Annotated in this window: 40 protein-coding genes and 2 pseudogenes (1 of these 42 cut by a window edge); 31 read left to right on the forward strand and 11 right to left on the reverse strand. The window is 40.4% G+C overall.

The window, feature by feature from the left end; genetic code table 11:
* Together J2T13_RS10680 and J2T13_RS10685 are read right to left on the reverse strand one after the other, a co-directional pair.
* Window positions 1–425, reverse strand: the 5' portion of a protein-coding gene (locus J2T13_RS10680; RefSeq protein ID WP_429371025.1) for a sugar phosphate isomerase/epimerase family protein. It extends 418 nt beyond the left edge of the window; only the first 425 of its 843 coding nucleotides appear in the window; its start codon is at window positions 423–425; its stop codon lies off the left edge, out of view.
* A gap of 34 nt (window positions 426–459) precedes the next feature.
* Window positions 460–585, reverse strand: coding sequence for a hypothetical protein (locus J2T13_RS10685; RefSeq protein ID WP_429371027.1), 126 nt, complete (start codon window positions 583–585; stop codon window positions 460–462).
* 461 nt (window positions 586–1,046) lie between these two features.
* Between J2T13_RS10685 and J2T13_RS10690 the strand changes: the two genes are divergently transcribed.
* A complete protein-coding gene (locus J2T13_RS10690; RefSeq protein ID WP_429371029.1) occupies window positions 1,047–3,290 on the forward strand; it encodes a helix-turn-helix domain-containing protein in 2,244 nt (747 codons plus the stop codon).
* A gap of 147 nt (window positions 3,291–3,437) precedes the next feature.
* Here J2T13_RS10690 and J2T13_RS10695 read toward each other — a convergent pair whose 3' ends face one another.
* Window positions 3,438–4,322 carry a carbohydrate ABC transporter permease gene (locus tag J2T13_RS10695; protein ID WP_429371031.1) on the reverse strand — a complete coding sequence of 295 codons (885 nt, stop codon included), beginning with the start codon at window positions 4,320–4,322 and terminating at the stop codon, window positions 3,438–3,440.
* A 289-nt stretch (window positions 4,323–4,611) separates the two neighbouring features.
* Here J2T13_RS10695 and J2T13_RS10700 point away from each other — a divergent pair, with 289 nt between their 5' ends.
* The 9 genes from J2T13_RS10700 to J2T13_RS10740 all read left to right on the forward strand — a co-directional run bounded on the left by J2T13_RS10700 (window position 4,612) and on the right by J2T13_RS10740 (window position 14,787).
* A complete protein-coding gene (locus J2T13_RS10700; protein ID WP_429371033.1) occupies window positions 4,612–5,577 on the forward strand; it encodes an ABC transporter permease in 966 nt (321 codons plus the stop codon).
* Window positions 5,578–5,611: 34 nt separating this feature from the next.
* The gene (locus J2T13_RS10705) at window positions 5,612–7,135 is read left to right on the forward strand and encodes an extracellular solute-binding protein (protein ID WP_429371035.1); all 1,524 of its coding nucleotides are present in this window, start codon (window positions 5,612–5,614) and stop codon (window positions 7,133–7,135) included.
* Between the two features lie 78 nt (window positions 7,136–7,213).
* Window positions 7,214–7,384, forward strand: coding sequence for a pectinesterase family protein (locus tag J2T13_RS10710; protein WP_429371037.1), 171 nt, complete (start codon window positions 7,214–7,216; stop codon window positions 7,382–7,384).
* A gap of 155 nt (window positions 7,385–7,539) precedes the next feature.
* A complete protein-coding gene (locus J2T13_RS10715; RefSeq protein ID WP_429371039.1) occupies window positions 7,540–8,652 on the forward strand; it encodes a glycoside hydrolase family 88/105 protein in 1,113 nt (370 codons plus the stop codon).
* A 30-nt stretch (window positions 8,653–8,682) separates the two neighbouring features.
* Window positions 8,683–10,044, forward strand: coding sequence for a glycoside hydrolase family 28 protein (locus J2T13_RS10720; protein WP_429371041.1), 1,362 nt, complete (start codon window positions 8,683–8,685; stop codon window positions 10,042–10,044).
* 51 nt (window positions 10,045–10,095) lie between these two features.
* A complete protein-coding gene (locus tag J2T13_RS10725; RefSeq protein ID WP_429371043.1) occupies window positions 10,096–11,070 on the forward strand; it encodes a pectinesterase family protein in 975 nt (324 codons plus the stop codon).
* Window positions 11,071–11,081: 11 nt separating this feature from the next.
* Entirely contained in the window at window positions 11,082–12,671 is a 1,590-nt protein-coding gene (locus tag J2T13_RS10730; protein WP_429371044.1) for a glycoside hydrolase family 43 protein, read from the forward strand.
* A 782-nt stretch (window positions 12,672–13,453) separates the two neighbouring features.
* Window positions 13,454–13,987 carry a hypothetical protein gene (locus J2T13_RS10735; protein WP_429371046.1) on the forward strand — a complete coding sequence of 178 codons (534 nt, stop codon included), beginning with the start codon at window positions 13,454–13,456 and terminating at the stop codon, window positions 13,985–13,987.
* An 86-nt stretch (window positions 13,988–14,073) separates the two neighbouring features.
* A complete protein-coding gene (locus J2T13_RS10740; protein WP_429371048.1) occupies window positions 14,074–14,787 on the forward strand; it encodes a hypothetical protein in 714 nt (237 codons plus the stop codon).
* 38 nt (window positions 14,788–14,825) lie between these two features.
* Here J2T13_RS10740 and J2T13_RS10745 read toward each other — a convergent pair.
* A pseudogene (locus tag J2T13_RS10745) lies at window positions 14,826–15,080 on the reverse strand (esterase-like activity of phytase family protein); the annotation flags it as partial.
* A 214-nt stretch (window positions 15,081–15,294) separates the two neighbouring features.
* Between J2T13_RS10745 and J2T13_RS10750 the strand changes: the two are divergent.
* Complete coding sequence (locus tag J2T13_RS10750) at window positions 15,295–15,771, forward strand: GNAT family N-acetyltransferase (protein WP_429371050.1); 477 nt, start codon at window positions 15,295–15,297, stop codon at window positions 15,769–15,771.
* Between the two features lie 146 nt (window positions 15,772–15,917).
* On the opposite strand, the gene J2T13_RS10755 is transcribed toward J2T13_RS10750, so the two are convergent.
* From J2T13_RS10755 to J2T13_RS10765, 3 genes are all read right to left on the reverse strand, one after another.
* On the reverse strand, window positions 15,918–16,730 hold the full coding sequence (locus tag J2T13_RS10755) for a hypothetical protein (protein WP_429371052.1): 813 nt from the start codon (window positions 16,728–16,730) through the stop codon (window positions 15,918–15,920).
* A gap of 37 nt (window positions 16,731–16,767) precedes the next feature.
* Window positions 16,768–18,369, reverse strand: a complete 1,602-nt coding sequence (locus J2T13_RS10760) for a stalk domain-containing protein (RefSeq protein WP_429371054.1) — start codon at window positions 18,367–18,369, stop codon at window positions 16,768–16,770.
* A gap of 330 nt (window positions 18,370–18,699) precedes the next feature.
* Entirely contained in the window at window positions 18,700–19,062 is a 363-nt protein-coding gene (locus J2T13_RS10765) for a winged helix-turn-helix transcriptional regulator (RefSeq protein ID WP_429371056.1), read from the reverse strand.
* A 159-nt stretch (window positions 19,063–19,221) separates the two neighbouring features.
* Between J2T13_RS10765 and J2T13_RS10770 the strand changes: the two genes are divergently transcribed.
* The 6 genes from J2T13_RS10770 to J2T13_RS10795 all read left to right on the forward strand — a co-directional run bounded on the left by J2T13_RS10770 (window position 19,222) and on the right by J2T13_RS10795 (window position 26,981).
* Complete coding sequence (locus J2T13_RS10770) at window positions 19,222–20,424, forward strand: MFS transporter (protein WP_429371058.1); 1,203 nt, start codon at window positions 19,222–19,224, stop codon at window positions 20,422–20,424.
* A 68-nt stretch (window positions 20,425–20,492) separates the two neighbouring features.
* Window positions 20,493–21,335 (forward strand): aldo/keto reductase, encoded by an 843-nt coding sequence (locus J2T13_RS10775; protein WP_429371060.1) that lies wholly within the window; start codon window positions 20,493–20,495, stop codon window positions 21,333–21,335.
* A 161-nt stretch (window positions 21,336–21,496) separates the two neighbouring features.
* Window positions 21,497–22,594, forward strand: a complete 1,098-nt coding sequence (locus J2T13_RS10780; RefSeq protein WP_429371118.1) for a PRK06851 family protein — start codon at window positions 21,497–21,499, stop codon at window positions 22,592–22,594.
* Between the two features lie 222 nt (window positions 22,595–22,816).
* Window positions 22,817–24,634, forward strand: coding sequence for a glycoside hydrolase family 2 protein (locus tag J2T13_RS10785; RefSeq protein WP_429371062.1), 1,818 nt, complete (start codon window positions 22,817–22,819; stop codon window positions 24,632–24,634).
* A gap of 5 nt (window positions 24,635–24,639) precedes the next feature.
* Window positions 24,640–25,959, forward strand: a complete 1,320-nt coding sequence (locus J2T13_RS10790; protein ID WP_429371064.1) for an MFS transporter — start codon at window positions 24,640–24,642, stop codon at window positions 25,957–25,959.
* 2 nt (window positions 25,960–25,961) lie between these two features.
* Window positions 25,962–26,981, forward strand: coding sequence for a DUF2804 domain-containing protein (locus J2T13_RS10795; protein ID WP_429371066.1), 1,020 nt, complete (start codon window positions 25,962–25,964; stop codon window positions 26,979–26,981).
* A 153-nt stretch (window positions 26,982–27,134) separates the two neighbouring features.
* On the opposite strand, the gene J2T13_RS10800 is transcribed toward J2T13_RS10795, so the two are convergent.
* Together J2T13_RS10800 and J2T13_RS10805 are read right to left on the reverse strand one after the other, a co-directional pair.
* Entirely contained in the window at window positions 27,135–28,727 is a 1,593-nt protein-coding gene (locus J2T13_RS10800; protein ID WP_429371068.1) for a response regulator transcription factor, read from the reverse strand.
* Window positions 28,705–30,507, reverse strand: coding sequence for a sensor histidine kinase (locus J2T13_RS10805; RefSeq protein ID WP_429371070.1), 1,803 nt, complete (start codon window positions 30,505–30,507; stop codon window positions 28,705–28,707). Before J2T13_RS10805 ends, J2T13_RS10800 begins: the two co-directional genes overlap by 23 nt.
* 209 nt (window positions 30,508–30,716) lie before the next feature.
* Here J2T13_RS10805 and J2T13_RS10810 point away from each other — a divergent pair, with 209 nt between their 5' ends.
* The 9 genes from J2T13_RS10810 to J2T13_RS10850 all read left to right on the forward strand — a co-directional run bounded on the left by J2T13_RS10810 (window position 30,717) and on the right by J2T13_RS10850 (window position 42,191).
* Window positions 30,717–32,087 (forward strand): ABC transporter substrate-binding protein, encoded by a 1,371-nt coding sequence (locus J2T13_RS10810; RefSeq protein ID WP_429371072.1) that lies wholly within the window; start codon window positions 30,717–30,719, stop codon window positions 32,085–32,087.
* An 86-nt stretch (window positions 32,088–32,173) separates the two neighbouring features.
* Window positions 32,174–33,064 (forward strand): carbohydrate ABC transporter permease, encoded by an 891-nt coding sequence (locus J2T13_RS10815; RefSeq protein WP_429371074.1) that lies wholly within the window; start codon window positions 32,174–32,176, stop codon window positions 33,062–33,064.
* A gap of 12 nt (window positions 33,065–33,076) precedes the next feature.
* Window positions 33,077–33,916 carry a carbohydrate ABC transporter permease gene (locus tag J2T13_RS10820; protein WP_429371076.1) on the forward strand — a complete coding sequence of 280 codons (840 nt, stop codon included), beginning with the start codon at window positions 33,077–33,079 and terminating at the stop codon, window positions 33,914–33,916.
* Between the two features lie 33 nt (window positions 33,917–33,949).
* Window positions 33,950–34,861: an N-acetylneuraminate lyase gene (locus J2T13_RS10825; RefSeq protein ID WP_429371078.1), complete on the forward strand. Its 912-nt coding sequence runs from the start codon at window positions 33,950–33,952 to the stop codon at window positions 34,859–34,861.
* Between the two features lie 24 nt (window positions 34,862–34,885).
* Window positions 34,886–35,722 carry an SDR family NAD(P)-dependent oxidoreductase gene (locus tag J2T13_RS10830; protein WP_429371080.1) on the forward strand — a complete coding sequence of 279 codons (837 nt, stop codon included), beginning with the start codon at window positions 34,886–34,888 and terminating at the stop codon, window positions 35,720–35,722.
* 34 nt (window positions 35,723–35,756) lie between these two features.
* Complete coding sequence (locus J2T13_RS10835; RefSeq protein WP_429371082.1) at window positions 35,757–36,239, forward strand: YhcH/YjgK/YiaL family protein; 483 nt, start codon at window positions 35,757–35,759, stop codon at window positions 36,237–36,239.
* 361 nt (window positions 36,240–36,600) lie between these two features.
* Complete coding sequence (locus tag J2T13_RS10840; protein ID WP_429371084.1) at window positions 36,601–38,157, forward strand: glycosyltransferase; 1,557 nt, start codon at window positions 36,601–36,603, stop codon at window positions 38,155–38,157.
* Window positions 38,154–39,401: a hypothetical protein gene (locus J2T13_RS10845; protein WP_429371086.1), complete on the forward strand. Its 1,248-nt coding sequence runs from the start codon at window positions 38,154–38,156 to the stop codon at window positions 39,399–39,401. Before J2T13_RS10840 ends, J2T13_RS10845 begins: the two co-directional genes overlap by 4 nt.
* Before the next feature lie 156 nt (window positions 39,402–39,557).
* A complete protein-coding gene (locus J2T13_RS10850) occupies window positions 39,558–42,191 on the forward strand; it encodes a cation-translocating P-type ATPase (RefSeq protein ID WP_429371088.1) in 2,634 nt (877 codons plus the stop codon).
* 521 nt (window positions 42,192–42,712) lie between these two features.
* On the opposite strand, the pseudogene J2T13_RS10855 reads toward J2T13_RS10850, so the two are convergent.
* A pseudogene (locus J2T13_RS10855) lies at window positions 42,713–42,832 on the reverse strand (polar amino acid ABC transporter ATP-binding protein); the annotation flags it as partial.
* A 267-nt stretch (window positions 42,833–43,099) separates the two neighbouring features.
* Between J2T13_RS10855 and J2T13_RS10860 the strand changes: the two are divergent.
* The 3 genes from J2T13_RS10860 to J2T13_RS10870 all read left to right on the forward strand — a co-directional run bounded on the left by J2T13_RS10860 (window position 43,100) and on the right by J2T13_RS10870 (window position 48,199).
* A complete protein-coding gene (locus J2T13_RS10860) occupies window positions 43,100–43,891 on the forward strand; it encodes a hypothetical protein (RefSeq protein ID WP_429371120.1) in 792 nt (263 codons plus the stop codon).
* Window positions 43,892–43,896: 5 nt separating this feature from the next.
* On the forward strand, window positions 43,897–45,141 hold the full coding sequence (locus tag J2T13_RS10865) for an ABC transporter substrate-binding protein (RefSeq protein ID WP_429371090.1): 1,245 nt from the start codon (window positions 43,897–43,899) through the stop codon (window positions 45,139–45,141).
* Window positions 45,142–45,430: 289 nt separating this feature from the next.
* On the forward strand, window positions 45,431–48,199 hold the full coding sequence (locus J2T13_RS10870; protein ID WP_429371092.1) for a YDG domain-containing protein: 2,769 nt from the start codon (window positions 45,431–45,433) through the stop codon (window positions 48,197–48,199).
* Window positions 48,200–48,443: 244 nt separating this feature from the next.
* Here the strand turns inward: J2T13_RS10870 and J2T13_RS10875 are convergent, their stop codons facing one another.
* On the reverse strand, window positions 48,444–54,089 hold the full coding sequence (locus J2T13_RS10875; RefSeq protein WP_429371094.1) for a family 14 glycosylhydrolase: 5,646 nt from the start codon (window positions 54,087–54,089) through the stop codon (window positions 48,444–48,446).
* Window positions 54,090–54,803: 714 nt separating this feature from the next.
* Here J2T13_RS10875 and htpG point away from each other — a divergent pair.
* The gene (gene htpG / locus J2T13_RS10880) at window positions 54,804–56,684 is read left to right on the forward strand and encodes a molecular chaperone HtpG (RefSeq protein ID WP_429371096.1); all 1,881 of its coding nucleotides are present in this window, start codon (window positions 54,804–54,806) and stop codon (window positions 56,682–56,684) included.
* A 263-nt stretch (window positions 56,685–56,947) separates the two neighbouring features.
* Window positions 56,948–57,388, forward strand: a complete 441-nt coding sequence (locus tag J2T13_RS10885) for a HEAT repeat domain-containing protein (RefSeq protein ID WP_429371122.1) — start codon at window positions 56,948–56,950, stop codon at window positions 57,386–57,388.
* Window positions 57,389–57,671 lie beyond the last annotated feature (283 nt).

A 57,671-nucleotide genomic window follows, 5' to 3' on the forward strand; every position in this document is an offset into this window, starting at 1 on the left:
ACCATTGCTTTTACGGAAGTAACGACCTCTTGAAAAGCTTCTTCTGTAAAGTTGTCCGTTGTGTAGCCTTGTCCAACACTACCCGTCTCTGTGCCTACTAGACTAGCACCAAAGTCTCTGGCTAAGCGAAGGTGGGTGCTAAATTCAGATAAGGCTTGTGCTCGTTTTTGCGGATCAGAATCCACAATGTTGACGTAACAACCGAGAACAGCTATTTGGATGCCAGCTTGTCTAAATGCATTACCATAATAACAGGCCGTTCCCGGACTAATAGCAGCGAGACTCGGGGCGCTTTCAGGAAATGACTTTTTTAGAGCAAATTGAATATGTGAGAAGTTATAGTGTTGTATCTTCCCAATCAAGTCCTCCAATGGAATTTGTTCGAAATCATGTGCTCGAATGCCTAGATGAAGGGGGATTGTCATATGATCATTCCTCTTTAATTTAATGTGATATGAATCAAACGGTTGCTTGTAACAGTTTCTTTAACTCTAATAATGGTAGGACAGTGGATTGTTGAATGGCTTGTATAACAAGCTTGGCGATTTCCCGAGCACCTTGATATTCTGTATCAGAATTTACCACTTAATTTGGAGGGATTCTCCCCAGCCTGTCATAGGTTTTTCACTTGCCCCTTTAATAGCCGCATTAGAATCTCCGGCGATAAATAGTGTCTGTGTCATTTGTTCTCCCTCTTATCATCATTTTGCACACGTTAACATTTATTTTAGATATTAAGCGTATTTCGTCAGTATTTCGTATTATTGTTAACGGCTCCATTTTAATAAGTACCCATTTTTAAGTCAAGGATTAAAATGGAATGCACATATGAAATACCTAACATATCGAGGGTCAGTGATTATGTTATAATGATACAAAAGTTGGATAACGAAGAAGATCTGTAAACAATCGATTTAATGAGGAAGTAGCATGCACATGGATAGATTGTTGTCTATCATGAAAATTAATGCACACGTTAAATGCTTGTGTGAATTCATGAAAGCGCTATAATATATAAAGTGGATATGAATTAAAGGGGTTGCAACATGAAAAGAGGAAAAATGTTCTATAGAATCTTTATTCCCATTCTAGTCTTGGCAGTAGGACTGGTTGCTAGTTTTGGGAGTTATATCTACTTTAGTACAATAAATTCAGTTATTGAGAGATTCTCTAGTAGCAAACAAAGTTATATTGAACAAACAAAAAATAATGTGGAAAATAAAATCCAAAGAATTGAATATGCCTTCAACACATATAGTACTACCAGTTCATTTCAAGACGTAGTTAAAAATCCTATTACAGAACAAGATTTCATAGCTTATCGAGATGTAAATACACAGCTTAATTATATTGCCTCGATGGCATTAGAAGGGACAGAGTATTCCCTGATCAGTCTAGTTCAGAACTGGCAAATCTCTGATGGAAGTCTGACCCACTTAACGGAAAGTGAACGAGAGAAGATGATTGAAGCCTATATCGTCAATAAAGACCAAGGGTTATTCTGGATCAAGACAGATAAAGGGATACGCTTTGTGAATACCTTACCTGTATTTTCTAAGAATAAACAAGCCATTGCACTGTCGGATATCTCGCTACAAACATTGGATCGTACGATCAAAACAGAAGAAAATGCGACAGTCTATATTCTGAACAAACAAGGCGATCTGATGTATGCATCTGATCCAGCCAAAGAAATGTTCAACGACAAACAGCTCCAACAAATCTCAATCGCTATTGGATCAGAGAATGATACAGGCATGGTGACACAGGAAAATATGGATCATCAATCTGTTCAATTTATTTATGCTAAATCTAACTATAACAATTGGATCTATCTTACGATATTGGATCAGACGGAAATTGCTAAATCGCTGAAGATTACCAAATATGGATTGTTCACGATGGGATTAGTGTTAATGATATTCATTGTGGTGGTAGCTTATATAATATCCGTTTTCTTTACGAAGCCTATCCTACAAATTAAGCGTAGTCTATCTAAAGTTCCACAGTCTAATTCTAAAAATGAAATTGAATGGATTATTGATTCGATTGATATGATTCTAACAGAGAAGGAATCTCTGGAAAACTTAATTCAAGCTGAAATGCCACAACTTGAAACACAATTGATTCTCAATCTATTCCGAAATCGAATATCTCCAGAAGAAATAGTGAAAAAATTGCATCGTTTCGGGTATCAGAAGACAGAGAATCAAATGCATGTTGCGATGCTAGTTCAATTGGATAACTTCGGAGGTCGAGAATCTTCTGACAAGGACGTATTGTTGTTAGCTATTAATAAAATAGTAGAAGAAGTTGTTCCGAAGCAGCAACGAATGTTTCCCGTTATTCTAAATGATAACACTCAAGCGACCATCTTATCTTTCACTGGAATGAGTGAACAAGAGATGAATAAGAAAATACTAGATTATGCCAAGGCACTTCTAAGGGCAGTTAGTGATTATTTGCATTTATCGATCAGTATCGGAATCAGTACCCCATATGAGGATTTACTGGAGAGTAAAAAAGCGGCAGAAATGAGCAAGCAAGCCTTACATCAACGTTTGAATTTAGGGAAAGAATCTATCATATTCTATGGAGATATTTCTAAAGTGGTCTCTGGTCCAGTGCTACTTCATTACCCTACGGAGCTAGAATCACAATTGTTTGATGCTATTCGTATAGGAGACAAGGATCAGGTCAGCCAGCATTTATATCCTTTCTTAGCCGAGATGATGGGGAAAAATAAGAATTCAATGAACTTTGAAGTGATGTTAGTACGATTAGTAAATAATCTGATTCAATTAGAGCAGCAATTAGGAATAAATGTACTGCTAACGCAAGATAATCATAAACTTTATCACACATTGTTAGATATCCGTAATCCAGAAGAGGTAGAACACATGTTGGTGGATCAAGTTATCTACCCAATGGTGAATAGCATGCGGGAGAAAACAAATAATCAATTCCGTGGTGTCTCCGAACAGATTATCGCCATCGTGAGTACTGAATATGATCAAGAATTAACTTTGGAGATCATCGGAGAGCGTCTACACTATAGTCCCAATTATTTAAGCAGAATATTTAAAAAGGAATATGGAACTGTGTTTAGTGAGTATTTGAAGAACTACCGATTAGAAATAGCGAAGAAGTGGTTAATTGAGACTGATATGACGGTTAAGGAAATAGCTGAAAGATTACAATATAATAATCCGCAGAACTTTATTCGGTCCTTTCGAAAGGAAGAGCATGTAACACCTGGTATTTATCGTAAGATGCAGGGAGACGATTAAGGAATAGAGGTTCAATTGAAACTTCTACGCTTGTATATTCTAATAAAACAGGGACTGTCTCATCAGCCATTCATATGGCTAGAGAGACAGTCCCTGTTTATATATACGATCTATAGGAAAGTTGCATGAGGAGTAAAGGGTTGAAGATTATCCCTTTACCGCTCCCATCAATGCACCCTTATTGAAGTGTTTCTGTACGAAAGGATAGCAGATGAGCATTGGAACGGTAGCCACGACGATAACTGCCATCTTGATCGTCTGTGCAGGTGGAACGATATCCACTGAAGCTCCTTCAGCTTGCATCCCACTGGAGACGATAACGATTTGACGAAGTAATACTTGAATCGGCCATTTGGCTGAGTCTGTAAGATAGAGAATCGCATTCATATACGTATTCCAGTAAGCGACTGCGTAAAAGAGAGAGATGGTCGCTATGGATGGTAGCGCGAGCGGAAGCATGATTTTAAAGAAGATACCTAAATCATTACATCCGTCAATCTTAGCTGATTCTTCTAAATCATCCGGAAGAGCTTGGAAGAAGTTCCGCATAATAATCATGTTGAAGGCGTTAATCGCAACAGGTAGAATCAGTGCCCAATAGGAATTGATAATTCCCATACTCTTTACAACTAAGAAAGTAGGTATCATCCCACCGCTGAACAATAAAGAGAATACGACTAAAAAGTTGATAACATTTCTACCTGGAAGGTACTTTCTTGATAATCCATAGGCCATCGTCGACGTCAGGATCATACTTACCACTGTTCCAACTGCGGTAGTGCCAATCGAAACGGCAAGTCCTTTAAAGATCGTTGACGTTGACAGGATATATTTATAAGCATCCAATGAAAATGTTGTTGGAAACAGCATGAACCTTCTCTCCATCATTTCTTGCGTGGAAGAAAAAGAACTAGCGATAATATTAATAAATGGCAATAGACAGGCGAGAGCGATAAGTATCAATATAAGGTTATTTGCTATTGCGAAAAGACGGCTGCCAAGGGACTCTTTGTTACTTGATCTCTGTATCATGTATGTTCCTCCTCGTAATTGATGTTGCATCTAAATTGTAACAAGTGAGTCGCATTCCGTGAATAATCCACTCATGTCTTATTCGCCTTTTATTCATTTAATGGATGGAAGTATGTTGAAATCTAAGAGTAATCATTACTTGCTGAATAGTCATTAAATGAGTTGAATAATCAAGAAACCTAGTGTTTATAAGGGAATGTAATCGCTGTCATTTAATGATTATATACGTAATGCGATAAATTATTTAATCTGAGAAGGCAAACAACGATTAGGTGGAGGAGGCTGTGAAGTGAAAAGTTCAACTGTAACCGCAACCAATATAAATTTGGAAAATTTGGAAAAAGGGAAATTATCAACGGCTATTGCAAATGTAAAGAGATATAAGTTGCTTTATCTTATGATACTTCCCGGATTATTGTATTTCATTATATTTAAGTATTTGCCAATGGCGGGATTGATCATTTCGTTTCAAGATTATCAACCCTATCTAGGTATCACAGGAAGCGAGTGGGTAGGGTTTAAGCATTTCATTCGATTGTTTACGGAACCAACCTTTTTTATGTTGTTACGTAACACACTGATTCTATTTGGAATGAATATCTTGTTTTTCTTCCCAATACCTATTATTGTCGCGTTAATGTTGAATGAAGTGACAAATCGTTTCTTCAAAAATTTGATTCAAACGATTATCTACATTCCACACTTTATGTCATGGGTTATCATCGTTTCCATTACTTATGTGTTCCTAACATTAGACGGTGGAGTAATCAATGAATTGATAGCTTCTATGGGAGGAGAAAAGATTAGTTTCTTAACCTCACCGGAGTGGCTAAGGACGATGTATATCGGGCAGATCATTTGGAAGGAACTTGGGTGGTCAACCATTATTTATCTAGCTGCTGTTACTACAGTAGATCCAATGCTTTACGAAGCAGCAGGAATGGATGGTGCAGGACGCTTGAGAAAAATGTGGCACGTGACACTACCGGCAATTCGCCCTGTTATCATTACCCTGCTAATATTGAAGATTGGTAGCACATTAGATCTTGGTTTTGAGCATATGTACTTGCTCCTAAATTCATTAAACCGCGAAGTTGCTGAAATATTTGATACGTATATTTATACAGCAGGTTTAAAAAATGGACAACTAAGTTTCAGTACGACAATGGGGATGTTCAAAGGGGTGGTTGGTCTAGTCCTAGTCGTAGCAGCTAACAAGTTTGCTAGAAAAATTGGGGAAGATGGCGTGTACTAAGAACGACTATGAAAAATAGCAAAGGAGAATTAAAATGAAAAAAAGATTAATGAGTTCGGTGCTTGTTCTTTCCTTGATGGGTTCAATACTCGCCGCATGTGGAGGAGGGAATGGAAACACAGTAGAAAGTAAGAATAGCGGTAATGGTACTACTGCAGTTGAAACTGCTAAGCCACTTGAATTAACTTGGTTACATATCCTGCATACGGCATCACCTCCAACGGATGTAATTAAGAACAAAATTGAGGAATATACGAATACTAAGATTACCTTCAATTGGGTACCAGATGCTTCCAAAGAGGAACGTATTACAACTTCTCTTGCTTCGGGTCAGCTAGCAGATATCGTTACTCTAACGATGATGACGAATTCATCTGTTAGAAACTCATTGAAATCCGGATTGTTCTGGGATGTAGGTCCATATCTAGATGAGTATGAGAACTTGAAGAAGATACCACAAGAAGTAAGAACTGCAGCTTCCATAGAAGGGGTTCTGTATGGCGTACCTTTCCAGAAGAACTTGGCACGTTCAGGTCTTATCTTCCGTAAAGATTGGCTAGATAAGTTGGGATTAGCTGTACCCACAACATTGGATGAAGTCTACGAAGTAGCTAAAGCATTTACAGAGGGTGACCCTGACGGTAATGGTAAAGATGATACAACGGGCTTTGGTGATAGATCAGATCTAAGATACAGTAGTTTTAAAACACTTAGTTCTTATTTCGGAACACCGAATGGTTGGGCGGTAGATGAGAATGGTAAGTTTACTCCTGAATTCGATACACCACAATATTTAGAAACTCTTAATTTCTCGAAGAAGTTATATGAAAATAAGTACTTGGCTCAAGATTTCGCTGTAACTGCTAAAACGGACCAACAGCAACAATTCGCACAAGGTAAAACCGGTATTTACACAGGTATAGTTGACATTGCCAACCTACAGAATCTATCACAAGGATTGCAAGAAGGTATGGAATTAGTCCCTGTTAATAAAATTTCTAATGGTGATGGAGAATATCGTATCTGGTCTGAAGGAAGTGGAGTCGGTGGATTGTTGGGATTCCCTAAATCAGAAGTTAAAACAGAAGAAGAGCTTAAAGCATTGCTACAATTCGTAAATGATTTGATTGATGAAGAAGTATTTATGTATATGACAGGTGGTATTGAAGGGACTCACTATGAATTCGATGCGACGGGAGCCTTCAAAATTATTAATCAAAAATTATGGGAAACGGATGTACAACCTTTCGCTAGCTCTAGACCAAGTGAAGTTACCTATGATTTGCAGGATTCCAATCCTAAGAAACAATTAGCAAATGAATTGATTAGAGAAAACGATGGATTTGCAATATTTGATCCAACGGTTCCATTGGATTCAGCTACTTCCAATGAACAAGGTACTGAATTAGCGAAAATCATCACAGATGCTTCATTCAAATACATCATGGGCCAAGCTACTGAAGATGACTTCAAAAAGGCAGTAGAATCTTGGAAGAAAAATGGTGGATCAGCTATCACGGCTGAATACGAAGAAGCTTATAAAAAGTCTCAAAAGTAAATAGTTATTTAGCCGATCCCACCTTATGGTGGGATCACTTTTAACAATGTTTAACAAGTAAAACTTACAGGTGAATCTATGAAGAACGTGATAAAGGTAAGTCAACGGGAAAACGGTGATTTCAGTACGATCCAAGCAGCGATAAATAGTATTCAGGATCATTCTACAGAGGAAATGATGGTTACTATTGAATCAGGTGTATATAAGGAAAAACTTAAGATTAATAAACCCAATCTGTATCTGTTCTAGGAAGACCATGGCGAGATTATGCTAGAACCGTATTTATATGGAGAGTCAGGGTCTATAGGGCCAGGAGCAAGCTCAACTACACGTGTGGCTTGGGCGCAACAACTGGATGACAAGGATTTTGTGAATGATAAAAATATATGTTGGAGGGGATTTACATGAATAAACAATGGGCGATCCAAACAGCCGGTTCCATCATGGAACGTACACCGAAACTATACGAAGACAAAGGGAAAAAGGGCAAATGGTCATATGATTATGGTGTGATTCTAAAAGGATTCGAGTTGCTGTTCAAGCAAACGGGAGATCGTAAATATTTGCAATTCATTCAAGACAATATGGATTATTTCATTCAAGAAGACGGTAGCATTCAAGGTTATCGTCTTGACGAGTACAATATCGATCACATTAATAATGGGAAATTGTTATTCCTTCTATATAAAGAAACGAAGCAAGAGAAATACAAACAAGCTGCGATTTTATTAAGAGGACAATTAAACACACATCCGCGTACATCGGAAGGTGCGTTTTGGCATAAGGAAATATATCCATATCAAATTTGGTTGGATGGCCTTTATATGGGAGCGCCTTTCTATCTGGAATACTTGTTGACGTTCGAAGAAGGACAAGGATTAGACGATGTGACGAAACAATTCATTCTGTGTGAGAAGCATACGAAGGATTCCGTTACAGGTCTGCTATACCATGCTTGGGATGAACAACGTGTTCAACTGTGGTGTAACCCGGAAACCGGACTATCCCCTAACTTCTGGGGTCGATCCTTAGGATGGTATCTCATGGCATTAGTGGATGTACTGGAGATATTACCAAAAGAACATACAGATTATCAGGAGCTTGTACGTATTCTGAATGATACTTTAAACGCATTGAAGAAATATCAGGATGCGGAATCGGGAGTATGGTATCAAGTGGTTAACTTGGGAGAACGCAAGGGGAATTATCTTGAAGCATCTGCTTCTAGTATGATCACCTATGCTATGGCTAAAGGGATTCGATTAGGAGTGTTAGATACGAGCTGGGGCGAGACATTGGACTTAGCCTTTAATGGATTGATCACAGAGTTTGTACTTGAAACTAAAGAAGGATGGGTAAATCTCAATAAAAACTGTGAAGTTGCTGGCTTAGGTGTAGGTGAGAAGCGTGACGGTAGCTTTGAGTATTATATTAGTGAATCTATCGTTACTAACGATCAAAAGGGATTAGGTGCATTCCTGCAAGCTTGCGGTGAGTATGAACAATTAAGACGATAGATAAGAATATAAACAATGGGTGAGAGGCGGATGAATGTGTATAACATCGTAGACTATGGAGCAATCAGGAATAGTGGAACGCTTGCAACGGAGGCTATTGCGTCTGCAATTGAAGCAGCAAGTAACGCAGGTGGGGGAACGGTTCATATTCCCGCAGGCACTTTCCTAACCGGCGCTATTATTATGAAAAGTAATATTGAGTTGAATCTAAGTCCAGGTGCTATCCTTTCATTTAGTACGAATCCAGAGGATTATCCTGTTGTTGTATCCAGATGGGAAGGTGTAAAAAAAGAGGTCTATGCTTCTTGTGTGTATGGTGAGGATTTGCGTAATATATCGATTACAGGAAGCGGAACTCTAGAGGGAAATGGTCAAGCATGGTGGGATCTGTTTCGAAATAACCGAGAGAATCTGAAGTATCCTAGACCGAAATTAATTAGCTTCGATCGTTGTCAGCGTGTGACCATGAAAGATGTGACACTCTTGAATTCTCCAAGTTGGACCGTTAATCCTATCGCTTGTTATGATGTTACGATTGATAATGTGTCTATTCTTAATCCAGCTGATTCACCAAATACAGATGGAATTAATCCGGAGTCATGCTCCAATGTCCGTATAAGTAACTGTAATATTGATGTGGGTGATGATTGTATTGCTATAAAAGCGGGAACGGAAGATACCAAAGAACGGATTCCTTGCGAGAATATTACGATTACGAACTGTACGATGGTTCACGGACATGGTGCTGTCGTACTTGGAAGTGAAATGAGTGGGGATATCCGTAATGTTACGATTAGCAATTGTATCTTTAAACAAACCGATCGTGGCATTCGTATGAAATCAAGACGAGGACGCGGGGGGACTATCGAAGATATTCGGATCAGTAACATTGTGATGGAGGACGTAATTTGTCCATTTACGATGAACCTTTATTATTTCTGCGGACCTCGTGGTAAAGAAAAATATGTGTGGGACAAAAATCCTTATCCGATTACAGAGGAAACACCTTGTTTCAGACGCATTCATTTCGCTAACATTACTGCACGTAATGTTCACGCCTCTGCAGGCTTTCTATATGGACTTGCTGAACAATATGTTTCAGAAGTTACGTTTACTAATGTTGATATTTCTATGGCGCCAAATGGTACTCCGGGTCAACCTGATATGATGACAGGTCTTAAGGATATGAATAACCGAGGGTTTTATTTGGGAAATGTGAAAGATATTCAATTCCATCAGGTGACGATTGAGAACCATGAAGGACCTGCTTTTTATATTGAGAATGGTGAAGATGTTGAAATTATCAATTGTCATTCAAGAAACACGAGCAAGCCCGAAAAACTGGTGGAGCAAGTTACAGTTACGCCTTCAGAGCAGAATGTTAGCAGGTAAGATGGAAATTTCGTAATATGATAATTCAATTGAAGGGAACAGAAACCAACCATGCTAGTTGTAGGAAAAGATTCCTTTTGTGATTACCACAATATTCAAGAGGCGGTTGATTCGTTAGAGCAACAATCTTCAGACCAAGCGGAAACATTGGTTATATTGTCGGGAGTCTATGAAGAAGAAGTGCGAATCTATCGTTCGCATCTTAAAATTATAGGGGTCGGACGAGTGGAGATTGTCATGAATCGTTATGCCAAAGAACGTGATGAGACAGGAACGGAAATTGGAACATTTGCTACCCCAACGTTATTCTTGGGGGGGATCCATCTTGTCTTGGACAATCTTTTGATTACCAATACAGCTGGACAAGGGGAATCTATAGGTCAGGCAATCGCAGTGTATGCTCATTGTGATCAGACGGTTTTTAGAAATTGTACCTTCAAGGGATATCAAGATACATTATTTACAGGTCCATTGCCACCAGCACCCAAAGAGCGACTAGAGTTTGGCGGAATTCTTCTAAAAGAACATCATACCCACTATCGCCAGTTGTATCAGAATTGCTATATTGAGGGAACTGTAGATTTTATATTTGGTGGAGCAACAGCTTATTTTGATCAGTGTGAAATTCGTAGTTTACGACATTGGGATAACCAAGCTGGTTATATTAGCGCAGCTTCCACACCCAAGGGACAGGCACACGGATATGTATTTAATAATTGTTACTTAACAGCAGAAGCTGCTATATCTCCGGTGTTTCTGGGGCGTCCGTGGCGAGAATACGCCAAGACTGTCTTTATTGGATGTCACATGGCGACACATATTCATCCTTTGGGCTGGGATCATTGGAATAATGCTGCTAATGAGGAAACGGTTCAATATCAGGAGTATGGGGTGAAGGATGCTACAGTTTCACGTGTACAACGTGTTCCATGGGCAGATTGTTTTGAAACTATGGAAGTAGCATTGAGTCAGGAACATATCTTCCCTGATAGCGATTTCTGGAGACGGGAAGACAATAGAAAGTGAGGATCTCTAACATGATGAATAAAATGATCAAAAATCCAATATTAAGAGGCTTTAATCCAGATCCGTGTATTTTACGTGTAGAGGAAACTTACTATATTGTGGTGTCTTCATTTGAGTGGTTGCCAGGCGTAAGGGTGTATCAATCCCAAGATTTAGCCCATTGGGAGCATTGCACGGATATTATAACGAATCAAGTTGATTTAAGGGGGAATCCGAAGAATAGTAGTATTTGGGCGCCACAACTTAGTTACCACGATAACCTTTTTTATCTATTATATACAGATGTGAAAAGTACAAAACGCCCGTTTAAGGATGCTCATAATTATCTTATTACAGCAGAAACGATTGAAGGACCTTGGTCAGAACCGGTCTACCTGAATAGTAGTGGATTTGATCCATCTTTATTTCACGACGATGATGGACGCAAGTGGTTGTTGAATGCATTGTGGGATTACCGCATTGTGGAGGGCAATAAATCCAGTGGTATAGTGATGCAAGAATACGATAGCCAACAGCAACGATTAGTTGGTGAGCCTATTAAGCTGTTTGATTGTACGCCATTAAAGAAGACAGAAGCACCTCATATATATAAACGCAACGGGTATTACTACCTTATTACAGCAGAAGGTGGAACGGGAACAGGACATGCTGTAACCGTGGCACGCTCCAAGCACCTATTAGGACCTTATGAAGTGGACCCTCAGAATCCAATGCTTACTTCAAGAGAAAATCCTGAGTTGACGCTACAATGTGCAGGGCACGGAAGTCTAACTGAAACTCCTGATGGAGAATGGTACATGGCACATTTATGTACGCGTCCACTTGAAGGGGAATATGCGATTCTAGGACGGGAGACGGCCTTACAGCAAGTCTACTGGAATGAAGAAGGCTGGTTACGATTAACGGCAGGCGGTAATACTCCTCAATTAGAAGTGCCAGCTCCTAAGGGGATTTTCATGGATGTGCAGGAACGTAGCTCCCTATTTGAAGATTGTTTTGACGGACCGGAGTTAAAGAAGACGTGGAATTCGTTACGGATTCTGGTGAACGACAGTTGGTGTTCGTTGACTAAGCGACCGGGATTTCTTCGTTTGAAGGCTGGAGAATCTATACAAAGTCTCTTTGAGCATCATATTCTAGCTATTCGCCAAAGCGATATGCATTTTCGAGCGGAGACAGCGCTTGAGTATCAACCTAATAGTTATTTGCAGATGGCAGGATTGTTATTGTATCTGAACGAAGACAATTATCTTTATGCTTATCTCAGCCATGAAGAGGGACAAGGGAAGGTATTACGAATGATGAGGTGTGAAGCGGATTCATTTACATTAGCTTCTCATGCCATTTCACTTGAGTATGATCTTCCCATTCATTTAGCAGTGGAAGTAAATGAGACACAAGGGCAATTCTATTACCACATCGGGGATGAATCCGTTTGGGAGCCACTTTGTGAATCGCAAAATATTAGTTTCTTATCAGGTGGATTTACTGGGAATTTTGTGGGCATTGCTGCCCATGATATGCAACAATTTCAAGGTAGTTACGCTGATTTCACTCATTTCCGTTATCAAGGAAACGATGATATAACCACTCAAAACTAAGGTAAGAATTATACGCCAAACGAGCAGTCCGTTTCCGCTCTAGGTGAAGATTGGATTGCTGTATCACGAGAGGCAACATTGCATCAGAAGTTTAAGCTTGATCCATATGAGGTACTGACAGTGAAGTGCCTTATTGTTGAATAGGGGAATGAACTCGGTTTTATCGGTAAATGAATAGTAATCCAAGAGGCTGGTTGCGTATTTCGCTATCAGTCTCTTGCTGTTCTTGGGTGCCTCATGACTATTGTATTTTCGGTTCTACATAATATCCATGTTTTTCATTTATAGTGTATAATTTCAACATAGTCTGTGATTTCCACGTAGCCAACATAGTAGAGGAGAATGAGCGGTATACATATCTGTCGGCTACTTTATGGTCGGGCAAGAGTATTGTCTATTTAGAAATATACAATATTTTAAAAGAGGCTCAAAATCAAAATCAGCGGTTGACGAATTAAACAATTACGTAAGAAGATTGAGCCAGTCTTCATGGCAAAATGTTGAGTTTATTTAACGGGAAAATCTCCCGTTAATGATGGTGTGGACCTAGCATTCCTCTATCTAACTGGAATTTCTCACGTTAATTCTACCGATTCTCTTTCAATATTGCCTCATAGCGCCGAACTAGATGGAGGTATTCCAGTTAAATCATCTCTCAGCTAGTTTACTAGTCACATTAGCTGGAGAATTTCCTGTAATTTCACTTTCTGAAAACTCAAACACTGATTTCAAGGTTGAGCCTTAAAAGAAAACTATGAATATTAGGCAAGGGGAGCGGACAAATGAAAAAACGTTTATTATTATCTGTATTCGTTTTATTATTCATTCTTTTGTACGGTTGCAGTAATACAAGTAATACAATGTCGGAACCGCCGGAAATCCGAATTACTGCCGGTGATATGGAAATAGCGTCTGTGGTCGGACTAAACCAATGGAATGGTTCTATATATGACAGAGAAGATACCTTTCATACGAGTATGAAAGAAAAATCAGTAGCAGATGTCCCTTATCTCCAATTAAATCAAGAAATACAAATTGAATTTAAAGGTACTGCTCCTGATCAATTTGAATTGCGTGAATATATTGTAGATGCAAGCGGTAGTATCAAATATACGGAAAAAGAAACAAAATCAATTCCATTTAAATATTATAATAATACGCCTTCCTTCATTCTAGGGCCAAATCCAGCTGCAGCATTAAGTTCTGACAGTGCGGATTATGAGCCAGGGGCCACAATCAGAGGTTTTCGATTGAATTGCATATGGGGAGACAATGAGTCAGAATATGCATTTATCATTCGGACGGATGCTATTTAACTTCATCGTATGGAGCGATCATCAGTTGAGGAGTACTATTAATTTTAATATCATAAACCCAATAGAGAAAATGACGGAGGATTAAAGTGAAAATATTAAATCGGAAAAATATGTTTGTAATCATTAGCGTATTGCTGGTCTTAACTTTATTAGGAACTACGATTGTTCCTGAAAGCGCAAAAGCGGCAGGTGACTCCCGCTCGGAATTAATCAACAAATTTAGTAAGAAAAGCAGATATAAATTTAAAGTCATGGATGGCAAATCTCAATATGATGCTTTTATTTATTCTGATAAAGAGAAAAAGGCTGTCAATGACATCGGATGGGCATGCGCTCGTGAAGGTGATTCCTATTACACAGGTAATTATAACATTGCTGTTATTAAACAGGGGTCTACTAAAGTCCAAACTACCCAAATTGGAGAACAGTCTTTTGATGCTAAGACATCATATAACTTTGCTTATGCAGTGAAGGGGAAACCTGACCTCATTGCCATTGCGCGTTGCGAGGCATCCTCTGGAGCGTCCGTAGATTTATATACAATGGTTAACGAAAAAATGGCTGGATTGAAAAAGGGGATTTTCACAATCAATGGTGTCAACATCAAAGCAGCTGGAGATCAAACTTTTCAATCCGTTTACTTTAACAACGCAGAGGATTGGGGATATTACTTTGAGACGTGGGTGTTAGACAAAGCTAAATTAACGATCCGTTTAAAAAAGACGTTTCATAGCGCAGATGGTGGGGGAAATATATATAAGAAATGGCTAAAAGAACCTAAGTATATCGTAACGAAATAATAAACTAACAATATCTCGGGAGCTAATTGCGCTATATATTAGTCAGAACAAACCCGGCGGACCTTTAGGTCTGACCGGGTTGTTTGGTCTTTCAACTTCACGATATCCGCTTGAACCAAATTCTTGAATGTCGTCGCATCTTCCAAAAAATAGGCATATTCGGCTACTGGGTTCAGTGTCGCCAGGTCAATCTTAATGATACGTACTTGGCGTGAGTTATCCATGGATTTGTCGGGGTTACGTAGAGCGCTCTGCATGGCCATGAACATGTATTTACCGTCAGGCGTAATGCCTACGGACTCGAGTTATGTAAAATCTACTTTGCCTGGAAACGGCCATGACTCAAAGTGCGCCGGTTTGACGTCAGGAAACGAATAAGTTAGTCTTAAAGACGCTTGATCATTAACCATGAACAATAAAACATAAGAAGTTGGATTGAATGAACAATCTGCTTCTTTTTCTATGAAGACTCTATACATACTATGAATAGCCAAAGGAGATTGAAAAATGCCGAACATTACTGCAAGACCATTTGATAAAGAAATGCAAACCGTATTAAGTGAATTGAAATCTGGATATCATGCATGGGAGTTGAGTAAGAAGGAAGTCTCAGAATTACCTGGGGAGCTATACTTAATTGAAGTTGATGATGAAATGGCTGGCTATGGCGTAATTTGGGAATTTAAAAGCGGGAAACAGCTAGTTCATAAAGCGGAACAAGATTATTTCCGTGAAGATGAAAGATACCTGGAGAAGGACTTTTACATTGATATTAAGAACAAAGCAGATATTGTATTTATTGAAGCATTGGATATTTTAAAAGAATTTGAAGGAAAGGGTTATGCTGCTTTCTTCATCAACTGGCTTAAGGTGAAATATCCTAATAAGAAAATGTATGTATATACGCTAGATAAATCACGAAATTTTTGGTTTAAACAGGATTTTGAGGTTGTAGGGACAACGAGTTGGATGTCATATAACTAATGTGTTAAGTGTTCATATCTAACAGTCTTGTACATCTATAATGGGGTTATCCCACGAGCGATTGAATATATTGCTCAGGGATAATCCTTTTTGTTATTGATGCGTAATTTGGTATCCAAATGATCAAGGCGCGACTAGTTGGAATGTCAGGAGGAGGAAGTTGAATTCATAATGAATTTTTTGAATTTATTGAATAAATATAAGTAAACAATACAGCACAAGAATATAATGATGAATCCGATATTTAAACCTAATAAGGGTAATAGAAAGTAACAAAGCAAATAAAAGACCATTAGCGCACTAATTCCATAAGAGAAACCAATAATGACATGTTGGACCCAACGATGCCCCTCTTCCATATGTAAAGCCAGAATGACTACATACAGGGTAGAGGGAAAAGAGCTCAAAATGGCTGACCACTTATTACCTACGAATGGGGCAATAGTAGTAATGAGTAGAATAATACAAGAAACAGTGATCGCTCTTAATAGCATGGAATAAAAACGAGTTTTCCCTGGATGTGGCACTTGAGAAGTACGAGGGAATTTTCGTAATAATTTAATATTTATAACCCATATGATCGCAAACACGAAGACAGAATATAGTAGGCTTAAATCCAATTGCTGAACGACATATCCGGTGATAATGAAAAGTAAGATTGATAAAAATGAAGAAAATATGATTTGAATGTTTTTTTTACAATTCACTAAATATCTACCGACCATAAAATAAGCTAAGCAGAAGAGTATAGAGGAAACTAATCCGGTAATTCCCCAAGGTATGGCGTGTAAGATATAGTCGGTTCCCATTTCGTAACTTATAAAATAAACAGAAAGGCCTGTTCCCAAAGGCAAGCCCGAAATGATTCCACCTAACTCTGGATTCACCCTCTTTGAGATCTCAGTAATGGCTATGACAACAAGGATGGATACTAATAATTTAATAACTAGAAATGTCATGCCTATCCACCTTTATTCTCGTTATTTGTGAGAACCTTTAGTATAGATACAGCGTGCGCCCGCGTCCCCAGTCGATTGTGGAGCCAGTTGCTTCTGAGATGAACCGGAGTGGGACAAGTGTATGTCCATTCTTAATCGTCGCCGGGACGTCAAGTATGGTCTTGTGACCATTTACAACGACGTTCTTTGAGTTGATTTGCATTTGGATCAGCATATCAGGTGAAAAGGCTTCAACGGTTTGAGTGCTTTGATTCCAGTTTAGCGTCAGTCCAGCTTGTTCAAAGAATGATTTGACAGGTACAAGCATTTGCCCATTTTGAATCATCGGCGTATTCTGACCGAATGATAGAAGTCTATGATCAAGACTTGCTTTTAATATCTGTGTATCACTCACTTTGACTTTTGAGATAACTGGCGCTACATCATCAATCAGATTTGTTGAAATGAAGGGTTGTCCATCTTTGATGAAGATGCCATCATTCGGTTGTAATTCATAGCTGTTTACATATATTTTATTGTTAAATGGCAATACCTTCATTGGTGTTTTACTATGGTTCAATTGAACGCGCTCTGAATAGGCGGCATTTACCAGAGTTCTCGTATCTAGATAACGTTGGTTACGTTTACCACGAAGAAGGACAACAATATAATCATGGTCGCCTTTGGTTACAAAACTAACAAGATTATAGCCAGATTTGCTTGTGTACCCTGTCTTTCCTGCTTGAACGGATGGTAAATAGTATGGACTCTTAGCCTGTAAAAGTTGATTGCTATTTTCCCATGTCTTTGTAATCGTGTGGCCACTCTTATTTCTGTAGCTTGTTGAATAGACGGGAGTACCCGCGATTTTTAAGAAAGCCGGATACTTTGCCACTTCTTTTGCAATAAGGGCAAGGTCTGCAGCAGTCGTATACAAGTTGGGATCATGATAGCCATGTGAATTTGTAAAAGATGTATGTGTTGCACCTAGTTCTTGAGCTTTTGCATTCATCAGTGTAACAAATTTCCGTTCAGTACCCCCAATATGCTCTGCAACAGCAATGGCAGCATCGTTACCGGAAGGAAGCAGCATAGCATACAGGAGTTGTTCAAGCTTCATCTGATCACCAGGTTTGATCCCTGCTTTTGAGCTATCGGCGGGGATGTTGATGGCATTAGAGCCAATGGTTACGACGTCGTTTAAATCACCCTGTTCGATGGCTAGGAGTGCTGTCATCAACTTAGTCGTACTAGAGGGATATAATCGTTGATTGGCATTCTTTGAAAAAACAGGTGTACTCTGCTTTCCGTCTTCAATAACAATACCTGCATATGCGCCAATCGCTGGATTGATCCGAAACGTATCTATGTAATCAAACGTTTCTTTCGGCAAGGAACCTATGGAGGGTGTTAGATTAACTGAAGGACTGCCCGATAAATAAATATCACCAGAACTTTCTTCAAAGGTAAGTCCAAGCAATTGAGCAACTTCTTGTAAAGGAAGATAGGAATCTTGCTTATAGGTAATGAGCTTACTTTGTGCTAATGATTCTTGACCGTTATAGGATATAAAATAGGATTCCTCATAGGCTTGTATGGTCCTTGGTGCGGTTATTGCGTTGGCTGTTCCGCTAGATAATAAAATAGATGCACTGAGCAAAATGATGAGAATGAATTGTATTTTACGAATTTTGTTCCAAACTCCCCTCTCAAAGATGTAGTTGATATGCTTCTTTACTTCGTTGTTATATTCAGTAACATGATCTGGAATCCCTTCTTTTTGTACTGAATTACTAACTGATAAGCTACATTACATGATAAACCTGGCTGAAAATCTAGATTAAATCATAATACTTTCTGCCTGCTCAGAAGAAAGAATAAATGCAACATAAAAAGACGTTGGGAACAATAGCTCCAACGTCTTTTTATGTTGCATATTCACCTTAGGCGATCTTCATCATTGGTCAATATCTATCAGCGCTACTTGGATTTAATTATTATTTAATACATTATCCTCTAATACAGCGAATTTATCTCCGTACTCTTTAATAATATGATTCTCACCCCAAGCACATAGGGAATTTAATATCGATTGTAAGCTCCATCCATATTCACTAAGTTCGTATTCCACTTTGGGAGGAACTTGATTATAGCTAATCCGATTCACGATACCATCTTGTTCTAATTCTCGCAGCTGTTGCGTTAACATTTTTTGGGTGATTGCGGGCATACTACGTTTTAATTCACTAGTACGTTTTTTTCCATAGGTTAAATGGCATAGGATCACACATTTCCATTTGCCACCGATTACTTCTAGTGTTGCTTCTACGGATATATTATATTTTTTTTTCATTTTGGTGTATTTTCTCCTATCTTATGTATAGGTACTTTTTAGTGCGTATATTACCTTTTGGTTCCTTGAGCACTTAAAAGTACGTACTGTTTATTTTGGTTCAAGTAATTCATAATAACATTTGCTGGCCGGTAATACCATACTGTAGGAGTGGAAGAAATGTCATTAGATAAGAAGAGAAGCACATTAGCACTTCTTGCACTAGCCATTAGTGCCTTTGCGATTGGGACAACAGAGTTCATCAGTGTAGGGTTACTCCCCCTTATCTCTGAAGACTTAAATATATCAGTCACAACATCTGCATTAACTGTAACTTTATATGCCTTAGGGGTAACTTTTGGAGCCCCTATACTAACGTCTCTGACCTCTAATGTCCCACGTAAGACATTATTGTTATGGATTATGATTATTTTTATAGCAGGCAATAGCCTTGCAGCAACTGCGAATGGAATTACCGTATTACTTATCGCTCGTGTCATCTCTGCGTTCGCACACGGTATATTTATGTCGATTGGTTCCACGATTGCAGCAGATCTTGTACCGGAGAATCGTAGGGCTAGTGCTATTGCTATAATGTTCTCTGGACTAACCGTGGCCACTGTAACTGGAGTACCCTTGGGTACTGTGATTGGGCAACATTTTGGATGGCGAGCTGCGTTTATAGGAATCGTTGCTATCGGTATCTTGGCTTTCATTGCAAACACGATTCTGGTTCCCTCGGATTTACGTAAAGGAACTCGAACACCGCTTCACGAACAGATTAAACTGGTGACGAATGGACGATTGCTTCTCGCATTCGCTATTACAGCTATAGGTTATGGAGGGACATTTGTTGTTTTTACTTATCTATCCCCGTTACTTCACGACATTACTGGATTTAAGGAAAGTACCGTAGCGATCATCCTTCTTATCTATGGTATTGCGATCGCCATCGGTAATATCATTGGGGGGAAAGCGGCTAATCGTAAACCTGTATCTGCTTTATTCTATATGTTTGCTTTACAATCTATTGTTCTTCTTATCTTAACATTCACGGCTCCATTCAAAGTTGCTGGCTTAGTAACGATCTTCTTTATGGGATTATTAGCATTTATGAACGTACCGGGGTTGCAAGTGTATGTAGTGATGCTGGCTGAACGTTATGCACCCAAAGCTGTAGATGTAGCTTCTGCTGTCAATATTGCCGCGTTCAATGCAGGTATTGCGATTGGAGCATACTTGGGTGGTATAGTTACTGACAAGATGGGGCTTATTCATACAGCCTGGGTGGGCGCATTGATGGTTCTTATGGCTGTCGTCTTAACAGGTTGGGCTCGTTCACTGGAAAGAAAAGATGAGGTTAAATTAGCTCAAGCATCATAATCATACATCATATTATGGAACGCAGTAGGGGTATGATATCACTAAACATTCGAATCGGAGGCTATAACATGACGACTAATTTACAAGATTCAACAACACTACACAATGGGATTCAGATGCCTTGGTTTGGACTAGGGGTCTTCAAAGTAGAAGAGGGCTCTGAACTAGTGAATGCGGTAAAGTCTGCTATTAAACAGGGCTACCGTAGTATTGATACAGCTGCAGTTTATGGCAACGAAAAAGGCGTTGGACAGGGCATCTCAGAAGTTATTGACGAGACCCCTCTCTCACGGGAAGACCTTTTCATTACTTCAAAAGTGTGGAATGCCGATCTTGGTTATGAAGCCACTTTGGCAGCTTACGAGACGAGTTTAACTAAATTAGGGTTGGAATATCTAGATTTATACCTCATTCACTGGCCTGTGGAAGGGAAATATAAAGAAGCATGGCGTGCTTTAGAAACACTGTATAAAGAAGGGCGTGTTAAGGCGATTGGGGTAAGTAATTTCCAAATTCATCATATGGAGGACCTAATGAAAGAGGCGACTATTAAACCGATGGTGAATCAAGTGGAACTTCATCCAAGATTAACTCAACGTGAGTTGAGAAGCTTCTGCAAGGAACAGGGGATTCAAATCGAAGCCTGGTCTCCATTGATGCAAGGTGAACTCTTAGATCAGCCAGACTTACTTGAAATTGCGAATAAACATAACAAATCCGTTGCTCAAGTCATTTTGCGCTGGGATCTACAACATGGCATTGTGACCATTCCTAAATCTACGAAGGAACATCGAATTATTGAGAACGCAGATGTTTTTAACTTCGAACTATCAAGAGAAGACGTAGCTCGTATTGATGGTCTGAATGAGAATCATCGTGTTGGCCCAGATCCAGACAACTTTGATTTCTAATATGAATTGAACAAAATCGCCATTTCTTTCAACTATGAAAGGAAGGGCGTTTTTGTTTGCGTTGAATCGGTTGCCTAGATTTTTGTTGCACCTTATGGGTAGGCGAATAATACGATGTAATATATGCACCGTGATATTAGCTAAAGAAAGGTGTGGTAATGATGACTGGACATATTAATCATTTTTATGTGGGGGGTAATACTGCCCATGGATTTGTGAGTTTGATGGAATCGTCACTTCAAGGTTTGGAGCGTCTGTTTATCCTGCAAGGGACGTCACGTACAGGGAAGTCAGATATGATTCGAACCATTGGAGATCATATGGTCTCCAATGGTCATGACATTTGGTTTATTCATTGTGCCTCAGACAATTCATCTCTAGATGGTATGGTCATTCCTCTCTTAAAAGTTGGAATCATCGTAGGAACTGACAGATATGTAATCCAATCGATGCTGCCGGAAATCGCCGTGGAATACGTGAATCTGGGAGAAGCTTGTGACTCGACTCAACTGAGAAATCAACAAGTTACAATTGATGATTTGAATAGACAAATCTCTCGCGCCTATCAAGATGCTTATGCTGGATTTGCAGAAGCACTCCGTATTCATGATGAATGGGAAGCGCTCTACATCGCAAACATGGATTTTCAGGCAGCTGATGAGCTAACGAAAGAATATATTGATGTTCTCTATGGTGACCGGAAACTCCAGAAGCAGAGCCGGGTGGACCATCGGTTCTTAGGTGCAGCTACACCCAAAGGTGCGGTGGATTTTGTCCCCAATCTGACAGAAGGCTTGAAAAGGTACCTCATTAAAGGGAGACCCGGTTCAGGTAAATCTACCATACTCAAGAAAATAGCCGCCGTAGGCATTGAACGAGGCTTCGACGTCGAGATCTACCATTGTGGCTTTGATTCTAACAGTCTGGATATGATCATCGTACGTGATCTGGAATTCGCGATATTTGATAGTACGGCACCCCACGAGTATTTCCCTGAACGTGTCACGGATGAGATTGTGGATATGTATACGCGCTGTATAATACCTGGAACAGATGAAGCACATGATGAAGCTATCATTCATATTAAGGAACGATACGCTGCACGAATGAAACAATCTATACAATACCTGGCAGAAGCTAAATCACTCCAAGATGAACTGGATAATATCTATGCCCAATCTATAGATTTCTCTCTAGTAGACCGAATTAGGGATGAAGTTCAAACGGACATCAGTTGTATATCCGCAATTGCTGACTAAGAAAGAAGAATAGTTCCTTCTAGTCGTCTGACCGCCTTTAGCTACTAAGAGATGACTTCTGAATTCAATCAGAAGTCATCTTTTTTCAATACATCATGTTGTATAGCTTATAAATGTGAGCGTAGATTACTAGCGGGAAATATTTGTAATAATATGGTTTCGAAAAAATAGAAATATAGTTTAGTATGACTGTATGTTATGAAGAATTTGGAGGTTGTTGTCATGGAGTCAGAACAAGATATTCGTTGGAAACCTGCTGTAGGAAGCTTGATGACCAGATGGGCTAAAGAGGTTAATCCGCAAACGGTATTGCCGGAATATCCACGACCACAGATGGTTAGAGATCGATGGATGAATTTAAACGGTCTATGGGATTACGCGATACGTTCTATAGAAGTTGATGAGATATCTGAATACGATGGCACCATTCTAGTTCCATTTCCTGTTGAATCTGCGCTTTCAGGAGTACATAAGTCTTTACTCCCCAATGAGAAACTGTGGTATAGAAGGGGATTCTCCATACCTGATTTGTGGAAGGGGCACAAACTTCTTTTACATTTCGGAGCGGTTGATTGGAAGACAGAAGTATGGATCAATAAACAAAAGGTGGGGGAACACACGGGTGGGTATTATCCCTTTACATTTGACATAACAGAATTTCTAAGCGATGGCGATAGTGAGAATGAAATTAGGGTGAGTGTATGGGACCCTACGAATACATATGGTCAAGAGAGAGGCAAACAGACGTTACACCCAAAGGGATTATTCTATACAGCCGTTTCCGGCATATGGCAGACCGTATGGATCGAACCTGTTCCGTTCCAGTATATTTCATCCTTTCGATTAACTCCTGATATCGATGCGAAAGAGCTATCCATTCATGTCGAAGCGGCAGGGGAGAATAAGAACATGGAGGTTGAAGCCATCGCTTACGAGGATGGGGAAATCATCGCCTCCGGTAGAAGTAGATTGGGGAATATCCTGAAGCTGAAGCTTTCTAATGTAAGACTTTGGAGTCCAGAGTCGCCATTTCTCTATGATATGACCCTCCGTTTGATGGAAGATGGTGAACCTGTGGATACCATTGCTAGCTATTTTGGGATGAGGAAATTTAGTATTGAACAATACAAGGATGGGTTGAAAAGGTTATGCCTGAATCGGGAACCCTTATTCCAACAGGGTGTACTAGATCAGGGTTATTGGCCAGACGGCTTGTATACAGCTCCTACGGATGAGGCCCTTGCATATGATGTAATCATGGCGAAAAATCTTGGCTTTAATATGATACGGAAACACATTAAGGTAGAACCTGCTAGGTGGTATTATCACTGTGATCGGTTAGGAGTTATTGTATGGCAGGACATGATCAATGGTGGAGGAGAGTGGAATAACCTACATCACCTTATTCTTCCAAATTTTTTAAGCGCACTCAAAGTGAAAGATAATAAGTACAAAGCTCTTGGCCGAGAGGAGAAGTCCAACCGGGAGCGATATCGTAAAGAATTAAAGGAAATGATCGATGCGCTTTATAATGTTCCTAGCATTGGAATGTGGGTGCCTTTTAACGAAGCCTGGGGTCAATTTGATGCTACGGAAACTGCGGAATGGGTAAAGGACTATGATCCGACACGCCCCGTAGATCATGCTAGTGGATGGCATGATCAAGAGGTGGGTGATATCAAAAGTGTCCATATCTACTTCCGTAAATTAAAAATGCCGAAGAAAATCAATAACCGTGCCGTAGTGATTTCTGAATATGGCGGTTACAGCTTACTTGAGAAGGGGCATGTATGGCGTGAAGGCAAGGGGTTTGGCTATAAGAAATGCAAAACAAGAGAGGGATTAAACACTGCTTATGCTGCTTTAATTAACGATCAACTCCAACCTCTAATCCTAAGAGGTGTTTCGGCGGCGGTCTATACTCAACTTACCGATGTTGAGACCGAGCTCAACGGTATCCTTACCTATGATCGGGAAATCATTAAGATAGACTCCGATCTATTGAAAGCGTTACATAAAGGATTGATTGAGGGGAGCTGAGGCCAATGATAGACAATCGCATTTCGGCAAAAAACTGGACATTAATATGGATCCTCGGGATGGCAGGACAAATATGCTGGAATATTGAAAACTCCTGGTTTAACACGTTTGTATACGATAAAATTGCTAAAGACCCTTCCATTATTTCTTGGATGGTGGGTGTAAGTGCTATTGTATCGACGCTGGCAACTTTCATTATAGGCACGTGGGGTGATCGGGCAGGTAGACGGAAGCCGTTTATTGTCATTGGTTATATATGCTGGGGCATATTTACGATGGCCTTCGGAGCCACGGAATTCCTTCCCACAGATCCCATAATCGTTGCCATTGTCGTTATTATAGCAGCCGATGCTGTCATGAGTTTCTTTGGCTCTACGGGTTATGACGCCGGGTATAACCCATGGACGACTGATATTTCGAATGTTCATAACCGAGGTAAGCTTGGGGGTGCCTTTGCGGCAATGCCGGTGTTGGCAACCATCTTCGGTGCTGTCGTATCAGGGATCATCGTTGATGCTTTTGACTTCTTTGCATTTTTTATTATTATGGGTAGCATTGTTACTCTTACAGGTCTGTTCGCCCTGTTTACTTTGAAGGATCATCCCAGTCTGAAGGCAAGAAAGAATACCGGTGGGTATTGGCGGCAATTTGCCGAGGTATTCCATATCAGAACGGTTATAAAGAACAAAGAGCTATTCTGGGTGCTTGTCATCAATTGTGTGTATTTTATAGCATTTAATGTGTACTTTCCCTATATCACTATTTATCTTAATAACTACTTGAAAATGAGCTATGCGCTGTCAGGGGCCTTACAAGGGATTGGTCTAGTCACTGCCATTTTCCTGACGATACCGGTAGCCAAATCTATTCATAAAGGGAAAACAGTGTCTATCATTCTATTCGCGGTAGTGGCGAACATCATCGGACTCATCCTGATTTCACTAACTTCCAATATAATCGTTCTACTGATCGGGATTTTCGGCGCTGGGGTAGGTTATGTACTCATTATTCAGACGATTACTGCATGGGTCAAAAACCTGTATCCGGAGCAACAGCGGGGACAATTCGAGGGCATCAAGATGATATTTGCCGTATGCCTACCGATGGTCATAGGTCCGTTTATCTCCAGTATAGTCATTCAGCGTTATGGCGTTCATATGGAAATAGAGGGTGTATCCGGTATGGTACCTACGGAGGCGCTATTCCTAGTTGCTGCCTTCATTACGCTCTTTACTCTTCTACCACTCATTCCGGCAGGCAAACAAGCGAAGAAACGCCTGCAATTGCAAGCTGAAACCGAGACAGACCCTAATTTGGAGGTGTAGATATGCAACAGAATAAGATAAGCTTACCTGGTAACTTGCTCGGCAACGAAGGTTCACTTCTTCAGCAAGGATATTCGACACAAGCCATATTAACTTATAACCGAGATGGTATTAAAGCGCGGCCTTGGCGGATTAAAGAGTGGGATTTCTATCAGGTCTCGAACGATGACTATTGTCTGCAATTGACGATTGGACATGTGTCATATGCAGGTAATATTTCGGTTAAATTGTTCGAATTTGCAACAGGGCAACATTATGAAATTACGAAAATGCTCGTTCTGCCCTTTAATCGACTGCGGATGCCGCTTTCAGCGGAGGATGGAGATTTGACCTACCGACGAAAGGATATGTTCATGGAGTTTCAGGTGTCGAACGGAGGACGGAGGTTGATTTGCAAAGCAATCGGAAAGGGCTCGCCTCCGATCGATGTTGATATTGAGTTATCCCAACCCGATCCGACTTCGCTTGTGATAGCTACACCCTTTGATGAACACCCTTCTATGTTTTACTATAATCATAAAATCAACTGTATGCCTGCCAGCGGTGTAGTGCATATCGGAGATACGGAGTACCGATTCGAACCTGATTCTTCCTTTGGTTTACTCGATTGGGGTAGGGGCGTATGGCCTTTCCGACAAGATTGGTATTGGGGAAACGGTAGCTGTTATGTGGATGGTAAACGATTCGGCTTCAATATCGGTCATGGCTTCGGGAATACAACCGCTGCAACGGAGAATATGCTGTTCTACGAGGGTACCGCACATAAGCTTGGTCAGGTGATCTTTGATTTATCTGCCGGTGGCTATATGTCGAAGAAACAAGTTACAAGTGATGATGGGAGATTCGAGATGGAGTTCACGCCCATCTACGATCAGATTACAGCAACGAAACTATTGTTTGTGGATAATAGCTGTCATCAACTGTTCGGTACTTTCACGGGGCAAGCCGTCCTAGATGACGGTAGAATCATAGAAGTGAAGAATATGGTCGCATTTATTGAGCATGCCGTGAATAATTGGTAATAGCTATGCTTCAATTATAGGATTAAGCCAATAGCCCCAGTCTGGAACTTCCAGGATGGGGCTATCGTTGGTTTCATTGGGTCAGGAGAACTTCTATCGAATATGAGGAAGCTGATCTGATGAGAAAGATAAGTCTTATAACCATCAAATATACTAAATTTGCATGCGGTATTCCGAAGGGGTCATCCCGACTCTTTTTTTGAATATTCGGCTGAAATATTTATCGTCCTGATAACCAACAAGATTGGCAATTTCGTACGTTTTTTTGATTGTTTTTATTAATAATGACTTGGCATGCTCGATGCGTACGTGGGTAATATAATCTGTGATATTCATAGATTCAACTTGCTTAAATAAGAAGCTTAGATAAACAGGAGATAGGAATACCTCTGTAGCAATAGCCTCAAGAGTTATGTTGTGTTGATAGTTTTCGCGTATATAAGCTTTCGTTTTTTCGATAACCACGTTTTTCCCAGATTTACGTAAATCTTGTGTCAACGCAAACAATTTGAATAAAAATCGGTGCATTAGCTGAGATAATTCATCGATGGTATTAGCATTGAAGATCCATTCAATGTCCTTCGTCGTGAGAAGTTCGTCTAATTGGAGTTGAGGATGCATTTCGACCATCGTATGGGTGGCTGCCATCATTTGCTGTAAGCTTAACATTTTTGTCTCATGCTGGTTAAATGCCTGATTCTTCAAGAATGAAATGAATGAAGCAAGCCAAGCGATTAGCCTACTTTCATTACAGACCCGTATGGACATGATAAGATCCTCATCTTCGAGAGGATGTTTGTCCTTGGTCATCGTGACGCAATCTTGTTCTCCCTCAAGATCGTCCATTACAATAATTTGATTTGCGCCCGTATAGTACTTATATTGCAATGCAATTTTGGCATTCTCGTAAGCCATCTTAGAGTCGTCCAGCAGGCTTGCATAGTGTCTTGATACCCCAATAGTAGCACCAAGCCGAAGCGTAGTTTGCAAATTTACAATGAGCTGTTGTAGTAACGCCCGAATGTGTGTGATTTGATCTTCACTATCGATATTGAACATCATGATGAATCTACGAGACTGCTCTTGGAACAACACTTTAGCATCCCATGCTTCAAGTGTTTCTTCAATTGTGTTACCGATGGCAAAATGGATAAGATGGTGATCCTCTACGCTGTATCTATCCAGCTTCCCCACTTCATCCTCGATCTCCAGCAAACAAACGCGGAACGGTCCGGAATGGATCTGGAGCTTAAGATACTCCGTCTTTTCACGGAATACACCTTGCTTTTGCTTCGCGCCGTGGATCAAGCTATGAAGGAAACGCTCCACCATAACCGGGAAGTTCTCCTTCATCTGTATTTTCAGCACATTCTCCATTTCCCATTCTTCTTTTACTCGTAGGATAACTTCAGTGAACCGGTCTAGATCAGGTGGTTTAAGTAAATAATCAGAGGCACCGAGCTGGAGTGCCTGCTGGGCATATGTGAATTCGTCGTAGCTGCTTAGAATAATGGATTTAAGGTGGATTTGACGTGCGGCCAACTCCCGAAGTAATTGTAAACCGTCCATTAATGGCATCTGACAATCCAAGATAATCAGATCAGGGCGCTTGGCTTCAATTAGTGCTAATGCTTTTACGCCATTATCTGCCGTCCCGAGCCATTCGAAACCATAGGCTTCCCACGGAATAAGCTTTCGTAATCCAATGCATACGATGGGTTCATCATCGATGATTATGACTTTCATATAGGCTCACCCATTCCTCTTCATTTTGGATCATAGGCATACAGACCGTGACAATTGTTCCTTTATCTATCGTGCTAGTGATACGTAACTTGTATTCTTCTCCGAATAGCATCGTTAGCCGTTCGTTGACATTCTTAATGCCGTATCCACCATTACTATTAGGGGACACCTCCAGTAATAATGCGACTTGTTGTTCCGTCATTCCTTTGCCGTTATCCTCCACTGTAAACAAGATCCTCCCCGAGGTCATACGGCCTGTAATTCTCAGGATGCCTTCTCGCTCAATGTGGGTGTTAAAGGCATGAATAATGGCATTTTCAACGATGGGCTGCAATAGTAATTTGGATGTCAGATATGGCTCCACTTCTGGATGAATATCATATTCGACCTGAAATCGTTGTGGGAATCGGGCGTGTTGGATGTGTACATAGGCTCGGATCTGATTAATCTCATTTTCTAACTTATAATAATCATTCCCGCGATTAAGCGATATACGAAATAGTTGGCTAAGCGATCGAACGACTTCTGCCGTATCATTATCACCATTGATTTTGGAATTAAGAAAAATATAATCTAGCGTATTGTACAGAAAATGGGGCTCAATCTGCGCCTGTAGCGTCTTGAGTTCGATCATCTTTTGGTTTGTTTGGCTAATATACACTTTTTGTATCAACTCGTTCAATTCTACTACCATTTGGTTATATCTTTGAGTTAATAGACCGATCTCGTCTTTGGACTCAACAGACACCTTCTGGTTGAAATCTCCTCTCTTGAAATCGTTCATTGACCGCAGCAATTTCCGAATGGGTGAGGTCACGTTACGAGATAAGAACACCGAAAGTAGCCCAACGATCAACAAAAGGGAAATAGAAGCAATTAAAGTGATCCGCAGTAGAACTTGATGTTGGCTACGTATCTCTTTTAAGGGTGTTAGACTGACCACGCTCCAACCGTAAGGTTTAACAGCGGCGGTGGAAATGTAGTAATCCCTGTCATTCACATGAATAACGGGATCGGACTCCGGGTTTATTAATTTTTTCTTAAATGCAAGATCCCCATCGCGGTAATATTGAATATCACGCGTACTTTGATTGCTTGCAACCAGATTGTAATTATCATCAATTAACAACAGCTGAGTGGTCTCGCTAATGTCAATATCTTTGATAGAATTGAGCAGTGCCTCGCGGCGTATCCCCATAAAAAGCATACCCAGTTTCTGGTCTGAATCATATATATTAGTAATCCGACGACCTATCATAATTTCGTTGTATTGTTGCAAATATGGAAACAGAGGGTCGCTTGAGAACATCCAGTTCGCTTCTCCTGCTTTAGCTGCCGTTACGATATAAGTCGGTGATTCTATTAATTGTTGATAAGGAATGACTTCTCTATAGAACTCGTTGAAATCTCGGAAAAGAAAGCCGTTCTCTCCGTATACGATGATGAAGGAGATGTAGTTTTTGGCTATCTTTAGATTGGACAAGTAAGATAACATCGTTTGTTGTGAGAGATTATATTCGTCGGGCCTTGATTGATTGAGCAGATTTTGAAACGTTTCATTATTCATAATATAGGAAGAAATATCTTGTACATCGTCTAGCATCAACTTGATGTTACTTTGTATAAGACCGATGGTCTGGTTCTGGTGGACGAGAACTTGTTTCTCTAGCAAATTGGTGGAAGTAAAATAAGAGAATATGCCCAGACTTAGCAAGGGGATGAGCACCACAATAATAAAGTAGAAGAAGATCCTAGTTTGAAGTTTATGGAACAGTTTCATCGTGAGCCTCCACTGAAAGAACAACATAGATGTTTAGCATGGTAAGCTTAACAAAAAATGAATGCGGTTACAATCGTCGACTCATCTTGTTGTAGAGAGTGCTAGAAAATGTCCACCAAATCTTGAAATTGTCTCATTGTGAGGTGTTTACATCACAGTATAAGATAAACGTGTAACTAAGGCAGACGATATTATAGGGGGCAAAAATAATGAAGGCTTTCAAGAAGGGTACGGCTAGATTGACAGGTTTAATTCTAGCATTTAGCTTGGTATTCGCTGGGTGCTCTAATGGAAACTCGAACGAAGCATCTCCGTCCAACAGCCCAGCAAGCTCAAATTCCTCTGGCGAAGAAATAGACTGGAACACGGTGAAAGCGGATATCCGCTTCGTATATCCGGGTACGTCGGAGTCAGAGAAGTTGTTTGCCGAGACGTTCAAGAATGCCATGAAAGAGAAATATCCCAACGTCAACATTGAGTTTATGTACTTATCATGGGCGGATATGGAGAAAAAGATATCTGTTATGATCAGCACGGGTGATGTACCTGATATCGCGACTACCCAAGATGTTACCAATTTTGTACAGATGGACGGGTTAGAAGATTTGGCTCCTTATATGCAGCGTGAGGATTCTACCGTGAAAGCGGATCAGTTCCTCCCGGGTACGCTCGATTATTCGAGTGTTGAAGGTAAAATATATGCGGCTCCCGCGACGGCTAACGCATTTAATCTGATGGTAAATGAAAAGATGCTTAACGATGTTGGTATGAAGATCGAGGATCTTCAAACGTGGGGAGATATGGAGAAAGCAGCTGAATTGATGACTAAAGACGGTAAATACGGATTTGGTTATCCAATGGGAGTAGCTCGATTTGCCTTCCGTGTGCCGTTCACAGCGGGTTACAGTAATGATCTTTTGATCTCGGATACGTCTGATCAGAACAAAACGAAATATATTGAACTGTTGAACCATTTCAAGAAGCTTGAAGCTTATCAGCCTAAAGCGCATCTAACATGGGGTTATCCCGAGATGTTTAGAGCATACAGCAATGGGGAAGTCGGTATGATCCCTGCGGGTACCTTCTTCTCATCAAACGTATACAGCATTAATCCGGATATCATTAACGTTTCCCGTGCTATTCCATATCCGAAAGGTCCTTCAGGATCAGCCGCGAAGACGCCAGTTGCTAACTCGGGCTTCGGTATCTATAAAGGAAGTAAGAACAAGGAAGTAGCATGGAAATTAATTGAAGAACTGCTCTCTCCAGAATTTAACAGTACACAAGCGGCTATTCTTAACATCTCCGCTGAGAAAGCAACAAGTCTGGATGAAGTGATCAAGAAGGCAGAGAATGTGTACCCTAAAGCGATTGATGGTCATAAGCGTGTGATCGAAGATTTCTTGGGCATCGTAGAAAAGTCAGGAGTGCCTATGGACAAAATCATTGGACAGCCTGAGATGGAAACGGTCGTACAGGACGTTATGGTCAAAATGATGACGAATAAAATGGATGCGGAAGAAGCGTTTAATGCCATTAAGAAGGGCATTGATCCAATTATCACTAAATACGCGAAGTAAGTTGTTTATAGTTTGGTGATTCTATAGCTCGGCTATGGAGTCACCTTTCCTAAATGTAAGAGAATGGACAGGGCGAGGAGAGTGACATGATGACCCGGAATTTTTTTAGGACACACGGCTTTGGTTATATGCTTCTTGCACCTGCCGTGCTTTATTTAATCGCCTTTCAATTCTATCCCTTATTTGAAACTATCCGTTTGAGCTTGTTCGATTATTCCTTGATTTCGAGTAAGGGAATGTCATTCATCGGCTTGGATAACTATGTGTACTTACTTAAGGAAGACGATAAATTTTGGAAGATAATGTGGAATAGCCTCGTTTGGGTTATCGGGTCAACGGTATTCCAATTCGCGATTGCCATTCCAGCTGCCTTGATATTAAATAGCAAGCTACGCTCTCGGGGGCTATGGCGAGGTTTGATGATGGTACCTTGGGTTTCCCCGGTTATCATTATCGGTATCATTTGGAAATGGATTTATGACGGTCATAATGGACTAGCCAACCACTATCTGAGTGCATTGCATATCATTCAGGATAACATTGTTTGGCTAGGAGATGACTTCTGGGTATGGCCTGCGCTATTGCTGACCTCTGTGTGGAAGGGATTTCCGTATATTGCCTTAATGCTACTGTCGGGAATGACTGGTATTTCGAGAGAAATGCTCGAAGCAGCAGAAGTAGATGGAGCTAATTTCTGGCAACGGTTAATTGGTATCGTGCTACCTTTGCTTAGACCCATCATGTACGTCACGGGTATGGTGTCTATTGTCTCATCCTGGACGAAGTTCGAAATGATCTGGGCCTTGACGAATGGAGGTCCGGGTTTCGAGACGAGCATCCTTCCTACTTATGTCTATACCAATGCATTTGTTTATTATGATCTGGGCAGAGGTTCAGCCATTGCGGCATTATCTATGGTATTCGTCCTTGTTCTCGTTGGGATCTACGCGAAATTACTTGGCAAGGAAAACGATTAGAAGGGTGAGATTATGAAAGAGACGCTATCGCTACGCATTATTAAATACACAAGCCTAACGATTCTGATGGTATTTACCCTCTTTCCTTTCCTTTGGCTATTAGATACAACGTTCAAGAGCACTGAGGAAATGTTCTCCTCGGCGCCTACTTGGTGGATATCCAACTTCACTCTTGAGCATTACACTTGGGCACTCGGTGAGCATGGGATGAATATCGGGAAATTACTATACAACTCTATTGTTGTGTGTTCGCTTACTGCGCTTTGTACAGGGCTGATTGCATGTGTAAGCGGGTATGGCCTGGCCAGATTCAAAGTGCCGGGGATCAGTCTGGTCGTAATCTTGTTTGTACTCGCACAGATGATTCAAGGCCCTTTAATTATGATTCCATGGTACAAGCTTGCTTCCGCCTTTTCGTTACTAAATACGAAGACGGTGCTTGTCCTTATCTATAATACGATGACTATTCCCGTTGCCGTGTGGATCATGAGTGGATTTTTCAAAAGTGTTCCCAAAGAACTAGAAGAAGCCGCCTATATGGATGGTTCTACCAAGTTAAATACACTGTTTAAGATTATGGTTCCGATGGCTTTGCCGGGCCTCATCTCCGTGAGTATGTATTCGTTCATTCTTGGCTGGAACGATTACCAATACTCCTTGATTCTGACCAACTCGTTATCGGCTAAGACTGTTCAGGTCGGTATTGCTGAGGTTATGGAAAGCATGGGAGCAGCGAACTGGGGCGGTATTCTAGCTAGTGGAGTCATCGTCATCCTCCCCATTATCATCATTTTCTCTTTTATTCAGAGGCTATTAATCGAAGGTCTTACAGCTGGTGGAATTAAAGGTTGACCCCAATTCAGATGGAGATAGGAGAATTATCATATGAACTCAAACAAAACGAAGTACGCCCATTTACAGGGGATCATCCCTGCACTCATCACACCTTATAATGCTGACGGTACGATTAGCGATCCTGTAACACGGAAGTTAATTAGACATCTCATCTCCCAGGGTGCCTCTGGCTTCTACTTAAGCGGAAGCACTGGTGAAGGGTTCTTACAGACTATCGAAGAACGTCAATATTTACTTGAGGTCGTCATGGATGAGGTTAAAAAAGAAGTTCCCGTTATTGCGCATGTGGGTTCGATGGATACGGATACTGCGGTAAGGTTAACAAAGCATGCCTATGATACGGGGGCAACGGCCGTATCGGCAGTCACGCCGTTCTATTATAAACATGGCTCAGAGCAGATCAAGCGTCATTATATCGATATTGCCGAGGCTGCGGATATTCCATTAATAGCGTATCATTTTCCGGATATGACTGGTTCGAAGCAGTCTGCTGACTTTTATAAGGAATTATCTCAAGTCGAAGGTATTATCGGATTGAAATTCACATCGACTAATGTTTTTGAGATGCAGCAGATCATGGATGTCTGTGGTGATGATTTTCTCGTGTTTAATGGTCCGGACGAGATCTGTCTGGCAGGCTTGACCATGGGAGCTTGTGGAGCAATCGGTTCTACCTATAATATTATGCCAGCGAAGTTTGCGGAGCTTTATAAGTTGTTCAAGCAAGGGAACATAACCGGAGCCAGAGTGATTCAATATGAGGTCAACCGGGTTATTCATGAATTGCTAAAATATGATTTTATCGCCTTCGAACGAGAGATTCTAAGGCTTCAAGGCTTCGATGTCGGCATCCCACGCAAACCGATTCAGCAATTGGATGAGGCCCAGCGTGCTGACATTTACGAGATAGCTAAGCGCTTCTCTTTCTTAAATGTGGAGTGATGTTAGATTGGAGGTGAAACCCTAATGACAGCAAGAGTCAATGTAAGAGACATGTTCGATTTAACAGGTAGAATTGCATTGGTTACAGGCGGGAGTAATCTAGGTTACGATGCGGCGGAGGCTTTGGCGGAGTTGGGTGCAACTGTAGTGGTCACTCGTCGCAAGCAAGAAGCAGCGGATAAAACAGCTGCCCTTCTTACTCTAGATACAGGTGCGGAGGTTTCCGGAGCGGAGCTCGAGGTAACAGAGGAGGACAGCTGGATGAAGGTTGTTCGTGACCTCATCTCCCAATATGGGAAAATTGATATTCTCATCAATAACGCTGGAGGACGCAAGGTCTCGGTTGTACCTGAGTCTATCGAAGGGGATCCATCATTCGAGTTCCTAGAGACACGCCTGCTTGAAGATTGGAAATACACGATGGATGCAAATTTAACAAGTGTTTTCTTGGGTTGCAGAACAGTTGCTCCATATATGAAGAAAGCACGCTCTGGCAAAATCATTAACATGGCATCAGTTGATGGAATCGTGGGGCGTGATTTAAGAATATATCCCGGTTCGGGATTGTCACCGACCGTCCCAGATTACCTGGCGAGCAAGGCTGGTGTCATCAATTTAACGAAGGGAATCGGCGTTTCGCTAGCTCCCTTCGGTATATATGTCAATGCAATTTCGCCAGGCGGGTTCTACCGTGCACAGCCGGATCAATTCGTCGATAACTACTCGAAGCTTGTTCCGTTAGGACGGATGGGAAGAGATCGAATTGACTTGAAAGGTTCGATCGCATATCTTGCATCTGCAGCATCTGACTATACCGTCGGCCACAATCTTGTCATTGACGGTGGATTAACCTCTTGGTAAAACATCTAGCAATCCAAGGAAATGGAGTGGGTATATGATAGTTGGTGATTTGAAAAGGATGATAAGTCAAGAACTTGATACCCTCCATCCATTGTTGCAGAAGGCTCTCCTGAAGCTTTCTCAGACGGATTTAAAAGGGTTGCTCCCCGGAAGATACGATTGGGACGGAGATCAAATGTTTATACTCATTCAAGAAATGGAGACGGAACCGAAAGTCGATAAAAAACTAGAATCTCATTTGAAATATGTCGATATCCATTATTTAATCGATGGGGATGAAGAAGTGATTGGTTATGCCCGACAATCGGAGCGTCACGTTATTTGCCATAATGAATGGGTGACGAAGGACTACGCTCTTTATGAGGACGTCGAAGAAGAGATGGATTTAATTATAAAGCCAGGGATGTTCGCGATCTTTCTCCCTTCTGACCTTCATCGTCCTGGTGTTTATAGATCTTCGAAACCGGCAATGATCAAAAAGGCAGTAGTCAAAGTAAGCAGTAAAGCACTTTTATGAACGAGAAAACTCTCTATCCCACAATTCCGCGGGGGTAGAGAGTTTTTTTATCGAAAAAAATAATAATGATAAGCAATACGATGGCTACAAGTAAAATATAGGCAGGAATAATGAATGCGAGTAGTGTCGTCGTATTCTGTATCTTATATTCGATATCTAAAAATGGATCATTAGAAATATAAACGGTGTATGAACAAAAGCGCACTAATTATGCCGTGAATTTCCTCCTGAATCTGGATTTACTAATAATATAATATGTAAATTAATAGAAAAATTAATAGATAAATATAATTATGCCAAGATTCTCTTTTGGATGAATTGGGTAATATCAATTAAAAGGTCCGTGGAGGAGTTAATATAAATGAATAAAAAGAAAGTGCTAGTTGGAAGTCCGGTATATCAAAAGCCAGAAATACTAAAAGCGTTTTTAGATTCCTTGAAAAGTCTTAATAGAGATACAATTTCTATCGATTATATGTTTGTTGATGACAATATTGATGAACAATCAAGCCAGTTATTAGCTGAGTTTGAAAAAGTAGAATCAGAAGAATCAACGGTCATTATCGTTCGTGGAAATGAGCAAGGGGTCTATCTGTGCAACGATGCATCCCATTACTGGGACGATAGCTTAATGTTGAAGGTAGCTAATTACAAAAATTCTATCATTAATTACGCAATAGAAAATAATTATGATTATCTATTTTTTGTGGACTCTGATTTGGTTTTACACCCTAATCTGATAGAACACCTAAAGACAGCGAATAAGGATATAATCTCAGAAATATTTTGGAGTCAATGGCATAAGGATAGACCTTTTGAACCCAATGTTTGGTTGTTTGACGAGTATGATTTAGTTCCTAAGAGATTAGGTGAAGAACTTAGCGATAAAGAGATGGAAATACGACAAATGAAGTTTTTGAACCAACTTAGAATTCCTGGCATATATGAAGTGGGCGGATTAGGGGCTTGTACATTGATTAGTAGGGCTGCATTGGTAAAAGGTGTTAGCTTTGAGCCGATTAAAAACTTAACGATCCATGGTGAGGATAGATTTTTCTGCATACGAGCGGCAGTGCTAGGTATTGATCTTTTCGTGGATACTCATTATCCTGCATATCATATTTATAGAGAGAAAGATTTAGAGGGTGTGCAAGCTTATGTAAAAACTAATGAAGCAGACCTCGCATTTGTACGTAGAACTAAAGAACAGGGGAATAAGGTTACTCTTTCCATGATCGTGAAAAATGAAGAGGGACGTTATCTCAATCAGATGCTAAACAGTTTAAAGGGTCATATTGATGAAGCTGTTATTATTGATGACGGAAGTTCTGATAACACCATAGCCTTGTGTAGAGAAATACTTGAAGGTATCCCTTTACATATTATACAGAATGAGAAATCTATGTTTGCCGGCGAGGTAGAGCTTAGGAAGAAGCAATGGAATGAAACTATCAAAACAAATCCCGACTGGATACTAAACCTGGATGCAGATGAAATACTAGAAGAAGGGTTCTGGGTTAATGCGCAACAACTTATTAATAACAAAAAATACGATTTTTATTGCTTTAGGCTATATGATATGTGGGATGAAAAGCACTACCGTGAGGATGAATATTGGAATGCGCAAAGTATTTATAGACCCTTCTTAATGAGATACCAGCCAGATTTTAATTATACGTGGAATGAAACAGCGCAACATTGCGGAAGATTTCCAATGAATACATCCTCCTTTCCAAAGGCTGGATCTGAATTTCGTGTGCAACATTTGGGCTGGGCAACACAAGAAGATCGAGCAGAAAAGTATGTGAGATATCAGCTATTGGACCCAGATGCTATATATGGAATTAGGGAGCAATATGATTCGATTATGGATACTAATCCCAACTTAATAAAGTGGGAAGCGGGAGAAGTTATATGAAAATTGAAAAGAAGAAAGTTAACGTTGGTGTTGGTTTTGTAACAGGTCGTAAGAACTTTAAAAATGTGGTGAAAACCTATGTTGATAACTGGAATGAATCTGGACTCGTCGATAACAAGAAAAATGCACTCCACCTGTTTGTTGCTTACGATTTGAAGTATAAGCGCACTAAAGTGAGTGATTACAAAGTCACAGATGAAGAAATATTGGATAGTGTGGATTCAGCTTATTACTTGGGGAATTCTTCGATTACAAATGAGGCACAATATCTAGTTGAGAAGAAAGTAGTTACTCAAAAAGAGGCTAAACTGATATTTGGTGAAGGTTATGCCATGAAAAGAAATGCAGTTTTATATTTTGCAATAAAAAATAAAATGGATTATCTTATTTTCCTCGATGATGATGAGTACCCGATAGCAAATATAAAAATTAATGATAGCATTGTCTGGAAAGGTCAAGAGGTTCTGTCCACGCATATTAACAATATTAAACATGCTGATATGACCCACGGTCATCATTGTGGTTATATTTCTCCAATACCACAATTTGATTTTAACGATAAGCTTTCTGAAGATGAATTTAGAATTTTTGTGGAGTCTATAAGCAATGATATTATTAACTGGGACTCCATAAAAGAAAAAATGAATGATGGCGGAGTTACCTATGCTGACCTTGATATCATGAATAGTGAAATTATAGAAGTCGTTGAAGAAGTAAATGGAATGAAGTTTATCTCTGGTGCTAACCTGGGCTTTAACCTTAAGAATCTTGATAAATTATTCCCTTTTTATAACCCGCCGGGAGCAAGAGGAGAAGATACTTTCTTAAGCACCTGCATTGGTGAATGTAATATAAGGAAAGTTCCTTGTTATACCTTTCATGATGGTTTTACTACTTATGAGCATTTACTCCTTGGAGTGCTTCCTAACAAATTAAAAGGGATGAGAGCGGATTCGAGTGTTATTACTAAAAGGTTCTTAAAAGCTTCTATCGGTTGGATTCGTTACAAGCCACTTTTGCTTTATATTACGCAAAGAGAGAATTATGAAGCTGAGATTAAGAAAATGAAGGAAGACTTATCTAATGTCATTCCAAAGATATGTAACTATTTTGGAAATGACGAATTTAAAGATGTATTGAAAGAACTGGACTTTTATCATGAGCATGTAGAAGAACATTATAAAGACTTCGAAAATACGAAATCAGCATGGGTAAAAGTAATAAAGTTTCTAAAAACCCAATAAGCACTTCTTTCAAAAGGATTGTCGGGATAATTATAGCAGTAAAGCAAACCTCATTTTGTTGAATTATTAGCAGAAATGGGGTTTTTTAATTCAGAAAGAGGGAACATATATGAATAGGATAGAAGAACATAAATAATAATATAAGGGGTGTCTAGGGTGTGGTATTCAAAATCGAAAGAAGAAGTACTACAGGAGCTTCAAGTAAACGCTACAACGGGGCTGACGTCTGAGGAAGCTAAATCTAGACTTGAACAATATGGCGCCAATAAGCTCAAGGGAAAACCTAAGAAAGGCTTGATTTTTCTCTTCTTTGCGCAAATGAAAGATATGCTCATTTATGTTCTTCTAGGTGCTGCGATTGTTACGCTTGCCATTGGGGAATTCATGGATACGATTATCATTGTTGCAGTCGTTCTGTTAAACGCGTTGATCGGAGTGATTCAAGAAAACAAAGCGGAGAAAGCAATAGAGGCTTTGCAACAAATGACGACTCCAAAGACACTTGTCAGACGTGACGGAGAAGTTAAGGAAATTCAATCCGAGGACATTGTACCAGGAGATATCGTCATATTAGATGCAGGGAGATTCATCTCTGCTGATTTACGATTACTTGAGAGCGCTAATTTACAGATTGAAGAATCTGCGTTAACCGGTGAATCTGTGCCGTCGGATAAAAATGCAGCTGATATTCATACAGATCCCAAAATGCCTATTGGTGACAAATCTAACATGGCATTTATGTCTACACTTGTTACCTACGGGAGAGGCGAAGGTATTGCAGTGGGTACTGCCATGAATACGGAAATGGGGAAAATCGCCAAGATCCTTGATGATGATCATAAGGAATTGACCCCTCTGCAAAAAAAATTAGAGGAACTCGGTAAAACGTTAGGGTATATTGCCATCGGAATATGCTTGCTCATTTTTGTCGTTGCTTTAATCCAAAAAAGAGATCTATTTGAAATGCTCTTAACGGCTATCAGTTTAGCAGTTGCGGCTATTCCGGAAGGACTCCCGGCGATTGTGGCGATTGTATTGGCACTTGGTGTTACAAGAATGTCCAAAATTAACGCCATTGTGAAGAAATTGCCGGCCGTCGAAACGTTAGGATCAGTCAATATCATTTGTTCAGACAAAACAGGTACACTTACGCAGAATAAGATGTCTGTCGTGAAGCATTACACATCACCAGAACCAAACCATGATGAACCTCCTGTAGATCTGATTAAAGCTATGGTGTTATGTTCAGATGCGACCTTTGAACATGGGAAGGGTACTGGAGACCCTACTGAAATAGCTCTAATCATATTCGGTGATAAGAATAATTTAACCAAAAGATCTTTAGACGCAGAGTTCAAAAGGGTTTCTGAGAAGCCATTTGACTCTGATCGAAAGCTGATGTCTACATTAAATGAAATCCCAACGGGTTATCGAGTGTATACCAAGGGGGCCATCGATCAAATCTTGCAGATTTCAACCTCTGCTTTCGTAGATGGAGAGGTTGTGCCCTTGACAGAAGAAATGAAGGCCCAATATGTTACGGCTTCGGAAGATATGTCGGCTGATGCCTTAAGAGTACTTGGTGCTGCGTATAAGGATACGGATCGTATAATTGACCCAGATGAGATGGAACAGAACCTTACGGTACTTGGATTCGTAGGCATGATTGACCCACCAAGACTTGAAGTGAAGGATTCGATACATGAAGCAAAAGTGGCGGGAATTACTTCGGTGATGATCACTGGGGACCACAAGAACACAGCATTTGCAATTGCGAAAGAATTGGGTATCGCAAATTCTATTAAGCAATGTATGACAGGAGCAGAAATTGATAATTTGTCAGAAGATGAATTCTCGCGACAAATTAATGACTATAGAGTATTTGCTCGGGTCTCACCTGAGCACAAAGTTAAGATTATCAAAGCTTTAAAGGCCCAAGGGAATATCGTCTCGATGACAGGAGATGGGGTAAATGATGCTCCTTCATTGAAATTTGCTGATATCGGCGTAGCCATGGGGATTACTGGGACAGATGTTTCCAAAGGTGCCAGCGACATGATATTAACGGATGATAACTTTTCAACCATCGTCCATGCGATTAGAGAAGGAAGAAATATCTATTTGAATATTCGGAAAGCGGTTATCTTTCTATTATCATGTAACCTTGGGGAAGTCATCGCGGTGCTCGTTTCGATCTTGTTCTTTTGGCCTATTCCGCTCCTGCCAACCCAGATATTATGGGTTAATCTGGTGACCGACACGCTACCGGCAATCGCACTGGGAGTGGACCCTGGTGAGAAAGACGTGATGAAGAAGAAGCCGAGGGACCCTAATGAAAGCTTCTTCGCAAAAGGAGCAGGCATACGTGCCATCATAGGGGGGATCCTAATTGGGTCGACTACTTTAATTGCCTTCTATTTAGGATTACATGAATACGGATATAGCTTAGGCTCAAACAATATCTCTGAAGATGCTTTGACTTATGCGAGGACTATGGCCTTTGTTGTGCTTGCTTCTTCACAGCTGTTCTATTCTTTATCGATGAGAAGTGCAACGAAGTTCATATTTCAAGTTGGGCTATTCACGAACAAATACTTAATAGGCGCTATAATCGTAGGCCTAATTCTGCAGTTTGGAGTAATCACCATACCCTTCCTAGCCACAGCGTTTAAAGTGCAGAATCTCTCATTCGCTGATTGGGGATTGGTCATCGGATTAGGTCTCGTACCCCTCATTGTAAATGAGATCATTAAAGTGTTCACACGAGACAATGATAATAAGGATGCATGAATATAACGATTGAATACGTGTGTCCTTTATCGTATCGTACTTATTACAGGGTTACACGGAGAGTTAAGACAACTCCACCTCAAATATTCATTTTGAGGCGCTGTGCGAATAAATATGTTGTGCCAAAAAAATGTGATGAGGGTTATTCTACAGGCAGCCAAACAGACTGCTTGAGGAATAACCCTCTTTGGAATTACATTGTTTTCTGTTGATGGCGATATTGCGGCAAGCAACGAAGAGGAATTGACGATTTCACCACAGGTACGTTGATCCCTTCTCATTCAGAGAAGTAGAGAAGGTAGTCTTACTTTAACCACTTGGAAGTTGAAGGATAGTTATGGTAAGCATCCGATCGCAACACAACTGATAAACTCCCTAATTATGAAGTGTAGAGCATGAAGTTGTGTAAGAGAATTGTAATTTTGAAGCAGGATTTGAGGGTGATGAGAGGGCACTGAAAAAGTCCAGAATAATCAAGCAGGCACCTATTGCACAATTCATTTGTGCGAAAGGTGCCTGTTAATAATACCGTCTGCCATGAATATGACGCGATCGACTACTTCTCGTGCAAAGGCCATTTCATGTGTGACAACAATCATCGTCCGATTTTTACTTGATACTTCCTTTATAATGTTTAAAACTTTTATAGCGTTCTGTTTCTTTTTTTCTAGTCGTTTATCAAAATCTCTCTCGGTGATTTCTGATTAAATCGTGTTTCGTATGTGTAGCATCCACAATAATTGCGCTACTTTTTCAGTGGCCTCGGATTTAATGCATGTGTTATCTATTTTTTGTTAATTTTAAATACTTAAATTTTTAGTAGTTATTTATCAGAGGTATTGATAGAATTGCAATGAATGAGTGTTATACGAAACTACATAGATGAGGAGAATGTTATTGTGAGTACGATGAAGAAAATAATGCTTTCGAGTATGCTGACTCTATTGGCCCTTTCAGCGTCAGTCGCGTCAGCCTCGGAACAAATAGTAACTACGCAAAATGAACCTTTAGACGATGAGATTACTCAGATTTTGGATACTGTAACGACAAATGAAAAGGAACAAGTAGATCTAGAAACACAGATCGCTGATGCACAGAATAATAATGATCAGGTTAAGGAAGAGCAGTTACAGGTGCAATTGGAGCAAAAAGAGAAAGTGCAAGAGCAAATAACGGCTTCTATTATTGCAGCTCAGCCTGAAGTTGTAGTTCAGTCTGAAGTGACTCCATTAAGTCAGTTAAATATACAGAGTATGGACATAGAAACAGCCTTGATGGCGGTACAGAGTGAAAGAACGAGATTGTTAGAAGATCAGCTTAGGTCTCAAATTGCGGCAGTGGAAGATCGGAATTCACAGATTAATAAGTTAAATGATGCGCTTAGTCAATTAAATAAGGCCAGTGCAATACTTCCTGCAGATGCAAAAGCAGATACTAAGTTAAATTTGAGCAACGAGACCATCCAAGCCATTCAGAACGCGGGAATCGCAATTCCAACCACAGATATTAGTAAAGCTGAACTTGATACAATGAGTATGAATTTAAAATCTATGATAGATTCACAATCTAACTCACAACAAATGGATATGCTTCGATTACAATCTTTGAGCAACAAGCGTAACGAAGCATTCGAAGTGATGACTAATTTCCTCAAAAAAATGCAAGATAGCAGATCATCAATTATTGGAAATATGCGTTAATTAAATTGAATATTGAACGGGAGCCCAAAATGAAACGATATGGATGTTTAGTATTGACTATTGTATGGATTATTCTGCTTGTAGCCTGTTCAGATGGAGATAAGAATAACACTGGACCCATTGGGATTGGGGCTATTCTTCCCTTAACTGGAGAATTATCCTCAAAAGGTGAAGCAAGAGAAACGGCTCTTCATTTGGCGATGGATGAGATAGATACATACTTGGGTAAAGCCAACTTAGGTTTCAAGATGGAATTGATCATTAAGGATAGCAAGAGTGACCCTGAAGAAACATTGAAACAGGCCAAAGCGCTACATGAAGAAGGAACGGATATCCTTATTGTGGGTTCGAGTGCGGAATTAACACTTCTAAAGAGCTGGTCTGATTCAAATGATGTCGTTGTTATCAGTTACAGTAGCACAGCTCCTTCATTGGCGGTGGATAAGGATAGTATTTATAGAGTAGTGCCAAATGACTATCAGCAGGCGAAAGCCTTGGCTACTCTCCTATCTGAACAAGGAATTCGTAACATCATTCCAGTCCACCGCAACGATGTGTATGGACGAGAATTGTCACAGCAACTCATCATGGAGTTTAAGGAACTTGGCGGAAAGGCTGGTTCGCCAGTTATATACGAGCCAGGGAGTACTGATTTTAAATTAACGGTATCACAAATGGAGCAACAGCTTGAGAATTCTGAACTAAATCCAGATTCCGTCGGTATTGTTGTGTTTTCATTTGATGAAGTGGTTCCTATAATTGAACAAGCAGATGCATTGAATCATGTACGTTGGTTCGGAACGGATACAACCGTGCTGAATTCTGCACTCATTAATAATAATGAAGCTGCCGCTTTTGCAGCTACTGTGAATTTTACGGGAGTCACATTCGGTATTAATGATACACCACTATACCAAGAGGTTCAGAAGAAATTACAGGGAAAGTTGAAGACACAAGTGATTCCTGATGCCATATTTGCCTACGATATTCCATGGATGCTAGTAACCGCATTTGAGAACATGGATAATCCTGAAGATGCTGTTGAGTTGAAAGCTAACCTGGTTGAACTCTCTGCCAAATATGCAGGAGCAACCGGATGGATGTTATTGGATGATAAAGGTGACCGTAAGTACTCCTTATATGATATCTGGCAGGTTAAGGAGAATTCATCCAAGGTTTCTTGGATTAAAACTGCGCAATATAGAAGGGATCCAGGGCTTTCTGGATTTATCACAAGTGTGCAGAATTGAAGTTGACGTGTACGATGAATATAACATATTTAAAGTGCCTCCCATTCGATGATTTTGAATGAGGAGGTTTTTCTTTTTAATCTAACTTTTACAATGATATTGTTATAGTTGTCTGCTTCCCCCCCCCATTTGGGGGATTTTTTCATGAAAGAAATTGGATTAGAATCAATTTAGGAAGTGGCAACGACAGAAATATATCTACTTTGCTAAAATTCAGCTTAAATTAAGTTAAATTTTAGGTAACATGTAGTATGGTTAATTTTGGATAATTATTTAAGGGGGACTAAAATTGAAGAATAAATCTTTTAAGTACAGACCGTTTAAGACATTTGTTTCATCTCTATTAATTATAATGATGCTATTTTCATCATTTGGTGTAGCCTTTGGTGCAGGGGCATCGACAACAACATCGACAAAATCAGACATCAAGGGACACTGGGCAGAAAGCGAAATCTCTGCATGGATCGACAAAGGGTTCATTCAAGGCTACGAGGACGGCAGCTTTAAGCCCAACAACACCATTACTAGAGCGGAATTTATTGCTTTGATTAACCGCTCTTTTGGATTCACTGAATCGGCGACGGTTTCCTATAGTGATATCACTTCGTCAAATTGGGCATATGCTGAGATTGCCAAAGCTACCAAAGTCGGATACATATCAGGTTATGCAGATGGAACAATCGGGGCACGTAAGTTGATTAGCAGACAAGAAGTTGCAGTGATCGTTGAGCGATTAGTGGGATTGGCCCAATTTGAGGGCGCAGAGACTTTTTTTACAGATTCAAGTTCAATAGCCTCTTGGGCTAAAAGTTCAGTAGACGCAACTGTAGCTAAGGGGATTATGCAGGGTTATGCAGAAGATAATAGCTTCAAGCCTGGCAAATTCATTACTCGTGCAGAGGCTGTCGTAACATTGGACCACGCTATTTCGGTAAAAGCTGTTGCTTATAACCATGCAGGAACTTATGGCCCTGTAGCGGGTACAGAAACAATCCATGGCGACGTTGTAATTAACACGACTGGGGTTACGCTACAGAACACAATCATAACCGGGAATTTATTGTTTGCTAGTGGTATTGGCAGTGGCGATGCAACCCTTAACAATGTAACGGTACAAGGAGTAACCAGAGTAGAGGCCGGGGGTGAAAATTCAATTCATCTGAATCATTCACTTCTATCTACACTTATAATTGATAAGGAAAATAAAATTATCGTTCGTATTGTAATTAATGGTTCAACAACAGTTAGAGAAATTATTATTGATTCACCAGCCATTATTCAAAGAATGGAAGCGACTGGAGTAGATTTGAGTAAGATTACTCTTTCAGAGAAGCTACCCGCGGGTTCGAAAGTTATCTTCAAGGGATTCTTCAATAGCATAAATATTAAAGCCGATCAAATTCAGCTTGATATTCCTGAAGGCAGTATTAAAGAAGTCACTGTAGAATCAACAGCAACGGGTCTGACGCTTAATTTAGGTGCTGATGCAAAGATTGTTAGTCTTATTTTAGAAGCAATAGCTAAGATGGTAGGGACGGGTACTATTGAGATAGCAACGTTAAGTTCCATTGCTAAAGCAGGTACGATATTTGAAAAGCAACCCATGAAGCTGTTGGATAAAGATGGAGGTTCATCAGTTCCTATGCCTAGCACTAACTCAACTCCAACTGGACCTTCAACACCCGCAACACCCTCAACACCATCAGAACCGCTACCTCCAGATGGAAGTAGTGGTGATACAACAGCTCCGACTCTATCAAGGGTAACTGTGGGTCAAGTAACAGTTGGAGATAGCGTTTATGCTGCAAGTAGTGAGAATGGATATTTGTATCTAGTGCCTTCAACAACACTCCATATAATAACGGATTTGAATCATTCGGTTGATGCTTCACGGGGTGAAAAGTTAGCAGTAACAGCTTCCGTATATTCAACGATTAGTACATCAGGTTTACCAGCTGGTACTTATGTTGTGTATGCCGTTGATTCTTCTAACAATATATCTACAGCTTCAGCAGATATATTAGTCATTGGATTACAATTAACCATTGCAAATCCAACATCTGTAACAGAAACAAAAATGTATGATGGAACTACAACAGCCATCGCAATAGCGAATTCATTAATTGGAGTTATTCCTGGTGATGTAGTAACAGTGAATGCAGTAGCATCTTACGATGATGAAACACTGGGAACAGGTAAAACAATAACAGTGGCTTATGTGCTGAGTGGAGCAGATGCTGGCAAATATATGGCTCCAGCAAACTACACAGTAAATACGGGAGTTATTATAAACGCACTGTTAACTATTGATACACCGGCATTGACACTTACAAAGTTTAAAGATGGAACGACTACAGCAGCTGTGACAGCAGGTACATTAATGGGTGTTGTTAGTGGTGAAGATGTCACGGTGAGCGCAGTAGCAAATTATGATACACCGTCAGTAGGTACTAACAAAACGATTACAGTGGTGTATACGTTGAGTGGAGCAGATGCAGCGAATTATATTGCACCGTTAGACTATACAGTAACTACTGGTGAAATTGACAGAGATCAAATAACCAGATCCAAGGTATATGATGGAACTGCAACAGCGGCCGTTACACTAGGCTCAGTAATTGGAATAGTTGATGGAGATGATGATGAGGTTACCGTTAATATAACAGCAACTTATAATGATAGAACCGTAGGTACCCATAAAACGATAACCGTGGATTACTTCCTAACGGGAATAGGTGCAGGTAATTATTTTCCACCCGTTAGCTACACCGTAAGTACAGGTGTCATAACGGCATTAGCATTAACTATTGACGCGCCTTTATTAATAGAATCTAAAGTATATGATGGATCGGCAACAGCAGTCGTGACAACAGGCTCATTAGTAGGAGTTATAGGTGGAGACGATGTAACAGTAAGTGCCGTTGCAACTTACAATGATACAACCGTAGGAACGAACAAAACGATAACGGTGGTGTACACCCTATCGGGAGCAGATGCTGCAAATTATGTGGCACCCGCAGACTACACCGTAAGTACAGGTGTCATTACAGCACCATAATATTCATGAATAAAGATCATCTTGTATGAATCCTCTATGGGAAAATTAGAAGGAACAAGTTTAGCCCCGACACCGTTTAGACGGTGTCGGGGTTGTTTTGATTGCTCCCCTTCTGTAGTAGATTATATGTGGCTTCCCGCCTAGAAAGGGAAACACAAAAAAGAGGAGGAGAATACTCCCCCTCTCTTTTGATAGAGACTATCTTCTACTTCTGGGAAAATCGATTGAGCTTCGCAGGAACGCTTTATTTTGTAAAGATTTTGACTTCCTTAGGAGCCAAAGTAACGGTAACCGTACCGTTGTTAAGTTGAACAGAATCCGTACCTAGTTGATTCTTGAGTGTCAATCCATTTGAGAGATTCTCGAAATTTCCAATAGTCCGAGTTTCCGTATTCCAAGAGTTGTTGATCATGACAATTGCCTCGTCGCCACCTTTAGAACGTTGGAAGCTGTAGAAGGTACTGTCAGCCCATCTTTCTTTTTGCGTACCATTCTGCAATGCAGGATGACTATTGCGAACAGCGTTGATCTTGGCGATATACTTATAAAGCTCGTGATTAGCGTTAGGAACTACGTCTTCACGGTTATAAGGGTCGTCACCACCGCTATAGCCTAGTTCCGTACCCTGGTAGAGAATTGGGATACCGCGTGATGTTAGCATAAATCCTAAAGCTGCTTTTAATTGTGGCCATTTGTCAGCACCATTGCCTGGTTTTCCGGAAGCGTCATTGAGGAAACGTTTCACATCGTGATTATCAATGAATGTGCCGTTTAGACTTACATCACGATAATTGGAATCTTGGGCGTAACGGTCTCTAATTTGTGTCATTGACCCGTCATGACCGAACACATTTTGCATTGTGTAATACATAGGGAAGTCTAGGACAGCGTCAAGGTAATTGGAGTAATCTCCAATTTTAGTTGGACTTCCGTCAAATATTTCGCCGATTGTAAATATATTAGCCGCATTGTCAAAGGATTTCAAGAACCCTTTAGATACATGTTTGGCTGTGTCCACACGTAAACCATCGACTTTGGATTCGTTAATAAGCCATTTAATCCAGTTGTTCAACTCAGCAGTTACCGCTGGATTATCTTGATTCAAATCGTCCAAACCGGCAACGTCACCGTTCTCAATTTTCCATTGGTTGTTCGAATTATAATCGGAGCCTGTAATTTCTCCATTATGATGGTACCAATCATAATTATTAAATGGAGCTTTGGCAAAGCCGTTTGGTTGGAAGTCACCCGTGTGGTTAGGAACGACATCTAGCATGACAGCGATCCCCTTGTTGTGAGCCGTATTTACCAGTTCTTTGAATTTATTCATTGAACCAAGGTGCCCATCTACCGAGTAGAAGTCGTAGGTATGGTAACCGTGGTAAGCGTAGTCACCCTTCTGCAATGTAACGGGTGTAATCCAGATGGCTGTAAAACCCAGATTCTTGATGTAATCCAGTTGATTGATAACGCCTTGGAAATCTCCGCCGTGCCATTTCTTAGGATCACTCTTGTTCGAATTGAATCCATCAAAATTGTCATTCGAAGTGTCACCGTTAACGAAGCGGTCTGTCATGATAAAGTAAATGCTTTGTTTCGACCAGTCTGTTGCTCCTTGGTTAGTTGAACTGTCAGTAGTCACATTAAGGGGAGCACTTGCTCCAGAGGTGTTACCTGCAGAATTATAAGCCTTTACAGTGTAAGTGTATGTTGTTAATACTGATAATCCTGTATCCGTGTAGCTAGTCGAACTGGTGGTTCCTACCTTGGATCCATTGCGCCAAATTTCGTACCCGACAGCACCCGGAGAAGCTGTCCAAGAAAAGGAAATGGTTGTGCCTGTTTTACTGGTAGATACGACATTCGTAGGAATACTAGGTGTAGTATTATCGATAATGGGTGCCCCAGCAGAGATCGTACCGGCTGCTCCATTAGAGCCAGGAGTGAATGTCCACGTACCAACGTTAAACAGATAGTTTATAGAATTGTTGTTATCCCAAGTACCACTACCATTGTTGAAGACAGCTTCTAATTGGGAGGCAGAGCCAATATTAACTGTGATTTTGGAATAACCGCTTAATTCAGAATTAAGCATAGCTGTCCCAGGCGCCGTAGTCCAAGTGCCGCCTGCTGGACGGTAGTGAATATAAGGTGTAGCGTATCCCTTTTTGTAATAAACGGTCACTTGCTTGCCAGTCGATACGTTGTTAGTCGTTACGCTAAATGCCGTACTTGCATCGGAGATGTTACCGGCTGCATCATACGCCTTCACAGTATAACTGTAAGCTGTGTTAGCCGTTAATCCAGTATTCGTATAGGTAGTTGAAGTGGATGTTCCCACCTTGGCACCATCGCGCCAAATTTCGTAGCCAGTTACCCCGACAACATCCGAAGATGCTGTCCAGGATAAGGAAACGGATGTTTCTGTTTTAGCCGAAGATACGACATTCGTTGGTACGCTTGGTGCAGTGGTGTCGTCGGTACCTTGAACAGGTCCTGCTGAGATTGAGCCAGCTGCTCCATTAGAGCCAGGAGTGAAAGTCCAAGTACCGATGTTAAATAGATAATTTCTAGAATTGTTGTTATCCCAAGTGCCACTACCATTGTTGAAGACAGCTTCTAATTGGGAGGCAGAGCCAATATTAACTGTGATTTTGGAATAACCGCTTAATTCAGAATTAAGCATAGCTGTCCCAGGCGCCGTAGTCCAAGTGCCGCCTGCTGGACGGTAGTGAATATAAGGTGTTGCATATCCCTTTTTGTAATAAACGGTCACTTGCTTGCCAGTCGATACGTTGTTAGTCGTTACGCTAAATGCCGTACTTGCATCGGAGATGTTACCGGCTGCATCATACGCCTTCACAGTATAACTGTAAGCTGTGTTAGCCGTTAATCCAGTATTCGTATAGGTAGTTGAAGTGGATGTTCCCACCTTGGCACCATCGCGCCAAATTTCGTAGCCAGTTACCCCGACAACATCCGAAGATGCTGTCCAGGATAAGGAAACGGATGTTTCTGTTTTAGCCGAAGATACGACATTCGTTGGTACGCTTGGTGCAGTGGTGTCGTCGGTACCTTGAACAGGTCCTGCTGAGATTGAGCCAGCTGCTCCATTAGAGCTAGGAGTGAAAGTCCAAGTACCGATGTTAAATAGATAATTTCTAGAATTGTTGTTATCCCAAGTGCCACTACCATTGTTGAAGACAGCTTCTAATTGGGAGGCAGAGCCAATATTAACTGTGATTTTGGAATAACCGCTTAATTCTGAATCAAGCATAGCTGTCCCTGGTGCCGTAGTCCAAGTGCCGCCTGCTGGACGGTAGTGAATATAAGGTGTAGCGTATCCCTTTTTGTAGTAAACAGTCACCTGATTACCAGCCGATACGTCGTTAGTTGTTACGCTGAATGCCGTACTCGCATCGGAGATGTTACCAGCTGCATCATATGCTTTCACAGTATAACTGTAAGCTGTGCTAGCCGTTAATCCAATATTCGTATAACTTGTGGAAGTAGATGTTCCCACCTTGGCACCATCGCGCCAAATTTCGTAGCCGGTTACCCCGACAACATCTGAGGAAGCTGTCCAGGATAAGGAAACGGATGTTTCTGTTTTAGCTGTAGATACGACATTCGTTGGTACGCTTGGTGCAGTGGTGTCATCGGTACCTTGAACAGGTCCTGCTGAGATTGAGCCAGCTGCTCCATTAGAGCCAGGAGTGAAAGTCCAAGTACCAACGTTAAACAGATAATTTGTAGAATTGTTGTTATCCCAAGTGCCACTACCATTGTTGAAGACAGCTTCTAATTGGGAGGCAGAGCCAATATTAACTATGATTTTGGAATAACCGCTTAATTCTGAATCAAGCATGGCTGTCCCTGGTGCCGTAGTCCAAGTGCCGCCTGCTGGACGGTAGTGAATATAAGGTGTAGCGTATCCCTTTTTGTAGTAAACAGTCACCTGATTACCAGCCGATACGTCGTTAGTTGTTACGCTGAATGCCGTACTCGCATCGGAGATGTTACCAGCTGCATCATATGCTTTCACAGTATAACTGTAAGCTGTGCTAGCCGTTAATCCAATATTCGTATAACTTGTGGAAGTAGATGTTCCCACCTTGGCACCATCGCGCCAAATTTCGTAGCCGGTTACCCCGACAACATCTGAGGAAGCTGTCCAGGATAAGGAAACGGTTGTATCTGTTTTGCTTGTAGATACCACACTCGTTGGAATGGATGGTGCAATGGTATCGATAACTATTGGGTTAGTAGTGACAGGAAGTGCAGTACTTGGATTTGAGATATTACCAGCTGCATCATAAGCCTTCACGGTATAACTGTAAGCTGTATTTGCCGTTAATCCTGTATTTGTATAACTAGTGGCAGCGCTTGTTCCAACCTTAGTACCATTACGCCAAATCTCGTAGCCGGTTACCCCGACAGCATCTGAGGAAGCTGTCCAGCCTAGGGAAATGGATGTACTTGTCTTACCTGTAGACACCAGGTTTGTTGGAATACTTGGTGCCGTGGTGTCAACGTCATCCTTCGTATGGCTGATGACGTACTGTTTAAATCCAGCCATATCACCGGTGGCAGAGCCATTACTATTCACGAGATTTGCAAGACGTAGAAGAGTAAAGCCATTATATTTCCATTGCGTAATTTTTTCTTGGACTTTTTGGAAGTTACCTGTGGGAAGAGCATTTTCGCCATTCAAGCGAACGCCTTTACTATTCGCAATGGAAGATACAGTATCGACCAGCGTAGAAGGCATCGAATACGCTGGTGAGCTGCCGTCATTATTCATTTCCAATGCGGTAAATGTCAGATCCAGATTGCTGTCTTTGAATTTTTGAATAAGGGTGTTGTAATCGTAGTATCCTGCAGCATTTTCCGCGCTGTGTGGCGCAGATGGATTGTTATATTGCCAGTGGATACCAGAGATCTTCGCACCGATACGAACGCCGAACACGGAATCGAAGCTATTGTGAGCTGCTGTGGCTATTACGCCAAGATGATTCTCAAGTACGCCTTGGTTCCATTTAAGGAAGTCTTTACCGTAATTCGTGTTGTATCCGCCAGTAGAATAGAACGAATCACCATCACTTGGAGGGTTGATTTGGCTCGCATTCGTCAAGGATAGTCCCCAGGCCTGATTTACGCCGGTTAAAGAACCATATTTACTGACCATAGCTGTTCTAAATGCATTCTTCGCAGTGTCTGTATAGACCTGGAACTTTCCTCTAGAAGGATAATTCCAGCCCGCTGAATTATAATAGGAAGGGTAACGAAGTTCACCTGAAGGTCCAGCGCTTAGATAGATTTTGGGTATAAGTGCTTTGTAGCTAGCAAAGTTAGATGCAAATGAGGTGTATAATTCAGAGTATTGTTGGCTAATGCCGCTCCAGAATGGTGAAAGAGCTTCATTATTGACAAAACCGGTCTCACTCTTATACTTCATTTCATCAGCAGAGCCTTTGTTCCATAACCAGGAAGGAATAGGGATGTTGCAATCGTCACCTGGATTTCCTCCGCAGGTGTGGGTCGAAAGGATCGGAACCCATTTCAGCCCAGATTCGCTGACAACGTTTGCATAAGTCTTGTAGTAGCTCCAATCGAATTGATTATCGCCTGCTGCTTCTACATCGCCCCACCATACATCGGTGGTAATTCCGTAGACACCATTATTTTTCAATGTCTGCAATTGGTTTCTAAACGCATTCCAATCTGTGATTTTACTTAGTGGCGCCATAACAGATGCCTTGAAATCGTTAGCTACATCTGCGCTTGCTGTGCCTGATCCTGTAAATAAGCCTGTAATCGTGGAGAAGACTAAAATAAAGCCTAAAGCAAGAGCACGAGCTTTTCTCCAAAACATTCTACTTGAATTCAAATCTACCATCCTCCTTTTTTTGTGAATCCGCTTACATATGACTTGGAATGATTCTTCGTGCAGCTCTGAAAGCGGGTTCTGTGAATCGTTGTAACTAGGTTAAAACGGCGGGCTAAGGCCAGTCAGCGTGTGGGGTTTAAAGAGAAGAGGAAAAACATTAAAAGTAATGCAAACGTTTACACTGTAGATTATAAATTATATTCTTAAATTTCACAATATGACAATTGAAGCATATTAATGTAATTTTAGCGGGTTTAGTGAAGCGAATAAATATTTTGAATTTTTTGCTCGAAAAATAGCTGAAATGACTATTGAAATCGGTAGGTTAAGTTGAGGAAATCATCATATTTTGAAGAAAGAAAGTAGGGAAGACAGAGTGTTACTTAAGTGGATGGCCACCCATCATTTTACATGAATTATAATAATAACTGAGAATAGGAGACTAGATTCTAGTTCAATCTATACAGTTATATATGCTGATATAAATGGATCAAATGACTCATTAAATAGATTTCGATTAGTAGTTATTTAAATCTAATATGTATTCGGAACCGTTCAAATATTGACATTCCATAGGCGTACATGGTATATAAAAACAAGGATTAGCACTCAGAGATCCAGAGTGCTAATCCTAGTGCCAACACTTCAGCTAGAGTAGCATATCAATTAAAGCATCCTAATTATTTTCTTATATTGAAAGGAGATCCATTATTCATGGCTAAGAAAAAGTTTAAAGCAGAGTCCAAAAGATTGCTAGAAATGATGATTAACTCCATTTACACGCAGAAAGAAATATTTCTGAGAGAGCTCGTATCTAATGCGAGCGATGCCATTGACAAAATATATTATAAAGCATTAACCGATGATCAATTGGTGTTTAATCAAGAGGATTATTATATTAAAGTAACTGCCGATAAGGAACGTCGTACTTTAACAATCTCCGATACGGGTATTGGGATGACGAAAGAGGATCTTGAGAATAACTTGGGTATTATTGCCAAGAGTGGCTCATTATCATTCAAGAAAGAGAATGAATCCAAAGATGGGCACAATATTATTGGTCAGTTTGGAGTAGGGTTCTATGCAGCTTTTATGGTGGCAGATGTAGTGACTGTAATCAGTAAAGCATTGGGAAGCGACGAAGCCTTCAAGTGGGAATCTGAGGGTTCAGATGGGTATACTATTGAGCCTTGTGAGAAGGACGCTGTGGGTACGGAGATTATTCTGCAAATTAAAGAGAACACAGAAGATGATCAATATGATGAATATTTAGATGAGTATCGGTTAAAATCGATTATTAAGAAGTACTCAGACTTCATTAGATTCCCAATCAAGATGGATGTTAAGGGACAACGTCCTAAAGAAGACAGTGAGAATGAATTCGAAGAATTCCAAGAAGAACAAACTATCAACAGTATGGTTCCAATCTGGCGAAAAAATAAGAATGAGCTGACAGCAGAAGATTATAATAACTTTTATGCTGAGAAACGTTATGGCTTCGATAAGCCCATTAAACATATTCATATCAGTGCAGATGGTGCTGTAGTCTATAATGCCATTCTATATATCCCAGAGAATACGCCATTTGATTATTATACGAAGGAATATGAGAAGGGATTAGAGCTATATTCCAATGGTGTATTGATCATGGACAAGTGCTCGGACCTACTTCCTGACTATTTCAGCTTTGTCAAAGGAATGGTAGACTCAGAAGATCTATCACTTAACATCTCAAGAGAACTGCTACAACACGATAGACAACTTAAACTTATTGCCAAGAACATTAAGAACAAAATCAAAGGTCAATTGCAAAGCTTGTTGAAGGATGAAAGAGAACAATATGAGCAATTCTATAAATCCTTTGGCAGACAGCTTAAATTTGGGGTATACAACGATTATGGTATGGAAAAAGAAGTACTGCAAGACTTGCTAATGTTCTACTCCTCTAAAGAGAAGAAACTAGTCTCCTTGGATGAATACGTATCAAGAATGCCGGAGGATCAGAAGTACATCTATTATGCTTCTGGGGAATCGATGGATAGAATTGATAAGCTTCCACAGACCGAAATGGTACTGGACAAGGGATTTGAGATTCTTTACTTTACGGATGATATCGATGAGTTCGCGATCAAGATGATCCAGAACTACAAAGAGAAAGAGTTTAAATCTGTATCGAGCGGTGACTTAGGGATCGAATCGGAAGCAAATGAAGAGAAATCAGATGCTGAAGAGAATGAAAACAAGGAACTTTTTGAATATATGACAAGCCAACTGTCGAATAAAGTGAAGAGCGTCAGAGCTTCCAAAAGATTAAGAACGCATCCCGTATGTCTATCTACAGAGGGTGAAGTTACAATTGAAATGGAAAAAATATTGAAAGCAATGCCTAATGGTCAAGATGTACAAGCAGATAAAGTTCTGGAAATCAACATCAACCATGAGGTATTTAAGTCCTTAAAGGATGCTTATGCACAAGATAAAGACAAACTGAATCTATATACCAGTCTGTTATACACGCAAGCATTGTTAATAGAAGGATTGCCAATTCAAGATCCAGTAGAATTTACAAATGATATTTGCAAAATAATGGTGTAATACAGCGATATAATGAGTACCGTAACCGAAATAACCCGACACTGGTGCAAACTAGGCGGGTTATTTATCTTTTATGAGGGAAAGACTAGTGTCTATGGAGATTTATATGGACATTATTGACGTTAACGCTCACAATAAAGAGAACGAATATATTGCTGTATATGAATATTTCTCAATGGGTTAACAAGATTTGAATTAGAAGGGGATTGAATGGTTTGAATAATGAAGAAGTCATCAATGAAGAAGTAGTTAATGGAGAAGAAATAAATGAACAAGAAGATATTGAGGTAGGTCCAACATATGAGGATTTGAAAAAATCTGCTAATCGTTCATCCGATTGGAAAGTTCGATTAAATGCAGTTGAAGAGTTGGCTAAGTTAGATAATAAACAAGTGATCGATGTACTGACGCATATGGCAACTAATGATCCTGTGTATCAAGTACAAGAGGCTGCTTATCTGAAGCTTAAAGAACTGGGCGAAGATGTTCCAGCACCTTCCAAGAACAAAGGTGAATTATTTAAAGGATTAACTAAAATCTTAATAAGAATCAAGAAAAGTCTACCCGCAGATCATACGTATGAAGATTTCAAAGAGAAGCTGAAAAAGATGAGAGTCGATATTTATGATACGTACGAAGGTGACAAGGGCGATAACTTTGATCAGTGGCTCGAAAGCACTTGGGCATCCCTTTCTATAAAGTAATATTCTCTAAAGTAAAGCATCTGATGGAACTTGAGTCAGATGCTTTTTTGTGTGTATTCATATTGGCGAAAGAAGGGAATAAGTCGGTTATGAACGAATTAAACGATATGAGGCTCTAAATCATAATAAGTGATTGCAGAAAATAGAAGGCTGTGCAGATCGTAGCGGAGAGGATGGAATTGTCTTGGAGAAGCGTAGCGTTCGCCTAAAGCTTTCCTTTGGAAAGCCACATCGGAAGCATATACTTTGCCCCTAAATTTTCACCGCAAAGAGCGGCAGATTC

It is taken from the genome of Paenibacillus sp. DS2015 (genome assembly GCF_050433705.1).
In the GTDB taxonomy this organism is placed as follows: domain Bacteria; phylum Bacillota; class Bacilli; order Paenibacillales; family Paenibacillaceae; genus Paenibacillus_AQ.

Bases quoted from the DNA above. Each gene is read 5' to 3' on its own strand.
- J2T13_RS10845 (WP_429371086.1), top strand. From the start codon at position 38,154: ATGAAAATTGAAAAGAAGAAAGTTAACGTTGGTGTTGGTTTTGTAACA.
- J2T13_RS10730 (WP_429371044.1), top strand. From the start codon at position 11,082: ATGATGAATAAAATGATCAAAAATCCAATATTAAGAGGCTTTAATCCA.
- J2T13_RS10775 (WP_429371060.1), top strand. From the start codon at position 20,493: ATGACGACTAATTTACAAGATTCAACAACACTACACAATGGGATTCAG.
- J2T13_RS10770 (WP_429371058.1), top strand. From the start codon at position 19,222: ATGTCATTAGATAAGAAGAGAAGCACATTAGCACTTCTTGCACTAGCC.
- J2T13_RS10860 (WP_429371120.1), top strand. From the start codon at position 43,100: ATGAAGAAAATAATGCTTTCGAGTATGCTGACTCTATTGGCCCTTTCA.
- J2T13_RS10825 (WP_429371078.1), top strand. From the start codon at position 33,950: ATGAACTCAAACAAAACGAAGTACGCCCATTTACAGGGGATCATCCCT.
- htpG (WP_429371096.1), top strand. From the start codon at position 54,804: ATGGCTAAGAAAAAGTTTAAAGCAGAGTCCAAAAGATTGCTAGAAATG.
- J2T13_RS10755 (WP_429371052.1), bottom strand. From the start codon at position 16,730: ATGACATTTCTAGTTATTAAATTATTAGTATCCATCCTTGTTGTCATA.
- J2T13_RS10780 (WP_429371118.1), top strand. From the start codon at position 21,497: ATGACTGGACATATTAATCATTTTTATGTGGGGGGTAATACTGCCCAT.
- J2T13_RS10805 (WP_429371070.1), bottom strand. From the start codon at position 30,507: ATGAAACTGTTCCATAAACTTCAAACTAGGATCTTCTTCTACTTTATT.
- J2T13_RS10710 (WP_429371037.1), top strand. From the start codon at position 7,214: ATGAAGAACGTGATAAAGGTAAGTCAACGGGAAAACGGTGATTTCAGT.
- J2T13_RS10690 (WP_429371029.1), top strand. From the start codon at position 1,047: ATGAAAAGAGGAAAAATGTTCTATAGAATCTTTATTCCCATTCTAGTC.
- J2T13_RS10840 (WP_429371084.1), top strand. From the start codon at position 36,601: ATGAATAAAAAGAAAGTGCTAGTTGGAAGTCCGGTATATCAAAAGCCA.
- J2T13_RS10815 (WP_429371074.1), top strand. From the start codon at position 32,174: ATGATGACCCGGAATTTTTTTAGGACACACGGCTTTGGTTATATGCTT.
- J2T13_RS10795 (WP_429371066.1), top strand. From the start codon at position 25,962: ATGCAACAGAATAAGATAAGCTTACCTGGTAACTTGCTCGGCAACGAA.
- J2T13_RS10695 (WP_429371031.1), bottom strand. From the start codon at position 4,322: ATGATACAGAGATCAAGTAACAAAGAGTCCCTTGGCAGCCGTCTTTTC.
- J2T13_RS10725 (WP_429371043.1), top strand. From the start codon at position 10,096: ATGCTAGTTGTAGGAAAAGATTCCTTTTGTGATTACCACAATATTCAA.
- J2T13_RS10715 (WP_429371039.1), top strand. From the start codon at position 7,540: ATGAATAAACAATGGGCGATCCAAACAGCCGGTTCCATCATGGAACGT.
- J2T13_RS10735 (WP_429371046.1), top strand. From the start codon at position 13,454: ATGAAAAAACGTTTATTATTATCTGTATTCGTTTTATTATTCATTCTT.
- J2T13_RS10705 (WP_429371035.1), top strand. From the start codon at position 5,612: ATGAAAAAAAGATTAATGAGTTCGGTGCTTGTTCTTTCCTTGATGGGT.
- J2T13_RS10835 (WP_429371082.1), top strand. From the start codon at position 35,757: ATGATAGTTGGTGATTTGAAAAGGATGATAAGTCAAGAACTTGATACC.
- J2T13_RS10790 (WP_429371064.1), top strand. From the start codon at position 24,640: ATGATAGACAATCGCATTTCGGCAAAAAACTGGACATTAATATGGATC.
- J2T13_RS10820 (WP_429371076.1), top strand. From the start codon at position 33,077: ATGAAAGAGACGCTATCGCTACGCATTATTAAATACACAAGCCTAACG.
- J2T13_RS10830 (WP_429371080.1), top strand. From the start codon at position 34,886: ATGACAGCAAGAGTCAATGTAAGAGACATGTTCGATTTAACAGGTAGA.
- J2T13_RS10785 (WP_429371062.1), top strand. From the start codon at position 22,817: ATGGAGTCAGAACAAGATATTCGTTGGAAACCTGCTGTAGGAAGCTTG.
- J2T13_RS10720 (WP_429371041.1), top strand. From the start codon at position 8,683: ATGAATGTGTATAACATCGTAGACTATGGAGCAATCAGGAATAGTGGA.
- J2T13_RS10750 (WP_429371050.1), top strand. From the start codon at position 15,295: ATGCCGAACATTACTGCAAGACCATTTGATAAAGAAATGCAAACCGTA.
- J2T13_RS10765 (WP_429371056.1), bottom strand. From the start codon at position 19,062: ATGAAAAAAAAATATAATATATCCGTAGAAGCAACACTAGAAGTAATC.
- J2T13_RS10810 (WP_429371072.1), top strand. From the start codon at position 30,717: ATGAAGGCTTTCAAGAAGGGTACGGCTAGATTGACAGGTTTAATTCTA.
- J2T13_RS10800 (WP_429371068.1), bottom strand. From the start codon at position 28,727: ATGAAAGTCATAATCATCGATGATGAACCCATCGTATGCATTGGATTA.